At 46.9% G+C, this 57671-nt stretch carries 55 protein-coding genes (1 of these 55 running past the window's edge); 16 read left to right on the forward strand and 39 right to left on the reverse strand.

Features of this window, described 5'->3' with window-relative positions; translation table 11 throughout:
- Positions 1–274: 274 nt before the first annotated feature.
- Together HR45_RS17400 and HR45_RS17405 are read left to right on the forward strand one after the other, a co-directional pair.
- Positions 275–625, forward strand: coding sequence for a hypothetical protein (locus HR45_RS17400; RefSeq protein ID WP_037445512.1), 351 nt, complete (start codon positions 275–277; stop codon positions 623–625).
- A gap of 31 nt (positions 626–656) precedes the next feature.
- A complete protein-coding gene (locus HR45_RS17405; RefSeq protein WP_037445514.1) occupies positions 657–1559 on the forward strand; it encodes a 1,4-dihydroxy-2-naphthoyl-CoA synthase in 903 nt (300 codons plus the stop codon).
- A 102-nt stretch (positions 1560–1661) separates the two neighbouring features.
- On the opposite strand, the gene cyoE is transcribed toward HR45_RS17405, so the two are convergent.
- The 28 genes from cyoE to rpmH all read right to left on the reverse strand — a co-directional run bounded on the left by cyoE (position 1662) and on the right by rpmH (position 29694).
- Positions 1662–2546, reverse strand: a complete 885-nt coding sequence (gene cyoE / locus HR45_RS17410; RefSeq protein WP_052074823.1) for a heme o synthase — start codon at positions 2544–2546, stop codon at positions 1662–1664.
- A gap of 10 nt (positions 2547–2556) precedes the next feature.
- Positions 2557–2889: a cytochrome o ubiquinol oxidase subunit IV gene (cyoD, locus tag HR45_RS17415; RefSeq protein WP_037445517.1), complete on the reverse strand. Its 333-nt coding sequence runs from the start codon at positions 2887–2889 to the stop codon at positions 2557–2559.
- A complete protein-coding gene (gene cyoC, locus HR45_RS17420; protein WP_037445519.1) occupies positions 2889–3497 on the reverse strand; it encodes a cytochrome o ubiquinol oxidase subunit III in 609 nt (202 codons plus the stop codon). The genes cyoD and cyoC overlap by 1 nt, the downstream gene beginning before the upstream one ends.
- Entirely contained in the window at positions 3494–5479 is a 1986-nt protein-coding gene (gene cyoB, locus HR45_RS17425) for a cytochrome o ubiquinol oxidase subunit I (protein WP_037445520.1), read from the reverse strand. The genes cyoC and cyoB overlap by 4 nt, the downstream gene beginning before the upstream one ends.
- 8 nt (positions 5480–5487) lie before the next feature.
- Complete coding sequence (gene cyoA, locus HR45_RS17430; protein WP_081933529.1) at positions 5488–6468, reverse strand: ubiquinol oxidase subunit II; 981 nt, start codon at positions 6466–6468, stop codon at positions 5488–5490.
- A 915-nt stretch (positions 6469–7383) separates the two neighbouring features.
- Entirely contained in the window at positions 7384–9213 is a 1830-nt protein-coding gene (glmS, locus tag HR45_RS17435) for a glutamine--fructose-6-phosphate transaminase (isomerizing) (protein WP_037445521.1), read from the reverse strand.
- A gap of 19 nt (positions 9214–9232) precedes the next feature.
- Positions 9233–10006: a DeoR/GlpR family DNA-binding transcription regulator gene (locus HR45_RS17440; protein ID WP_037445522.1), complete on the reverse strand. Its 774-nt coding sequence runs from the start codon at positions 10004–10006 to the stop codon at positions 9233–9235.
- A 163-nt stretch (positions 10007–10169) separates the two neighbouring features.
- Positions 10170–11531, reverse strand: a complete 1362-nt coding sequence (gene glmU / locus HR45_RS17445; protein WP_037445523.1) for a bifunctional UDP-N-acetylglucosamine diphosphorylase/glucosamine-1-phosphate N-acetyltransferase GlmU — start codon at positions 11529–11531, stop codon at positions 10170–10172.
- A gap of 118 nt (positions 11532–11649) precedes the next feature.
- The gene (locus tag HR45_RS17450; protein ID WP_037445524.1) at positions 11650–12078 is read right to left on the reverse strand and encodes a F0F1 ATP synthase subunit epsilon; all 429 of its coding nucleotides are present in this window, start codon (positions 12076–12078) and stop codon (positions 11650–11652) included.
- A gap of 33 nt (positions 12079–12111) precedes the next feature.
- A complete protein-coding gene (gene atpD / locus HR45_RS17455) occupies positions 12112–13500 on the reverse strand; it encodes a F0F1 ATP synthase subunit beta (RefSeq protein ID WP_037445525.1) in 1389 nt (462 codons plus the stop codon).
- 35 nt (positions 13501–13535) lie between these two features.
- Entirely contained in the window at positions 13536–14396 is an 861-nt protein-coding gene (gene atpG, locus HR45_RS17460; RefSeq protein ID WP_037445526.1) for a F0F1 ATP synthase subunit gamma, read from the reverse strand.
- Between the two features lie 49 nt (positions 14397–14445).
- Complete coding sequence (gene atpA / locus HR45_RS17465; RefSeq protein WP_037445527.1) at positions 14446–15987, reverse strand: F0F1 ATP synthase subunit alpha; 1542 nt, start codon at positions 15985–15987, stop codon at positions 14446–14448.
- A gap of 14 nt (positions 15988–16001) precedes the next feature.
- Positions 16002–16535 (reverse strand): F0F1 ATP synthase subunit delta, encoded by a 534-nt coding sequence (gene atpH, locus HR45_RS17470; protein WP_037445528.1) that lies wholly within the window; start codon positions 16533–16535, stop codon positions 16002–16004.
- Positions 16536–16550: 15 nt separating this feature from the next.
- Positions 16551–17021, reverse strand: a complete 471-nt coding sequence (gene atpF / locus HR45_RS17475; protein ID WP_037445529.1) for a F0F1 ATP synthase subunit B — start codon at positions 17019–17021, stop codon at positions 16551–16553.
- A gap of 34 nt (positions 17022–17055) precedes the next feature.
- On the reverse strand, positions 17056–17313 hold the full coding sequence (gene atpE / locus HR45_RS17480; RefSeq protein ID WP_037445530.1) for a F0F1 ATP synthase subunit C: 258 nt from the start codon (positions 17311–17313) through the stop codon (positions 17056–17058).
- A 65-nt stretch (positions 17314–17378) separates the two neighbouring features.
- Positions 17379–18191 (reverse strand): F0F1 ATP synthase subunit A, encoded by an 813-nt coding sequence (gene atpB, locus HR45_RS17485; RefSeq protein ID WP_037445531.1) that lies wholly within the window; start codon positions 18189–18191, stop codon positions 17379–17381.
- Positions 18192–18210: 19 nt separating this feature from the next.
- A complete protein-coding gene (locus tag HR45_RS17490; protein ID WP_037445533.1) occupies positions 18211–18588 on the reverse strand; it encodes an ATP synthase subunit I in 378 nt (125 codons plus the stop codon).
- Between the two features lie 248 nt (positions 18589–18836).
- Positions 18837–19721 carry a ParB/RepB/Spo0J family partition protein gene (locus tag HR45_RS17495; protein ID WP_037445534.1) on the reverse strand — a complete coding sequence of 295 codons (885 nt, stop codon included), beginning with the start codon at positions 19719–19721 and terminating at the stop codon, positions 18837–18839.
- Positions 19722–19731: 10 nt separating this feature from the next.
- Positions 19732–20523 (reverse strand): ParA family protein, encoded by a 792-nt coding sequence (locus tag HR45_RS17500; protein WP_037445535.1) that lies wholly within the window; start codon positions 20521–20523, stop codon positions 19732–19734.
- Between the two features lie 87 nt (positions 20524–20610).
- Entirely contained in the window at positions 20611–21234 is a 624-nt protein-coding gene (gene rsmG, locus HR45_RS17505; protein WP_037445536.1) for a 16S rRNA (guanine(527)-N(7))-methyltransferase RsmG, read from the reverse strand.
- 96 nt (positions 21235–21330) lie between these two features.
- On the reverse strand, positions 21331–23220 hold the full coding sequence (gene mnmG, locus HR45_RS17510) for a tRNA uridine-5-carboxymethylaminomethyl(34) synthesis enzyme MnmG (RefSeq protein WP_037445537.1): 1890 nt from the start codon (positions 23218–23220) through the stop codon (positions 21331–21333).
- A gap of 436 nt (positions 23221–23656) precedes the next feature.
- Positions 23657–24145, reverse strand: coding sequence for an FMN-binding protein MioC (gene mioC, locus HR45_RS17515; protein WP_241461154.1), 489 nt, complete (start codon positions 24143–24145; stop codon positions 23657–23659).
- 111 nt (positions 24146–24256) lie between these two features.
- Positions 24257–25660 carry a sugar porter family MFS transporter gene (locus HR45_RS17520; protein WP_037445538.1) on the reverse strand — a complete coding sequence of 468 codons (1404 nt, stop codon included), beginning with the start codon at positions 25658–25660 and terminating at the stop codon, positions 24257–24259.
- Between the two features lie 234 nt (positions 25661–25894).
- Positions 25895–27256: a tRNA uridine-5-carboxymethylaminomethyl(34) synthesis GTPase MnmE gene (mnmE, locus tag HR45_RS17525; protein WP_037445539.1), complete on the reverse strand. Its 1362-nt coding sequence runs from the start codon at positions 27254–27256 to the stop codon at positions 25895–25897.
- A gap of 71 nt (positions 27257–27327) precedes the next feature.
- Positions 27328–28959 carry a membrane protein insertase YidC gene (gene yidC, locus HR45_RS17530; protein ID WP_037445540.1) on the reverse strand — a complete coding sequence of 544 codons (1632 nt, stop codon included), beginning with the start codon at positions 28957–28959 and terminating at the stop codon, positions 27328–27330.
- A gap of 3 nt (positions 28960–28962) precedes the next feature.
- Positions 28963–29217 carry a membrane protein insertion efficiency factor YidD gene (yidD, locus tag HR45_RS19285; protein WP_081933530.1) on the reverse strand — a complete coding sequence of 85 codons (255 nt, stop codon included), beginning with the start codon at positions 29215–29217 and terminating at the stop codon, positions 28963–28965.
- Positions 29184–29540: a ribonuclease P protein component gene (gene rnpA, locus HR45_RS17535; RefSeq protein ID WP_037445541.1), complete on the reverse strand. Its 357-nt coding sequence runs from the start codon at positions 29538–29540 to the stop codon at positions 29184–29186. Before rnpA ends, yidD begins: the two co-directional genes overlap by 34 nt.
- Positions 29541–29556: 16 nt before the next feature.
- Entirely contained in the window at positions 29557–29694 is a 138-nt protein-coding gene (gene rpmH, locus HR45_RS17540) for a 50S ribosomal protein L34 (RefSeq protein ID WP_011758135.1), read from the reverse strand.
- 439 nt (positions 29695–30133) lie between these two features.
- Between rpmH and dnaA the strand changes: the two genes are divergently transcribed.
- From dnaA to gyrB, 4 genes are read left to right on the forward strand one after another with little or no spacing between them, the layout of a single operon-like run.
- The gene (gene dnaA / locus HR45_RS17545) at positions 30134–31519 is read left to right on the forward strand and encodes a chromosomal replication initiator protein DnaA (protein WP_037445577.1); all 1386 of its coding nucleotides are present in this window, start codon (positions 30134–30136) and stop codon (positions 31517–31519) included.
- A gap of 16 nt (positions 31520–31535) precedes the next feature.
- Positions 31536–32636: a DNA polymerase III subunit beta gene (gene dnaN / locus HR45_RS17550; RefSeq protein ID WP_037445542.1), complete on the forward strand. Its 1101-nt coding sequence runs from the start codon at positions 31536–31538 to the stop codon at positions 32634–32636.
- Between the two features lie 15 nt (positions 32637–32651).
- Positions 32652–33734 carry a DNA replication/repair protein RecF gene (gene recF / locus HR45_RS17555; RefSeq protein ID WP_037445543.1) on the forward strand — a complete coding sequence of 361 codons (1083 nt, stop codon included), beginning with the start codon at positions 32652–32654 and terminating at the stop codon, positions 33732–33734.
- A 16-nt stretch (positions 33735–33750) separates the two neighbouring features.
- On the forward strand, positions 33751–36168 hold the full coding sequence (gene gyrB, locus HR45_RS17560) for a DNA topoisomerase (ATP-hydrolyzing) subunit B (RefSeq protein ID WP_037445545.1): 2418 nt from the start codon (positions 33751–33753) through the stop codon (positions 36166–36168).
- A gap of 199 nt (positions 36169–36367) precedes the next feature.
- On the opposite strand, the gene glyS is transcribed toward gyrB, so the two are convergent.
- Both glyS and glyQ read right to left on the reverse strand, forming a co-directional pair.
- On the reverse strand, positions 36368–38437 hold the full coding sequence (glyS, locus tag HR45_RS17565; protein ID WP_037445546.1) for a glycine--tRNA ligase subunit beta: 2070 nt from the start codon (positions 38435–38437) through the stop codon (positions 36368–36370).
- An 11-nt stretch (positions 38438–38448) separates the two neighbouring features.
- Positions 38449–39354 (reverse strand): glycine--tRNA ligase subunit alpha, encoded by a 906-nt coding sequence (gene glyQ, locus HR45_RS17570; RefSeq protein WP_037445578.1) that lies wholly within the window; start codon positions 39352–39354, stop codon positions 38449–38451.
- A gap of 106 nt (positions 39355–39460) precedes the next feature.
- Between glyQ and HR45_RS17575 the strand changes: the two genes are divergently transcribed.
- Positions 39461–40054: a DNA-3-methyladenine glycosylase I gene (locus HR45_RS17575; protein ID WP_037445548.1), complete on the forward strand. Its 594-nt coding sequence runs from the start codon at positions 39461–39463 to the stop codon at positions 40052–40054.
- A gap of 387 nt (positions 40055–40441) precedes the next feature.
- On the opposite strand, the gene tusA is transcribed toward HR45_RS17575, so the two are convergent.
- The 3 genes from tusA to fadB all read right to left on the reverse strand — a co-directional run bounded on the left by tusA (position 40442) and on the right by fadB (position 44169).
- A complete protein-coding gene (tusA, locus tag HR45_RS17580) occupies positions 40442–40693 on the reverse strand; it encodes a sulfurtransferase TusA (RefSeq protein ID WP_037445550.1) in 252 nt (83 codons plus the stop codon).
- 152 nt (positions 40694–40845) lie between these two features.
- On the reverse strand, positions 40846–42012 hold the full coding sequence (gene fadA / locus HR45_RS17585; protein ID WP_037445552.1) for an acetyl-CoA C-acyltransferase FadA: 1167 nt from the start codon (positions 42010–42012) through the stop codon (positions 40846–40848).
- A gap of 12 nt (positions 42013–42024) precedes the next feature.
- Positions 42025–44169 carry a fatty acid oxidation complex subunit alpha FadB gene (fadB, locus tag HR45_RS17590; protein ID WP_037445553.1) on the reverse strand — a complete coding sequence of 715 codons (2145 nt, stop codon included), beginning with the start codon at positions 44167–44169 and terminating at the stop codon, positions 42025–42027.
- 298 nt (positions 44170–44467) lie between these two features.
- On the opposite strand from fadB, the gene HR45_RS17595 reads away from it, so the two are divergent.
- Genes HR45_RS17595 through hemG (HR45_RS17605) form a run of 3 tightly spaced genes read left to right on the forward strand, consistent with a single transcriptional unit; the run spans position 44468 to position 47097 of the window.
- Positions 44468–45091 (forward strand): YigZ family protein, encoded by a 624-nt coding sequence (locus HR45_RS17595; protein ID WP_063355123.1) that lies wholly within the window; start codon positions 44468–44470, stop codon positions 45089–45091.
- A 27-nt stretch (positions 45092–45118) separates the two neighbouring features.
- Positions 45119–46576 (forward strand): TrkH family potassium uptake protein, encoded by a 1458-nt coding sequence (locus HR45_RS17600; protein ID WP_037445555.1) that lies wholly within the window; start codon positions 45119–45121, stop codon positions 46574–46576.
- Complete coding sequence (gene hemG / locus HR45_RS17605) at positions 46576–47097, forward strand: menaquinone-dependent protoporphyrinogen IX dehydrogenase (RefSeq protein WP_037445557.1); 522 nt, start codon at positions 46576–46578, stop codon at positions 47095–47097. The genes HR45_RS17600 and hemG (HR45_RS17605) overlap by 1 nt, the downstream gene beginning before the upstream one ends.
- Positions 47098–47110: 13 nt before the next feature.
- On the opposite strand, the gene HR45_RS17610 is transcribed toward hemG (HR45_RS17605), so the two are convergent.
- Positions 47111–47419, reverse strand: coding sequence for an ArsR/SmtB family transcription factor (locus HR45_RS17610; RefSeq protein ID WP_037445559.1), 309 nt, complete (start codon positions 47417–47419; stop codon positions 47111–47113).
- A gap of 197 nt (positions 47420–47616) precedes the next feature.
- Between HR45_RS17610 and hemG (HR45_RS17615) the strand changes: the two genes are divergently transcribed.
- Complete coding sequence (gene hemG, locus HR45_RS17615; protein WP_037445560.1) at positions 47617–48162, forward strand: menaquinone-dependent protoporphyrinogen IX dehydrogenase; 546 nt, start codon at positions 47617–47619, stop codon at positions 48160–48162.
- Here hemG (HR45_RS17615) and HR45_RS17620 read toward each other — a convergent pair whose 3' ends face one another.
- Genes HR45_RS17620 through def form a run of 5 tightly spaced genes read right to left on the reverse strand, consistent with a single transcriptional unit; the run spans position 48163 to position 53833 of the window.
- Positions 48163–49605 (reverse strand): TrkH family potassium uptake protein, encoded by a 1443-nt coding sequence (locus HR45_RS17620; protein ID WP_037445561.1) that lies wholly within the window; start codon positions 49603–49605, stop codon positions 48163–48165.
- Positions 49606–49617: 12 nt separating this feature from the next.
- Complete coding sequence (gene trkA / locus HR45_RS17625; RefSeq protein ID WP_037445562.1) at positions 49618–51027, reverse strand: Trk system potassium transporter TrkA; 1410 nt, start codon at positions 51025–51027, stop codon at positions 49618–49620.
- 14 nt (positions 51028–51041) lie between these two features.
- Positions 51042–52325, reverse strand: a complete 1284-nt coding sequence (rsmB, locus tag HR45_RS17630; protein ID WP_037445580.1) for a 16S rRNA (cytosine(967)-C(5))-methyltransferase RsmB — start codon at positions 52323–52325, stop codon at positions 51042–51044.
- Between the two features lie 2 nt (positions 52326–52327).
- Positions 52328–53296 carry a methionyl-tRNA formyltransferase gene (gene fmt / locus HR45_RS17635; protein WP_037445563.1) on the reverse strand — a complete coding sequence of 323 codons (969 nt, stop codon included), beginning with the start codon at positions 53294–53296 and terminating at the stop codon, positions 52328–52330.
- A gap of 24 nt (positions 53297–53320) precedes the next feature.
- Positions 53321–53833, reverse strand: coding sequence for a peptide deformylase (gene def / locus HR45_RS17640; protein WP_037445564.1), 513 nt, complete (start codon positions 53831–53833; stop codon positions 53321–53323).
- A 128-nt stretch (positions 53834–53961) separates the two neighbouring features.
- Here def and HR45_RS17645 point away from each other — a divergent pair, with 128 nt between their 5' ends.
- The 5 genes from HR45_RS17645 to tsaC all read left to right on the forward strand — a co-directional run.
- Positions 53962–55056, forward strand: a complete 1095-nt coding sequence (locus tag HR45_RS17645) for a LysM peptidoglycan-binding domain-containing protein (RefSeq protein WP_037445566.1) — start codon at positions 53962–53964, stop codon at positions 55054–55056.
- Entirely contained in the window at positions 55053–56153 is a 1101-nt protein-coding gene (gene dprA / locus HR45_RS17650) for a DNA-processing protein DprA (RefSeq protein WP_156104121.1), read from the forward strand. Before HR45_RS17645 ends, dprA begins: the two co-directional genes overlap by 4 nt.
- Before the next feature lie 2 nt (positions 56154–56155).
- Positions 56156–56629: a DUF494 family protein gene (locus HR45_RS17655; RefSeq protein WP_037445567.1), complete on the forward strand. Its 474-nt coding sequence runs from the start codon at positions 56156–56158 to the stop codon at positions 56627–56629.
- A gap of 113 nt (positions 56630–56742) precedes the next feature.
- Positions 56743–57306 (forward strand): DNA topoisomerase family protein, encoded by a 564-nt coding sequence (locus HR45_RS17660; RefSeq protein ID WP_037445568.1) that lies wholly within the window; start codon positions 56743–56745, stop codon positions 57304–57306.
- A gap of 90 nt (positions 57307–57396) precedes the next feature.
- A protein-coding gene (gene tsaC, locus HR45_RS17665; RefSeq protein WP_037445569.1) for an L-threonylcarbamoyladenylate synthase type 1 TsaC crosses the window boundary here: on the forward strand, positions 57397–57671 show its 5' portion. It continues 289 nt past the right edge of the window; the window shows 275 of its 564 coding nt (coding positions 1–275); its start codon is at positions 57397–57399; its stop codon lies beyond the right edge, outside the window.

Genomic DNA, 57671 nt, shown 5'->3' on the forward strand with positions numbered 1-57671 from the left:
TGTGCCGTCTCAGTGGGTGCGCATTATAGGGCGACAAAAAACCCTTGCAAGGGGTATTTGCAATAAAATTTCTGACTGCTCAAGATTCCATCCGACTGGAAAAATATGCGGCGTTTTATGCCTATGAAGTAGGCGTTGCGGGCAAAAATCATCCGTTGGTAAAGTGTAGACGATATTTTTATTGTTGCTGCTATTTTTAAATTATCTGTGCTGACATTTTTATCCTTGTTAGGATTAGGCCTAGGTTTTGCTTTTCTAACAATTAGGACGAGCCATGAAAGGTTGGTTATTGATTGCGGTAGTGGTAGGCGTTATCTATTACCTTGCTACTCGAACAGATAAGCTTGATGAGCCGATTGCGCATACAGAAGCGATGCTCAACAAGATAGAACGTAAACTTGATGCCATGACTGGTACGCAAATCATTCGCATTGATAAGAAGAAAGCTCAGTTGCGCGCATCAATCGGTGAACGTCTTTCTGATGCCGAACTACAAGAACTCGATAAAGTGCTAAGTAGCCCGGATAGCTTTCACGATTTTAAGGATGAGTATTGCCAAGCGAATGTGTTATCTCACCCTGTTTTCAGCAGAGATAATTTGGAATTCATTTGCGATAATCTCTGATCTTCATTTTAGTTAGTTGCAGGATTTAGTTATGTCTGGTTTTGTTTCGGATATTTTTGACACCGAGTTGTGGGATGAAGTCCCAGGGTTTGAGTTTGAGGACATTACTTATCACCGAGCTAAGGCACATGGCACCGTACGTATTGCCATTGACCGCCCTGATTGCCTCAATGCATTTCGTCCCAAAACTGTGGACGAGTTATATATCGCGTTAGATCATGCACGCCAATGGTCAGATGTTGGTTGCGTGCTATTGACTGGTAACGGACCATCTAAAAAAGGCCAATGGTCGTTTTCCTCCGGCGGCGATCAGCGTATTCGCGGTAAAGACGGTTATAAGTACGAGGGCGCTGAAGCGGGTAAAGCTGATATTGCGCGTATGGGGCGCTTACATATTCTCGAAGTACAACGCTTGATCCGCTTTATGCCAAAAGTGGTGATTGCAGTCGTGCCTGGTTGGGCTGTTGGCGGCGGTCATAGTCTGCATGTTGTATGTGATTTAACTCTGGCTTCAAAAGAACACGCCATTTTTAAACAAACCGATCCTGATGTGGCCAGTTTTGACTCAGGCTATGGCAGTGCTTATTTGGCGAAGATGATAGGGCAGAAACGTGCACGGGAGATTTTCTTCTGCGGCTTTAACTATAGTGCTGACGAGGCATTTGATATGGGGATGGTCAACCGCTCTATTCCACATGCCGAATTAGAAGTAGAAGCACTGCGTTGGGCCAAAGAAATTAACTCTAAGAGTCCGACAGCAATGCGAATGCTTAAGTATGGCTTTAACTTACCTGATGACGGTTTAGTTGGACAGCAATTGTTTGCCGGTGAAGCCACCCGACTGGCTTACGGTACAGCAGAGGCAGAGGAGGGACGTGACGCCTTCTTAGAAAAACGTGACCAAGACTTTTCTAAATTTCCTTGGCACTATTAATTAGTCACTGTATGAGTAGGGTGGTAATAACACTATCTGCTTGTTACTAACGCTGGATAACAAAAAGCCCGGTCAATGCCGGGCTTTTTTATTTTGTCATGCTTAGAGCTGAACAAATAGTTGCGAGGTGACGACTTTAAAGTCGAGTGCCATAGTAACACTCAACGCAGTGATGGTGATGATAGAGAAGCCGAACACTTGGCGTGCCCAACCCGTTACATCCACATCTTTTCGATAACCTCGTAACGCCATTGCTAACCACCACAAACTGGTAGAACAAGCAACAGCCATAAATGCCACGCCGGTGTAGCCAATCAGAGGTAATAGAACCGAAACCAAAGCAAACACTGCAACATAGGCCACAATGTGTAATTTGGCTTTTTCAATTCCCTGAACCACTGGCAGCACAGGTATCTTTGCCGCTTTATAGTCGTCATAACGGAAAATGGCGATAGCGTAAGAGTGAGGCATCTGCCACAGACAGAACATGAGCAATAAAATTGCTGCCCCCGCATCAAACTTACCTGAAACCGCGCAATAGCCCACGACTGGAGGTACCGCACCAGACAGGCTTCCCACCAAAGTGCCGTATACTGACAAACGTTTCATGTAGAGGCTATATACCCCGACATACACCACATAACCAATGACAGCAAACAAAGTCGCCATCGCGTTGGTGTAGATGGTCAAAATAGCAAACCCGGCGAATCCCAACGCCACACCGAACCAAAAGGCTCTGGATACCGATAATTCTCCGGTTACTGTTACACGTTTCTGGGTGCGACGCATTTTGGCATCGATATCAGTATCGATGCAGTTATTAATCGCACAGCCAGAAGCAACAACCAGAGAAAGTCCTACTATGGCGGCAAACATTAGCCCCCAATCAATATTACCTTGTGAGGCGAGAAAGAAACCGCCAGCAACAGAGATCAGGTTGCCCATAATAATGCCGGGCTTAGTGACGTTGAGATAAGGCTTTAACATATTAATCAGCTCACATGTACATCATCAGAGCGTTAGCACTGTAAAGAATCCAGATGGACAAACCGACCACCAGACCAATAATCAGCGCCGAGAACAAAAACGCGATCGTATTTTCCTTTCCTGATGGAGTGAAATCCAAATGCAGGAAGTACTTCAGATGCACAATAATCTGAACAATGGCTAACACAACAACAGTCACAATAGTTGCTGGCTTAGAGAACTGACTGGTCATCACCGCCCAGAATGGGATCACGGTAAGAATCACTGACAGCACGAAACCGATCAGATAAGACTTAACGCTGCCATGACCTTCGTCATGGGTTGAATGAGATGAATCGCTCATTACACTACCCCCAGCAAGTAAACTACGGTGAATACACAGATCCAGATAACGTCCAAGAAGTGCCAGAACATGCTTAGACAACCTAAGCGAGTCACTGTACGGCTACCTAAACCACGCTTAGCTACTTCAACCATCATTACTGCCATCCAAATCAGACCAGCAGTCACGTGTAAGCCGTGCATACCGACCAACGCGAAGAATGATGAAAGAAACGCACTACGATCAGGACCATTGCCATGCACAATCAGATGATGGAATTCATTGATTTCCATGCCGATGAACACCGCACCAAACAGGAAGGTAATGAACAGCCAACCAAGAGTAGCTGAACGATTCTGTTTGTGGGCTGCAATCATAGCAAAGCCATAAGTGATACTACTGAGCAACAGGGCGGCAGTTTCCACTGCCACATAGTCAAGCTCAAAAATATCGTGTCCAGATACACCGCCTGCCGTGTTCATATACAGTACTGCATAAGTTGCAAATACTGACGCGAACAGCAAACAGTCGGTCATCAGGTATAGCCAGAAACCAAATAGGGTATTCTTGCCTGTATCGTGATGTTCATGATGCTCATGAGCATCAATTGCTTGACTCACGCTGCTCATGCCTTCACCTCCGAACCACCTTTAACAAAGGCTTCTTCAATCTTCGCAATCTCGTCTGGTTGGACGTAGTAATCGACGTCGTTGTCATATGCACGTACGATGAAGAATGCAATTGAAGCCACAAAACTTACCGCTGCCAGCCACCAGATGTGCCAAATCAACGCAAAACCCATCACGGTTAAAGCACCACCAATCAACACGCCTGCAGCAGTGTTTTTTGGCATATGGATAGGTTCGTACTTATCTTGCATCTGGTACGCAGTGCCTTTTTCTTTAGCATCCATAAAGGCATCGATATCATGCACTTCAGGAATTTTGGCGAAGTTATAGAACTGCGGTGGAGACGATGTCTGCCATTCCAGTGTACGCGCACCCCACGGGTCACCCGTGGTGTCCATGTTTTGTTTGCGGTCACGGAAAGATACATACAGTTGCTGCAGCTGCGAAACAATACCCACCAGAATGATGAATGCGCCCGCACAAGCAATATACAACCAAATGTTCCATGCTGGGTTATCAGTGTGGTTCAGACGACGAGTCATGCCCATGAAGCCCAGTACGTACAACGGCATAAAGGCAACGTAGAAACCAATCAACCAACACCAGAAGGCGCGTTTACCGAGTTTCTCGTTCAGGTGGAAGCCCATTGCTTTAGGGAACCAGTAGGCAAAGCCCGCTAAGTAACCAAATACTGCACCACCCAAAATAGTGTTATGGAAGTGAGCAATCAGGAACAAGCTGTTATGCAACACGAAGTCAGCACCTGGTACCGCCAACAGTACGCCAGTCATACCACCAATAGTAAAGGTAGTCATGAATCCCAGCGTCCACATGATAGGTACGGTGATACGCACGCGACCACGGTACATGGTGAACAACCAGTTAAACAGTTTCACCCCGGTTGGTACCGCAATAATCATCGTCATTACGCCGAAGAAGGCGTTAACGTTAGCACCAGAACCCATGGTGAAGAAGTGGTGCAACCATACGATGAAGCCCAGCACTGAAATAGCGCCGTTAGCCACGATCATTGAGGTGTAACCAAACAGACGTTTAGAGCTGAATGTAGCTACCACTTCTGAGAAAATACCAAACGCTGGCAGGATCAGGATGTACACCTCAGGGTGACCCCATGCCCAGAACAGGTTGATATACATCATTGCGTTACCACCACCTTCATTAGTGAAGAAGTGGAAATCTAGGTAACGGTCTAGTGTCAACAGACCCAAAGCAGCCGTCAAAATAGGGAATGACGCAACAATCAGGATGTTTGCCCAAGTACAAGCCCAAGTGAATACTGGCATCTGCATTAACTTCATGCTTGGAGCGCGGCACTTAAATACCGTTACCAAGAAGTTCACGCCCGTCAGCAAGGTACCTAGCCCAGAAAGCTGCAATGCCCAGATATAATAGTCGACCCCAACCCCCGGACTGAATGTCAATTCAGACAGTGGTGGATACGCTACCCAACCTGTTTTAGCAAATTCACCCACACCTAATGACACGTTGATAAGAATCGCACCACCAGCAGTCAACCAGAAACTCAGGTTGTTCAAGAATGGGAAGGCTACGTCACGCGCACCGATTTGCAGTGGCACCACTATGTTCATCAAGCCCACCATAAATGGCATGGCCATGAAGATAATCATAATGACGCCGTGTGCACTAAAGATCTGGTCGTAATGCTCAGGTGGCAAGTAACCGGTATTACCGTTAGTCGCAATCGCCAACTGAGTACGCATCATGATGGCATCCGCAAAACCACGGATCAGCATGATCAGCGCCAGAGTGATGTACATAATACCAAGACGCTTGTGGTCAACAGAGGTGATCCAGTCACGCCACAATGGCAGCCACAACTTGTATTTGGTTAGCAGAATGACGACTAACAAACCAATGATACCGACACCCGCCAAGGTTCCCATCACGATGGGTTCATGATACGGAACCGAATCAATCGAAAGTTTACCTAATAAAGACATAATGACTCCTACGCCTCCCCGTGAGCTGCGGCGTGATCAGAAGAATGTTTCATCTGTGGCATGTCAGATGCTTCAGCACCATTATGCTCACCATGTTCCATTCCCTCACCATGCTTATTACCGCCTTTGCCCCAATCGTTATAATGTTGCATGTACTTCATAACGATCTGGTGGAACAGGCCATCAGTCACTGTGTTGTAATATTGCACGGGGTTATTTTCACTTTCCTCAGCCAGCTGTTCATAGCTTTGAGGATTCAGCGGAGTACCACTAGATTTCACTTTGGCAACCCAACTGTTGAAATCGGCATCAGTAGCGGTCGCAATCGCCTTGAACTTCATACCGGTAAAACCAGCACCACTATAGTTGGCTGAGAAGCCATCGTATGTGCCTTCATGGTTGGCAATAAGATGAAGTTTTGTCTCCATACCAGCCATAGAGTAGATTTGACTACCTAATTGCGGAATGAAGAAAGAATTCATAGTGGAGTCAGACGTGATCTTAAATTGAACAGGTACATCCTTAGGGAAAACCAGTTCATTAACGGTGGCAATTCCCTGCTCTGGATAGATAAACAACCATTTCCAGTTCAGCGACACCACTTCGACAGTCATATGGTCGAGTTGGTTACCGTTAGCGTCTTCCAAAGGTTTGTACGGATCCAACTCATGCGTCGTTTTCCAAGTAATAGTCCCCAGAACAATGACGATAATGATTGGAATTGTCCAAACAACAGACTCAATTTTTGTGGAGTGTGCCCAATTAGGCATATAGACTTCATCACGACCTTCGCGGTATTTCCAAGCGAAATACAGCGTCATGAAAATCACAGGAATAACCACTAACAACATCAGCACAGTGGCGATGATGATCAGTTCTTTTTCCTGTACACCTACATGACCTTTAGGGTCTAGCACACCACCCTCACAGCCAGAAAGCACTAATGCTAAGGCTGCTAAAGCGAACTTACTTAGGCTACGAATAAACACGAAGAACCTTCCTCTAACGACAGAGGTTGATAACATCCACCAATCATAAAGACCGGTGGCATTTGCGACGCTACTACAGCTACCAACAGAACATCGGAAATACAATAATAGACGCCGAAACCAATCTGCATACATCAAACCTTTGGATGATTGCCAAGTTGCTGATTTTTATTAATGAGTGTGCTAGTGCGCATACAAATCAAGCATGATTTATATGAATAAACACTTATTCAGTATTCATTAACCAAAGAAACGGTAAATTCTTACTGTATGATGGATGGATGTTTGTTCAAGCTGATTTTTAACATATTGAACTACATTAAAAAATCAACTGAAAACGCCCCAATTACACACTTTTTCAATATCAGCACCAAAAGCTTAAAAACATCGAAAAAGGTCTGAGTGCGTAAGCGAGACTATTGATTGTCTTTCAAACCGAAAACGTCAAATGTTGATATTGTCATAACGTTTTCAGCGCTTGTCCTATACCTTTAAAATTCAAGCTGTTGGCGTATCGCAATCAAGCCGTATCAAACAGAGAGTGTGACCTTTGTTTGACCAGTCTGATAAACGTGAACATTATCACAAAAATCTTTTGAGCACACAATGGTTAAGTGGTTTTATCTACACAGTTTTATTACCAACTGGCAGTGCGATTCACATTCCATTTACTCAAGGTTAATTTTGTCAATTGGTTACGAAACTGCTTAATAAATGGATCATTCAACAACATCAAGCATTAGACATTAGTCCAACAAAAATCATTAACGTTTAAAACAACCAAACAGTAACGGCCTATTTACCTTTGTCGATAGTTTTCTAGAGAACACTATTTGAGCGGCGAAGAAATAAAAAAACGGCTTAACCTAAGCTAAGCCGTCTACTTATTTTAAATCTAGCGCCTGACGTCGACGACTATTCGACCGTCACTGACTTGGCTAGGTTACGTGGCTGATCAACATCAGTCCCTTTGATCAAGGCTACGTGGTAAGACAACAACTGCAGTGGCAGGGTATAGATGATCGGGGCAATAAATTCATCGCAGTGCGGTACCGGGATCACTTTCATGGTGTCGTCGGAACTGAATTTGGCATCGACATCAGCAAACACGTACATCAGACCGCCGCGGGCACGGACTTCTTCCACGTTAGATTTGAGTTTTTCCAGCAGCTCGTTGTTGGGTGCCACCACAATCACCGGCATATCGGCATCAATCAATGCCAGCGGGCCATGTTTCAACTCGCCAGAGGCATAAGCTTCGGCATGGATGTATGAGATCTCTTTCAGCTTCAGCGCACCTTCCATGGCAATCGGATATTGCTCACCACGGCCCAAGAACAATGCATGGCTCTTGTCGGCAAAGTCTTCCGCCAACTCAGCAATCGCGTCATCCAGTGCTAACGTTTGCTCAACTTTGGCTGGCAGAGATTGCAAGCTGTGCACCATAGCCGCTTCTACATCGCTACTCATGCCATTGTTGCGACCGATTACCGCGGTCAACATCAACAAGCCGGCCAATTGCACGGTAAAGGCTTTAGTGGATGCTACACCAATCTCGGCGCCGGCTTTCATCATGTAGGCCATGTCAGACTCACGCACCAACGATGAGCCTGGCACGTTACAGATAGTCAGCGAAGCTTTGTACCCCATATCTTTGGCAAGGCGCAGTGCTGCCAAAGTATCGGCGGTTTCACCCGATTGGGAAATGGTCACCAACAAACTGCTAGGGAAGGTAAATGACTTGCGATAACGGAACTCAGAAGCGATTTCTACGTTACACGACACGCCCGCCCATTGTTCCAGCCAGTAACGCGCGGTCATGGCGGCGTGATACGAAGTACCGCAAGCGATGATCTGTACGTGGCGGATATCTTTCAGTAAGGCTTCGGCATTATCACCAAAGGCATCAGCAATCACTTTGCCGCTGCTGATACGCTGTTCTAATGTACGCGCCAACGCTAGAGGCTGTTCGTGGATCTCTTTCAACATGTAATGGCGGTATTCGCCTTTATCACCCGCGTCGTGTGATACTTCAGTTTCTTTCGCTTCGCGAGTAACGGCATTACCTGCGGCATCATAGATGCTGACGCTGCGGCGAGTAATTTCGGCTACATCACCTTCTTCCAGATAAGCAAACTTACGGGTGACCGGTAGCAGCGCCATGATGTCAGAAGCCACAAAGTTCTCACCCAGACCAAACCCGACCACCAGCGGGCTACCGCTACGAGCGACCACCATACGTTCGCTATCACGACGATCAATCACTACCGTACCGTAGGCACCTTCCAACTGTTTCACGGTAGCCTGTACCGCAGCAAGCAATGAGTCGTGTGATTTCAACTCGTGATGCACTAAGTGGGCAATCACTTCAGTATCGGTGTCCGATTCAAACTGATAGCCCAAGGCTTGCAGTTGCTCGCGTAGTTCAGCGTGGTTTTCAATAATGCCATTATGTACCACGGCGATATCGCCAGCGGATTGGTGTGGGTGGGCGTTGCGCTCGTTCGGTTCACCGTGGGTGGCCCAACGCGTGTGCGCAATACCAGTACCGCCCGGTAAGGGATGTTCAGCCAGAGCATTCGCTAACTCTTGTACTTTACCCACACGGCGGGTGCGTTGCAGCGTGCCTTCGTTCAGCACTGCCACACCGGCAGAGTCATAACCGCGGTACTCAAGGCGCTTTAAGCCTTCAAGCAAAATTTCTGTTACATCACGTTGTGCTACGGCACCGACGATTCCACACATAATATGTTCCCTGAATAAATTAGTTGCTCACCGTGTCCACCAGCAACAGTTGCACGCCCTGTGCAGCAATGGCAGCGGCGGCTGTAGCGGGTAAGCGGCTATCTGTGACTAAGATGTCGATCGATTCCCATGGCAATTCAAGATTGGGAATGCGACGTTGAATTTTGTCTGCTTCGAGCATGACGATGACCTGCTGCGACACTTCCGCCATCACTTTGCTAAGGCCCGTCAGCTCATTGAAGGTGGTGGTACCACGCTCGAGATCGATACCATCAGCACCAATAAACAGTTGGTCGAAATTGTAGGAGCGCAGCACTTGTTCGGCCATCTGCCCCTGAAACGACTCCGAATGTGGGTCCCAAGTGCCGCCGGTCATCAATAAAGTGGGCTCATGTTCCAGCTCATGAATCGCGTTAGCCAATTGCAAAGAGTTGGTCATCACCACTAAGCCACGTTTGTGGTTAAGTTCGGGGATCAATCCCAGCGTGGTGGAGCCACAGTCGATAATGATGCGATTGTGATCGCAGATAAGTTCAGCCGCTTTACTAGCAATGGCTTGTTGGTTGGCTGATGGACTGCTGGTGGGCGCGACGACAATCTCTTGCGGCAGCGGGATGGCGCCACCGTGCCGACGTAACAATAAGCCGTCTTTTTCGAGCGCAGCCAGATCCTTGCGAATGGTGACTTCGGAGGTACTGAATTCGGCAGCCAACTGTTCGACACTGACTTCACCAGTGTGATTGAGTCGTTCGACGATAGTTCGACGACGTTGCTGCGTGTTACGTTTGGTCATGAATCCAGCCTAAATTTCGTTTCGAAACAAATTATATTCATTCGAAAGTTTTAAACAAGGACAAATTGTCATCAATGGCCATTTTTTGGCGTTATTCAGCCATAAAACAAAAAAGCACCGCTAACGGTGCTTTCGAAACGAAACTTATGACTTTAATCAGCGACTATTTTTTCTTTACCGGACGCTGCCAACCAGCAATGTGGCGCTGCTTAACGCGGGTAATCACTAACTCATCGTCACCGACATCGCGGGTGATGGTTGAGCCAGCACCCAAGGTAGCATTCTTGCCCACCGTTACCGGCGCCACCAGCTGGGTATCACTGCCGACAAACACGCCGTCTTCAATCACGGTCAGGTGTTTGTTGGCACCATCATAGTTACAGGTGATGGTGCCGGCGCCAATGTTTACCCCGCTGCCGATCTGCGCATCGCCCAAATAGGTTAAGTGACCTGCTTTCGAGCCATCGCCTAAAACCGCTTTTTTCATCTCGACAAAGTTGCCTACGTGAGCATCGGTTTTCAGTTCGGCACCAGGGCGCAAACGCGCGAATGGACCGGCGCTAGCAGCGTTGCCTAGCTTGGCACCTTCAATAATGCTGTAAGGTTTGATTTCGGCATTATCAGCAATCTGACAATCTTTGAGGATGGCACCCGCGCCAATAGTGACGTTATTGCCGAGCACCACTGTACCCTCAAAAATCACATTCACGTCGATCATCACATCCATACCGATGCTGACATCACCACGAATATCGATGCGGACTGGGTCGCGCAGGTTAGCACCATTAAGCATCAGCTCTTCGGCGCGGCGCGCTTGATAAGCACGTTCCAATGTTGCCAACTGTATGCGGTTATTCGCGCCTTCGGTCTCAATCGCATTGGTAGGATGTGCCGTGGCGATAGGTACGCCTTCAGCGTGCGCCATCGCCACAATATCAGTAAGATAAAACTCGCCTTGGGCATTGTTGTTATCCAACTTTGCCAACCAATTTTTAAGTTGCTTGCCGGGTACCGCCATAATGCCGCTGTTAACTTCTTTAATTGCCAATTGCTCAGCGTTGGCATCTTTCTGCTCGACGATACCAACCACTTGGCCATTATTGCGCACAATGCGACCATAACCGGTCGGGTTATCAAGGTTGACAGTCAGCAGTGCCATACCATCTGCGGCGCGCGCATCCAGCAGCGCTTGCAAAGTCGCAGTTTGAATTAATGGCACATCGCCATAAAGAATCAGTACGCTGTCATCATCGCTAATATGGGATACAGCTTGCGCCACCGCATGACCAGTACCGAGTTGCTCAGCTTGTTCAATCCATTGCAAAGCACTGTCATTGACTGCGGCTTGCAGCTTATCACCACCATAGCCATAGATCAGATTAATGTTGTCGGCGTTGAGCGCCTTAGCGGTATCAATCACATGTTGCACCATCGCTTTATGAGCGACCTTGTGCAGCACTTTCGGCAAGTCAGAACGCATGCGAGTCCCTTTACCCGCAGCAAGAATGACAACATTGAGCGACATATCTATTCCCTGTTATTTGAAGACCGGCGTATTTTAACTAAATAGCGATCAAGGATCAGTGTTTCTTCAATTTTGTAATAAAAAAGGCGCCCTAAGGCGCCTTTTCAGCAGAGTTACATTATCTGGCAATGTTCTTCTTGATAGTTTCGACAACACGCAGTTGAGCAATGGCTTTTGCTAGCTCCATTGCGGCTGCAGCATAGTTGAAGTCAGCACCAGCATTAGCCATTTCGGCTTCTGCACGACGCTTAGCTTCAACAGCGGCCTGTTCGTCGATCTCATCGGCACGCATTACAACGTCAGCCAATACAGATACAGAAGAAGGTTGTACTTCCAGAATACCACCTGAAAGGTAGAACACTTCTTCTTTGCCGTCTTGCTTGACGATGCGCGCCATGCCAGGTTTGATATTGGTCAGCAGCGGTGTGTGACCAGGCATAACGCCCAATTCACCTTCAGAACCGGTTACCTGCAAACTGGCAACTAAACCAGAATAGATACGGTTTTCTGCGCTGACGATATCAAGTTGTACTGTCATGGCTGCCATCCTGTTCTCCTATGTTAACCGAGCAAAACTCGATTACTTTTTATTGGCTTTCTCAACGGCTTCGTCGATTGAACCAACCATATAGAACACTTGTTCTGGCAGATCATCATATTCACCGTTCAGAATTCCCTTAAAGCCACGGATAGTGTCTTTCAGAGAAACATACTTACCAGGAGAACCGGTAAATACTTCTGCTACGTGGAATGGCTGAGACAGGAAACGCTCAATCTTACGAGCACGAGAAACTGTCATCTTGTCGTCATCTGACAGTTCGTCCATACCCAAAATCGCGATAATGTCTTTCAGCTCTTTGTAACGCTGCAGTACGTTCTGTACGCCTGTTGCAGTGTCATAGTGCTCTTGACCAACTACTTGTGGATCCAGCTGACGTGAAGTCGAATCCAGTGGGTCAACCGCTGGGTAGATACCCAGAGAAGCAATTTGACGTGACAGTACTACGGTCGCATCCAAGTGAGCGAAGGTAGTTGCAGGGCTAGGGTCGGTCAAGTCATCCGCAGGTACGTATACCGCTTGTACCGAAGTGATAGAACCCACTTTGGTAGAAGTAATACGTTCTTGCAGAACACCCATCTCTTCAGCCAGTGTTGGCTGATAACCTACAGCTGATGGCATACGACCCAGCAGTGCTGATACTTCAGTACCAGCCAAGGTATAACGGTAGATGTTGTCAACGAACAACAGTACGTCACGGCCTTCGTCACGGAATTTTTCCGCCATGGTCAAACCGGTCAACGCCACACGCAGACGGTTGCCTGGAGGTTCGTTCATCTGACCGTAAACCATTGCTACTTTGTCGAGTACGCCAGATTCCTGCATTTCATAGTAGAAGTCGTTACCTTCACGGGTACGTTCACCTACACCAGCAAATACAGACAAACCTGAGTGAGCTTTTGCGATGTTGTTAATCAGTTCCATCATGTTAACTGTCTTACCAACACCCGCACCACCGAACAGACCTACTTTACCACCCTTAGCGAATGGACATACCAAGTCGATTACCTTGATACCTGTTTCCAGCAGTTCAGTGGTATTTGATTGCTCTTCATATGAAGGAGCTTCACGGTGGATGACGTAAGTTTCGTCTTCGCCGATAGGACCCGCTTCATCCACTGGCTCACCCAATACGTTCATGATACGGCCCAAAGTGGCAGTACCAACAGGAACGGAAATAGGAGAACCTGTGTTTTCAACCTCAATACCACGACGCAAACCGTCAGAAGTACCCATAGCGATGGTACGAACTACACCACCACCAAGCTGCTGCTGCACTTCCAGCACCAGGCCTTTACAGGCACCTTCACCCACGATTTTCAGAGCGTCATATACTTGAGGTACAGCATCTTGTGGAAACTCTACGTCCACAACCGCGCCAATTACTTGGACAACAGTACCTGTGCTCATGATTAATCCTCTAAAACTTGTCTTCGTTACCCAGCCTAAACCGCAGCTGCACCTGATACAATTTCCGACAGTTCTTGCGTAATCGCAGCCTGACGGGCTTTGTTGTATACCAGTTGCAGATCGTCGATCAGGGAGCCTGCGTTATCTGTTGCGGCCTTCATCGCTACCATACGGGCAGCTTGTTCAGACGCCAGATTTTCAACAACACCCTGATACACCTGAGATTCCACATAACGCACCAGTAATTTATCCAACAATACTTTTGGATCTGGCTCGTAGATATAATCCCAGTGATGCTTAGCATCATCCTTTTCGGATTTAGGCAAAGGCAGCAGCTGTTCGATCACAGGAGTCTGCGTCATCGTGTTCACAAATTTGTTGAACACCACATACAGACGATCCAGTTTGCCTTCGTTGTAAGCTTGCAGCATAACGCGCACAGTACCGATCAAATCTGCCAATTTAGGTGCATCACCTAAACCAGAAGCGTATGCCGGAACTTTGCCACCAAAGCTTCTGAAAAACTGAACACTACGGGCACCGATAGGACAAAATTCCACTTCAGCGCCTTTTTCTTTCCAGCTTTTCACGTCTGCCACAACCCGTTTGAACAGGTTGACGTTCAGACCACCACAAAGGCCACGGTCGGTTGCTACCACAATGTAACCAACCCGCTTGGCTTCTCTCACCTCTAAATAGGGGTGTTTGTATTCCAGAGAGCCTTGCGCAACGTGACCGATCACCTTACGCATACTTTCTGCATATGGACGGCTAGACGACATGCGTTCTTGTGCTTTACGCATTTTACTTGCCGCTACCATTTCCATCGCAGAAGTGATCTTCTGTGTGTTTTTCACACTGGAGATCTTTGTCTTAATCTCTTTTGCGCCGGCCATCTTTACTCTCCAATCTGGACCAGAGGTGTACTAGACACCTCGCGTATAATTACCAGGTTTGGGTTGCCACGAACTTGTCGAGACCAGCCTTCAGCTCACCTTCGATATCGGCGTTATAGTCGCCAGTAGCGTTGATGGTCTTCATAAGCTCAGCGTGCTCGCTGTTCATGTAGGAGAGCAGGGCAGCTTCAAAATCACCGACTTTCTTCAGTTCAACTGATTTCAGGTAACCTTTCTCAGCCGCGAAAATAGACACAGCTTGGTCAGCTACACTCATCGGTGCATATTGCTTCTGCTTCATCAGTTCAGTTACGCGTTCACCGTGTTCCAATTGAGCACGAGTCGCGTCATCTAAGTCAGATGCGAACTGAGAGAAGGCAGCCAACTCTCGGTACTGAGCCAGAGCGGTACGGATACCACCGGACAGTTTCTTGATGATCTTGGTCTGAGCCGCACCACCCACACGAGATACCGAAATACCTGGGTTAACCGCTGGACGTAAACCAGAGTTAAACAGGTCAGTTTCCAAGAAGATCTGACCATCGGTAATCGAAATTACGTTAGTTGGTACAAACGCAGATACGTCACCCGCCTGGGTTTCAATAATAGGCAGCGCGGTTAAAGAACCGGTTTGACCTTTTACTGCACCGTTAGTGAACTTTTCTACATACTCTTCGTTTACGCGAGAAGCACGTTCCAGCAAACGAGAGTGCAAATAGAATACGTCACCAGGATATGCTTCACGGCCTGGTGGACGACGCAGCAACAGTGAAATCTGACGATATGCAACGGCCTGTTTTGACAGGTCATCGTAAATGATCAGCGCATCTTCACCGCGGTCACGGAAGTATTCACCCATGGTACAACCAGAATATGGTGCCAGGTACTGCAGCGCCGCTGCTTCAGAAGCAGAAGCCACAACCACGATGGTGTTAGCCAGCGCGCCGTGTTCTTCCAGCTTACGTACTACGTTAGCGATGGTAGAAGCTTTCTGACCAATAGCTACGTAGATACATTTAATACCTGAATCTTTCTGGTTGATGATGGCGTCGATAGCCATCGCAGTTTTACCAGTTTGACGGTCACCGATGATCAGCTCACGTTGACCACGACCGATTGGGATCATGGCATCAACGGCTTTATAACCGGTTTGTACTGGTTGAGAAACTGATTTACGGTCAATAACGCCTGGCGCGATCACTTCAACAGGACCAAAACCATCGTTATCTACTGGGCCTTTACCATCGATAGGTTCACCCAGAGTGTTAACAACACGACCTAACAAACCACGGCCCACTGGAACTTCCAGAATACGACCTGTAGTTTTTACTTTTACGCCTTCCGCCAAATCGGCGTAAGGACCCATTACTACGGCACCGACAGAATCACGTTCTAAGTTCAACGCGATTGCAAAACGGTTGCCTGGCAGCTCGATCATTTCACCCTGCATTACATCGGCCAGGCCGTGAATGCGAATGATGCCGTCGCTCACCGAAACGATAGTTCCTTCGTTACGGGCTTCACTGACAACTTCGAACTGCTCGATCCGCTGCTTAATCAGATCGCTGATTTCAGTGGAATTCAGTTGCATGCTCAAACTCCCAATTACGATTGCAGCTTATCAGTCAGGCGGTTCAACTTACCACGGACAGAGCCATCGATGACTAAGTCGCCTGCTTTGATAATTACACCGGCAATCAGGCCGGTATCTGTGCTGCAATTCAGCTTAACTTTGCGTGCAAGACGTTTCTCAAGAGAAACACTTATCTGCTGTACTTGTTCTGCGCTCAATTCAGTTGCCGACGTTACCGTCGCTTCAACTTCTTTAGCCCACTCAAGACGATACTCAACAAATTGCTGAGCCACAGCAGGCAGCACACCCAAGCGATCATTTTCCGCCATCACTTTGATCAGGTTCTGACCATGCGCATCAACTTGTTCACCACAAACCTTAATAAACAGATCTGCCAGTTTTTCACTCGACAACGCGCCATTAATTAATGGCTTCATGGATTCATTTTCACTGACCAAGGCAGCGAAACTCAGCATTTCTTCCCAAGCTTCGACTGCTTGATGTTCAACCGCGAAGTCAAAAGCTGCCTTAGCATAAGGACGAGCAATGGTGGTTAACTCAGCCATAACTCCACTCCCTTATTAAATTTCAGCAACAAGTTTCGCGATAATGTCGCTTTGTGCGGCTTCATCAATCGAACGTTCGAGGATTTTTTCAGCACCAGCCAGTGCCAGCGCAGAAACCTGCTGACGCAGTTCCTCTTTTACACGATTACGTTCAGCTTCAATTTCAGCTTGTCCCTGAGCGATGATTTTCGCACGCTCAGCGTCTGCTTCAGCTTTGGCTTCATCAATAATCTGAGCCTTGCGCTTATTGGCAGACTCGATGATTTCGTTGGCTGTAGCCTTAGCATCTTTCAATTGATCCGAGGCTTTTTCTCGAGCCAATTCTAGGTCTTTGGCTGCACGGTCAGCATTTGCAAGACCATCAGCAATCCTTTTTTGGCGCTCTTCGATGGCACTCATCAAAGGTGGCCAAACAAACTTCATGCAGAACCACACGAAGATAATAAAGGCGAGCGTCTGACCGATGAGGGTAGCGTTGATATTCACAACAGCCTCCTACTTTTGATTTAAGACAGAAGCATTAGCCGTGCAGCATGTTACCCAGTGGGTTGGTGAACAGCATGTAAAGTGCGATACCTACACCAATCATGGTTACAGCGTCGAGCAGACCTGCAACGATAAACATTTTAACCTGCAGCATTGGTGCCATTTCAGGTTGACGAGCAGCGCCTTCTAAGAACTTGCCACCCAGCAGACCGAAGCCAATAGCGGTACCCAAAGCACCCAGACCAATGAGCAAAGCAACAGCAATTGCAGTAAAGCCCAGAATCGTTTCCATCTGTATCTCCAAATTCTAAATCTATGTTAGTTAATGATTTAGTTAAAAATATTGTTCAGCAATCCTTAGTGATCTTCATGCGCCATGCTTAAGTAAACAATGGTTAGCATCATGAAGATAAACGCCTGTAACGTGATAACCAAAATATGGAAAATCAGCCATCCGAGTTGTAAACCTACACCCAGAGTACCGATTGCCAAATTAGCCCCGTACATCAGCGCAATAAGGATGAAAATCAACTCACCTGCATAGAGGTTACCGAAGAGACGCAAAGCCAGAGAGATAGGCTTAGCAATCAAGGTAACGAACTCAAGCACGAAGTTGACAGGTATCATTGCCTTTACATTAAAGGGTTGAAGTGTCAGTTCTTTCACAAAACCTGAAAGACCTTTTACCTTAATGCTGTAGTAAATAATCAATATAAACACCCCTAGCGCGAGACTAAAGGTCACATTAAGGTCAGCCGTAGGCACCACCCTAAATTTCTGGTTGTGATCACCGGCGACCAGCTGTGCCAAAGATGGCAACCAATCGACAGGAACCATATCCATGAAGTTCATCATGAATACCCAGACAAAGATGGTTAAGGCTAATGGCGCAATCAGCTTATTGCGACCATGGAATGTTTCTTTCACGCTAGAATCGACAAACTCCACCAGCATTTCGACAAAACATTGCAGTTTGCCAGGAACGCCTGTAGTCGCCTTTTTACCAACGCTACGGAACAGCCATAGGAACAACACACCAAGACCTACCGAAAAGAGCAACGAATCAATATGCCATGTCCAGAAGCCACTTGGTTCAGAGCCAGAAGCCCAGAACGTCAAGTGATGCTGGATATATTCCTGCGGCGTTAAAGCTTCACCAGTTGCAGACATGATTCATCCCACTTTAACTTTACTTGAAGTATAAAGGCGCTGCCCAATGCACCATTAGCCCTAATAGATAACAAATGAAAAGCGGCACGATAGCGACTTCCATGTTGATAAATACCAGTGAAAACAGCACGATTGTAGACAACATCTTTATCGCTTCCCCCCAGTAAAAGCCTTTCAAGACTTTCGCTGATGCTTTGGCCCCCACATGGGCGAAAGCTAGGGTCGCGAATACAAAATTAGGCAGTACAGCAATAGCTGCCCCCGCGAGCGCGGACAGACCAAACTGCACTCCCCACAGTGCGAAAAAGACTACTGAAGCCCCCCCAGCTACCACCGCTTGACAACCAACCAGTTTAAACGCTGATTTTCGACAGCGATGGGCTAAAATCTTACTCAATCAGTCCTCTCCGCATTAACTACTTTTTGTACAACGGCCAGAATTAGTTCACCAACCGAGTCACTGCGTACAAAAAGCTTGCGAAAGTATACCGTTAAAAGACTTCAATGCAACGTGATGCAAAATGGAAATTGGCGATGTAAATGTGACATATCGCCAATTTATCAGCTTTAGAAATTCTGTATATGTAGAAAAATTACTACATTTTCGACTAATCTGAAGGGCTAATTAGTTTTTTATCTACTAAATTAGTGAATTTTTGAAAGAATACCGTCCAACTCTGACAAATTTTGGTAATTAATTACAATTTTGCCGGTACCTTTGTTGCTGTGCGAGATGGTTACTTTTGCACCTAAAAGATCAATTAATTTGCTTTCTAAACGTGAAATATCGGCATCTTTCTCTTTCTTTTCGGGCGGAGCAACCGGATTTAGCAGCTTATTGACCAAACGTTCTGTTTCACGAACTGTTAATCCTTTAGAAGCAACAAGTCTAGCGGTGGTCGTTTGCTTATCACCTTCAAGCGCTAACAAGGCACGAGCATGTCCCATGTCCAAATCACCACGCTCTAACATCACTTTTACGGGCTCATTGAGCGTATTAAGACGCAACAGGTTAGAAACTGCAGTTCTTGACTTACCTACTGCATCAGCAACCTGCTGATGTGTCAGTTCAAACTCTTCCAGCAAGCGATTTAGCGCAATCGCTTCTTCCATTGCATTAAGATCTTCACGCTGAATATTTTCGATTAACGCCATAGCAACGGCGTTTTCATCGGCAACCTGTTTCACAATACAAGGGACGGTATTCAATTGTGCAAGCTGGGCCGCCCGCCAACGACGCTCACCCGCAATAATTTCGTATTGCTGCGCGCTCACTTTACGCACCACAATGGGCTGAATAATGCCTTGGCTACGAATAGAATCGGCCAATTCTTCTAACGCTTCTGGCAACATGTCTTTACGAGGCTGATACTTTCCAGGCTTTAACAGATCAAGATCCAGATTTAACAGCAGCTCACCGGTAGCTGGTTGTTCAGTATTACTCTGGTCATCAACCTTAGTATTGGCGGCATGGCTAGTACTCAGAAGTGCATCTAGGCCTTTGCCCAAGCCCCGTTTTTTCAAAGACATTGTGTTTCCTTCAAGCCTGTGTAATTTTCTTATTGTGTTGTTCGCTGCGGCGGATCATTTCCCCCGCCAAGGCTAAATATGCTTTAGCGCCAGCACTGCCCTTATCGTAATACATGGCAGGAGCCCCGAAACTCGGCGCTTCAGCTAAGCGAATATTCCGCGGAATAACAGTACGGTAAACCTTATCGCCAAAGTGTTGTTTGAGCTGATCGGACACATCATTGGCCAAACGATTACGCGGGTCGTACATAGTACGCAAAATTCCCTCAATCGCCAGCCCCGGATTAACCATAGCGGCGAGTTTGGAAATGGTATCCATCAGCGCGGTGATCCCTTCCAGCGCATAATACTCACACTGCATAGGAACCAATACCGAATCGGCTGCAGACATGGCATTTACCGTCAACATGTTGAGTGATGGCGGGCAATCGATAAAAATATAATCGTATTGATCGCGAATCGCGCTTAAGGCATTACGCAAGCGGATCTCACGGGCAAAGAATTCCATCAGTTTGATTTCCGCTGCCGTCACATCACCATTACCAGCAACTAAATCATATTTGCCGACAGTGTTGCGCACTACAACGTCGTCAAATGGCTTTTCTTCAACCAAAAGCTCATAGGCAGTGTTTTCTGCCTCGTATTTATCAACACCACTGCCCATGGTGGCATTGCCTTGCGGATCTAAATCAATCAACAGCACTTTGCGTTTTGTTGCTGCAAGCGACGCCGCCAGATTGACACTTGTTGTTGTTTTTCCCACGCCACCTTTTTGGTTAGCTACGGCTATAATTCTCGCCACAATGTCACCTTGTCCATCTCGTCAGTGATTGATTTCCGTTTAATATCTGCACAAAGTTGCTTGATACGCCAGCGAATTGCAAGAAGCTCAGTCGCAGGAAGTGATAATCAACAGATGTCGTTGTTCAGATAATTGAGGAACTATTAATTCTATTTTTTGTTCGATATTAAAATTATCTGGAATATCAGCCAGTTCATGGTCATCAAGTTGGCCCTTCAACGCATAAAACTTTCCAGATGCAGCAGGCAGATGATGACACCATTGCAGCATATCAGCGACTGAAGCAAAAGCGCGGCTAAGAACACCATCAAAACCATGTTCTGGTTGGTAGGCTTCAACGCGACTTTCCACTGAGGTGATATTGCTCAGTTTAAGTTCGATCTGCACCTGCTTTTGGAAGCGAATGCGCTTACCCAAACTATCCAGTAACACAAACTGTTTGTCTGGATTGAGGATCGCCAAAGGTATTCCCGGCAGACCAGGACCAGTGCCGACATCGATAAAGCGTTCACCAGCTAAATGCGGAGATACCACCAAACTATCCATGATATGTCGGATCAACATCTGCTCAGGATCACGCACGGATGTCAGGTTATAGGCCTTATTCCATTTTTGCAGTAAGCCTACAAATGCCAACAACTGCTGTTGTTGCTCTTCAGTAGCCGTTATTTTTGCTGCGGCTAAATACGATGATAACTGTGCTGCCAGCACGCGACATACTCCATAATAATTTCGGCGCCAATATTATGATGCCCAGAAAAGACGAAGGGAAGCCCGAAGCTTCCCTTTGCAAGCGAAGATTCAGCGTTAGGCGCTACGACGCAGTAAGCCCATTTTCTTCAGATGTACCAACAAAATCGAAATAGCCGCTGGCGTGACACCTGAAATCCGCGACGCTTGACCAATAGTTTCTGGCTTATGGTTATTGAGTTTAGCCACAACCTCATTGGATAAGCCTGGCACTGCTTTGTAGTCCAGATCTAACGGTAAACGGGTATTTTCATTACGTACCGCTTTATTGATCTCATCCTGCTGACGCTGGATATAGCCAGCGTATTTCACTTGGATCTGGATCTGTTCGGCCACTTGCGGGTCGTCAACACCTGGCCCAAAACCTTCTAACGACATCAATTTGTCGTAATCCAGTTCTGGACGACGCAGCAGTTCCTCAAATGAAGCTTCACGTGAAATAGGCGTATTTAAATGCGGATTCAACGTCGGCACTAAAGGTGAATTCACGTGGATCCAGCTACTACGTAGACGCTGTGCTTCCGTTTCAATGGCCTCAACTTTGGCAGAGAACTTAGCCCAGCGATGATCATCAACTAAGCCCAGTTCACGACCTTTTTCTGTCAAACGCAGATCGGCATTATCTTCACGCAGCAGCAAACGGTATTCGGCGCGGCTGGTAAACATACGGTAGGGTTCTTTAGTACCTAAGGTCGACAGATCGTCTACCAGTACCCCAAGATAAGCCTGATCGCGACGAGGACACCAAGCCTCTTTGCCTTGTACCTGCAATGCAGCATTGGCACCGGCTAATAGGCCCTGAGCGCCCGCTTCTTCGTAGCCGGTAGTACCGTTGATCTGTCCAGCAAAGAACAAACCATCGATAGTCTTGGTTTCCAGTGAACTCTTCAGATCGCGCGGATCGAAATAATCATACTCAATAGCGTAACCTGGACGTAGGATCTCAGCATTTTCCATGCCTTTAATGGAACGTACTAAGTTCAGCTGTACATCAAACGGTAAGCTCGTAGAGATACCATTTGGATAAAGTTCATGAGTTGTAAGTCCTTCCGGCTCGATAAAGATCTGATGCGATGATTTATCAGCAAATCGGTGGATCTTATCTTCAATTGACGGGCAGTAGCGTGGGCCAATACCTTCAATCACCCCTGAATACATTGGGCTGCGATCTAGTCCACCGCGAATAATTTCATGGGTGCGCTCATTGGTATGGGTGATATAACAAGATATCTGCTGCGGATGGTGGCTCACATCACCAATAAATGACATCACTGGTAACGGTTTATCACCTTGCTGTTCTGTCATTTGAGAGAAGTCGACAGTACGCGCATCAATACGTGGTGGTGTGCCTGTTTTTAAGCGGCCAACACGCAATGGTAATTCGCGTAAACGACTTGCCAAAGCAATTGCGGGTGGATCGCCTGCGCGGCCACCACTGTAATTTTCTAGACCAATATGGATCTTACCAGCGAGGAAGGTACCAGTAGTCAATACAACCGCAGCTGCTTCAAACGCTAAACCCATTTGGGTAATTACACCAACGACGCGATCGTTTTCTACGACCAGATCTTCTACTGCTTGTTGAAATAAGCGTAGGTTTGGTTGATTTTGCAGTATGCGTTGTATTGCTTGGCGATAGAGTGCTCTATCCGCCTGAGCCCGTGTAGCTCTTACTGCAGGGCCTTTGCTGCTATTGAGCACACGAAATTGAATACCTGCATAATCGGTTGCGGTCGCCATGGCACCACCAAGGGCATCGATCTCTTTGACCAGATGGCCTTTACCAATACCACCGATCGCTGGGTTGCAAGACATTTGGCCCAACGTATCCAGATTATGGGTCAGTAACAGCGTTTTACTTCCCATTCTGGCTGCAGCCAAGGCAGCTTCAGTACCTGCATGACCTCCGCCAACCACAATCACATCAAACCGCTCGTGAAAACGCATTACTTAACCTTCTGGATACTAAAAATCTAAAACCACGTAGCCGATCATTTTAGCATTTCAAAAGATTGAGGTGAACGATCTATTTGCACTAAAAGATCGGTTAACCGCTTGGCTTATAGATCTTAAGATCTTTATATAGATCTACTTATTATGTTTACTATTAAGCAAGCCTATATCGGTTGATAACCCTATAAATCAATTAAAAATAACAAGTTACGTAAGATCTAAACTGTGATCTTTAGTTGATCTAAAGGCCTAATTACTGTTGATAGATCGCTGTTTTATCCACAGGGCGGATCTGTAACCGATCCACCCTATAAACAATACAAGAATTGATCAGATCTAAATGACATTTTATCCACATATTTATGATTTAAATTTTTTAAATGTGGATAATGTCGATCTAATCTGTGAATTAGCTGGTATAAATTCATATTTAAGCGGGAATTTTTTCAATCCAACTTTCAAGCCATTGAATTGCTGGATCTTCTGGAACTGGATCATACTGAACGTCGATCTGAACCTTGTCAGTGAATAACTTTGCTCCTTTCTCTGAGAGTAAGGTGGCTAATTTTTCTGGTCCCTGGCAAAAAGTGTCATAACTAGAGTCGCCAATAGCGCATAAAGCGTAGTGAGTTGTACTGAGATCGATGTCTGCTTGTTGTAATTGTTGGTAGAAAGCTAAAAGGTTATCGGGGAGATCGCCGGCTCCGTGTGTTGAGGATACAACCAGCCACAATGCTTCGGGTGCAAGTTCGCTGAGGTCAGGATCTAAGTGCAGCGTGACATTAGCACCGTGTTGTTCCAACAGCGCCGAAAGTTCATCTGCGACGTATTCTGCGCCACCGAGGGTGGTACCTACGATTATCTCTACTTTGTTTGTCATGGAGTTGTTCAACAAATTACCGAATGGATTAGCTTCCATGGTAAAGGAACTTGGTGAAGGTGAACATTATCTTCGCAGAGATATTAAGAAGGATATTGCCAAACAAAAAGGCCACAGCAGAAGCTGTGGCCTTTGTCAGCACTTTAATGCTTAAGCACCAATATCACGCAGTTTATTGCCTGACATCAGGTTAGATTCAATTTTTTCCAGGGTGACACCTTTGGTTTCTGGTACAAACATCAGCGTTACCACAATAAACATGAAGTTAAATGCAGCGTACATCCAGAAGGTTTGCGCAGTACCAATACCGTTCAGCAAGCTCAGGAAGGTCGCACCCAGCACCATGTTTGATGCCCAGTTAGTGGTCGTTGAGCAAGCAATACCAAAATCACGGCCTTTCAGCGGTTGGATTTCAGAGCACAGTACCCACACCATAGGTGCAGCACTCATGGCGTAACCTACGATACATACCATAGACACCAGTACGGCCAAGTAAGAGAAGTATGCTGGCGCATCGCCCTCCAGTACATATTTCAGCAGCAGCCCTAAGCCAAACATACCGAGACCCATTACGGTAAAGCCGATCTTCAGTGCAGGTTTGCGACCCCAACTGTCAGCCATAGCAATCGCGATGAAGGTCGCTAATACGAAGGCCAAACCAATAAAGGCGGTACTGAACATTTGTTCTGTTGGTGAACTAAATCCAGCAATCTCAAAGATTTTCGGTGCGTAGTACATCAGAATGTTCATGCCAGTAAATTGCTGCATAAACTGTAATACCATGCCCAAAAATACGCTGCGGCGGAAGTTAGGGTTGGCCTTAAACAGTGCAAAACCTGATTGTTTTACTGACAAGCTGCGTATGATGTCTTCGTACTCTTCATCCGCTTCGCGTTCGCCGTTACGAATTTCACGCAGAATCTTACGTGCTTCTACTAAACGGCCTTTAGATGCTAACCAACGTGGTGATTTCGGCATCGACATAACGGTAAAGATCAGCAGGATTGAAGGTAGCATTAATACGGCAAACATTAGACGCCAGTTGCTGATATCTAAGCCAAGCATGGAATAGGTTTCTTGCACACTGAACGCAGTATCTGACAGGAATGCAGCCAAAATACCGATAGTTACCATTAACTGATAGGTGGCAATGCGACGTCCACGTACCGATTTATCCGACATTTCTGACAGATACAGCGGTGCTGCAAACGAGGCTATACCAATTGAAAAGCCCTGAATGACGCGGAACACATACATGACGAAAATGTCTGGCGCCAGCGCACAACCTAGGGTCCCCACCCCAAACATTATGCCACCGACCAATAGACTGTTTTTTCTACCCAAGGCGGCGGATAACCAACCGTTGGATATTGCCCCAATAGTGGCACCTAGCATCATGGTACTTACTACCCATTCTTGCTCGTGAATGGTGATATTCCATTCATTAACGATAAACGGTAGAGCACCAGAGATAATGCCGATATCTAACCCAAACAACAGTCCGGCGATGGACGCTGCAAAGGTAACCAACTTGCTACTTTTACTGTTTGCCATGATGGTTCATCTCATATTGTAATATAATACTAGAATTACACTGGGTCTGAATGTAACAGAAAACAGCCACAAGTAATGAGACATATTTGACAATTATGGAAGAAAATTTCAGTTTTAGGCTGATAATCTTAATTGAAGCCGTAATAAATACGGTTAATGAATAATTTTTGGAAGATGATTACATTTCAGACACGAACCTAAAATGGAAACGTGTCTAAAACGGCTGAACTCTGACTATTTACCTATACAAAAAGAACTGAAAATCCGTCCCAACAGATCATCAGAGGTAAATTCGCCGGTAATTTCACTTAGTGCATGTTGGGTCATGCGCAGCTCTTCAGCTAATAGCTCACCTGCTTGGAAGACTTCTAACTGCTCTTTGCCGAGCTGCAGATGTTCGCTGGCAGTTTGCAGTGCATCTAGATGACGACGACGCGCAATAAAACTGCCTTCAGTGCTGCTATTAAAGCCCATCAACTGTTTTAGGTGCAGTTTTAGCTCACTCACGCCAGCCCCCGTCTTGGCTGAAATACGAAATACCGGGTAACCTTGCTCCGTATTATGATCTACGGCTTCGCCGGTGAGATCTGCTTTATTGCGTACCACAGTAATACCGAGATTTTCGGGTAAGCGATCGACAAAGTCGGGCCAGATTTCCTTTGGATTGACCGCAATGGTATCGGTGCCATCTACCATAAAAAGTACCCGATCGGCATTGGCTATTTCGGCCCATGCACGCTCGATACCAATACGCTCCACTGTGTCTTCAGTATCACGCAAACCAGCGGTATCAATAATATGGAGTGGCATGCCATCGATATGAATATGTTCTCGCAGTACATCGCGAGTGGTACCGGCAATTTCGGTCACAATGGCGGATTCTTTACCGGCAAGTGCATTTAGCAAGCTCGATTTACCGGCATTAGGTCGGCCAGCGATGACGACTTTCATGCCTTCGCGGATTAGCGCGCCTTGCTGGGCGCTTTGTTGCACTTCGCTGAGTTTATCTATGATGCGGTACAGCGCGTTGGCAATTTTGCCATCGGATAGAAAATCGACTTCTTCGTCGGGAAAGTCGATAGCGGCTTCCACATACAAGCGAAGGTTAGTCACTTGCTCAACTAACTGATTTACTTCAGTCGAAAATTCGCCTTGCAGTGACATCAATGCACTTTTTGCTGCTTGTTCGCTGGTAGCGTCAATTAAGTCAGCGATGGCCTCGGCTTGGGCTAAATCCAGTTTGTCATTTAAAAAAGCTTGTTCGCTAAATTCACCTGGGCGTGCCATGCGAATCCCTTCGACTTCCAGTACGGCGCGGATCAGCATATCCATTACCACTTGGCCACCATGGCCTTGTAGTTCCAATACGTCTTCACCAGTAAAGGAGTTAGGACCTTTAAAATACAGTGCTATCCCTTGATCAATCACTTTGCCATCAGCACTGCGAAAATCACAATAATCGGCATAACGTACTTTGGGTAAATGCCCGAGTACTGTTTCTGCTGCTTTGGCGGCGTGTGAACCCGATACACGGACGATGCCCACACCTCCTTTGCCTGGAGCGGTAGCTTGCGCGACGATGGTATCTGTAACCACGGATATTTCCTTTCTTAAACGAACAAAAAGGCGGCTTAACGCCGCCTTTATAATTTAGCTAATTGCGCCGTTTACTTCAGGCCTTTTTTCTCAAGACCTGCATAAATGACTTTCTGCTGAATAATGGCCACGATGTTACCCATTAACCAGTACAGCACCAGACCTGCAGGGAATACCATGAAGAACAGCGAGAAGATAACAGGCATCCACTGCATCATTTTTGCCTGCATAGGATCCATTGTCGGTGACATTGGTTGCAGCTTCTGCATGATATACATGGTAATACCGTTCAGAATTGGCAGCACATAATATGGATCTTGTACTGACAAATCGTGGATCCAGAAAATAAATGGTGCGTGACGTAGTTCGACGCTTTCCATCAATACCCAGTACAGGGCAAGGAAAATAGGCATCTGCAGGAAGATAGGTAAACAGCCACCCATAGGGTTAACTTTTTCCTTCTTATACATCTCCATCATTGCCTGACCCATTTTTTGGCGGTCATCACCAAAGCGGTCTTTGAGCTCTTGGATCTTAGGCTGCAGATTACGCATTCTTGCCATTGAGGTGTATTGCGCTTTGGTCAGTGGGAATAAAATACCGCGTACAGTAAAGGTGATCAGAATAATAGACAGACCCCAGTTACCGATAAATGAGTGGAAGAACATCAGCAGTTTGTAGATAGGAACTGCTAACCACCACAACACGCCGTAATCAACCACAAGGTTGAGTGATTCAGACAACTCTGACAAGGCAGCTTGGTCTTTCGGGCCTACATAGAAGTCTGCACCAATAGTTTTGGTTTCACCCGCCGCTACCGTTTGCGCAATACCGCGGAAACCAATGTTGGCCACCGTGCCATTGTTAACACTTGAATAGATGATGTTTTGCTCGTCAGCTGGTGGAACCCATGCTGATACAAAATAGTGTTGTAGCATTGCTACCCAGCCGCCTTGCGTTGGCTTATGCAGGTCTTTTTCCTGCATTTCATCAAATTTGTATTTTTCGTAACGGGTATCAGCCGTTGAGAACGCACCACCGCGGTAGGTTGGCATCATCATATGACTATCAGAAGGTTTGATGGTCTGTTTGATTTGGCCATACATCTGCAGTTGCAATGGTTCGGCAGTGGTATTGTGGATGCGATAGTCTACCCGTACATCAAATTTACCTTTGGTGAAGGTAAATACTTTCGTGTAGGTAACGCCATTAGCTGCTGTGTAGGTTAAAGGTACTTCGAGTTTGTCCTGACCATCGGCTAATGTATATGCTTGCTTTTCAACGGCAAAAGCGGCACGACCTTTCGCCGAATCAATCCCGTTTTTACCAATAAGACCGCTTTGTGCGATGTAAGTAAAATCAGGTTTCTGTTCCAGCAATACAAATGGATCATCTTTATTGAGTTCCAGCTTGTGTGATACCAATGCCGCCTGAACAATATCACCGCCTACAGGGTTAATCAGCACATCGAGTTGATCGGTTTTAACACTGATCAGCTCTTTTGATGCAACAACATGAGTTTCTGGCACATCGGCGGCACTATCATCAGCAACCGGAACGTCGTCATTTTGCGCAGCTTGTTGTGTGGCAACTGTTGATTCAGTGACTGCCGGTTGTGGAGCTTTATCTGCCTCCCACTGGTTCCATATCATGTAACTCACCAGTAGCAGGGCGATAAGCAATATATTGCGTTGAGATTCCATAGCCTATTTATTACACCTATTGTTTTTAGGAGGTACGGGGTCATTGCCGCCCGGATTTAAGGGGTGACATTTTATAATGCGTTTGATGGATAACCAACTCCCTTTAAGCACTCCGTGAACCTGCACCGCTTCTATGGCGTAATGAGAACAGGACGGATGGAAACGGCAGCGCTGACCGAGTAACGGACTGATAAATAATTGGTAGCCGCGAATGAGCTTTATTATCAACCATTGAAACGGCGACTTAACTTGCGCCATAGCTTATCCACCAAGGTTTTGAGTTGCGGATTATCCAGCTCAAGTACGCCACCACGAACCAAGACTACAATGTCAATTGCAGGCAATTGATGCTGATTCAGACGAAAACTTTCGCGAATAACACGTTTAACTCTATTGCGTTGATTAGCTCTTTTTACATGGCGCTTCGCCACAGTCAAGCCAATTCTAGGATGGGGCAAGCCATTAGGTACCGCCAACAGAGTAATTTCTGCTGAGGAGGCTTTTTTAGGATCGGTAAAAACTGATTTGAATTGTGCGGGAGTTAACAAGCGTAACTCCCGCGAAAAGGTGTAACTAGTCACCTAGTTGTCTACTCAATTAAGCAGACAAACGAGCGCGACCTTTGGCACGGCGACGAGCCAAAACCTTGCGGCCGTTAGCTGTAGCCATACGCGCGCGGAAGCCGTGAGAACGCTTGCGCTTCAGGTTGCTTGGTTGAAAAGTACGTTTACTCATGATGGCAATCCGTCTTCAAGTTGGTTAATTTCCCAGCCTTCAAATGAAGGTAGGGGCAAAAAAGAGGCCGAATTGTAATCACTTTAGCTGAAGGCGTCAACAACACGGCACGACTTTGAGCGAATAAAATCACTCAAAAACGATATTGATCTTTGAATAAACACTATTGAGTGTGGATAACTTTGTGTATTTACCACTAGATATAGTGTTCGCTTCTTGCAGAACAAGATCGCTGGTGGCGCATTATAGATCAAGGTTGATCGCTTAATAAAGTGGGATTTTTCATAGATTATTCCCCCCAAGATCCAGTATGATCGCTACTGATCAAACAAGATGCAGATCATCGATCTCGTTGGGGATAACATTTCTTCTAACCGACGATTATTCAGATCTCGCTGTATAATTCGCGCCCTCAGGGATAATAATTGGGGATAAGTTGGTGACAGTTTCTCTTTGGCAACAATGCATTGGCAGGCTGCAGGATGAGCTTTCAGCGCAGCATTTCAGTATGTGGATCCGTCCACTGCAAGCTGAAATGGATGGTGAAACGCTAGTATTGTATGCGCCAAATCGCTTCGTGCTGGATTGGGTGAGAGATAAATATCTCAACTTGATCAACCAGTTTTTCACTGAGCAATTGGGGAATGATGCACCAAAGTTGCGTTTTGATATCGGCAGTCGACCTGTTGTTAAGCCGGTTGTAGCGACCGCGCCAGCTCGAGCGTCTAAAGGTGTCGCGGTGAAAGCGCCAGCTCCATCTTCAAGCTCGTTTGCCGCAGATGAACCTGTGGTTGAACATGGTTATCGCAGCAATATTAATCCTACCTATCAGTTTGATAACTTTGTCGAAGGTAAATCGAACCAATTAGGTAAGGCCGCTGCGCTGCAGGTGTCCGAAAATCCCGGTGGCGCCTATAACCCGCTATTTCTTTATGGTGGCACCGGCCTAGGTAAAACCCACTTATTGCATGCCGTCGGTAATGGCATTTTGAAAAATAAGCCGAATGCAAAAGTGGTGTATATGCATTCTGAGCGTTTTGTACAAGATATGGTAAAAGCGCTGCAGAACAATGCCATTGAAGATTTTAAACGTTACTATCGTAGCGTTGATGCCTTGTTTATCGATGATATTCAATTCTTTGCCAATAAAGATCGCTCGCAGGAAGAGTTTTTCCATACCTTTAACGCGCTGTTAGAAGGTAATCATCAGATCATTCTGACGTCAGACCGCTATCCCAAGGAGATCGATGGGGTGGAGGATCGACTGAAATCGCGTTTCGGTTGGGGCTTAACGGTAGCGATTGAACCGCCAGAGCTGGAAACCCGTGTAGCGATTTTGATGCGTAAAGCGTTAGAAAACGGCATTACTCTGCCAGATGAGGTAGCGTTCTTTATCGCTAAGCGTTTGCGTTCTAATGTGCGTGAACTTGAAGGCGCTCTTAACCGTGTGATTGCTAACGCAAACTTCACCGGTCGACCAATAACTATCGATTTTGTGCGCGAAGCGTTACGTGACCTCTTGGCTCTGCAAGAAAAATTAGTCACTATAGATAATATTCAGAAAACAGTGGCTGAATATTACAAGATTAAGATGGCAGATATGCTATCTAAGCGCCGCTCCCGCAGTGTTGCCCGTCCACGGCAAATGGCAATGGCGTTGTCTAAGGAATTGACTAACCAAAGTTTGCCGGAAATTGGCGATGCTTTTGGTGGTCGAGACCATACAACCGTGCTTCATGCGTGCCGCAAGATTGCGCAGCTGCGTGAAGAAAGCCACGACATCAAAGAAGATTACGCGAACTTGATCAGAACCTTATCTTCTTAAATCAGGGATCTACACAATGAAATTTTCTATTGAAAGGGATGAGTTGCTCAAACCGTTGCAACTAGTATCAGGTGCAGTTGAACGACGTCATAATCTGCCCATTCTTTCTAATGTTCTTGTGGAAGTAAGTGGTCACTCACTCAAGTTGACTGGTACTGATTTAGAAGTCGAATTGGTTGGCTCGGCGCCAATCACGGGGGATATTCAAGAAGGGCGTACTACCGTACCAGCGAAGAAGTTACTCGATATTGTGAAGTCATTACCTGATCACAGCGAAGTTAATGTCGAGCAACAGGAAAATAAATGGTTGTTGCGCAGTGGCCGCAGCCGCTTCACCTTGGCAACGCTGCCTGCGGAAGAATACCCAAACGTTGAAAGCTTCCAACCTAATATCGAGTTGAGTTTGAGCCAGGGACTGCTGAAGTCGTTGATTGAAGCGACGCAGTTCTCTATGGCCAACCAAGACGTGCGTTATTACCTCAATGGTTTATTACTTGAAACTGAGGGTAGTGTCTTACGCGCGGTAGCGACTGATGGTCACCGTTTAGCCTTAAGCCATCGTTCAATTGAGGCTAATTTAGCTGAAAACCAAGTGATTGTGCCTCGTAAAGGCGTAGTAGAGCTGTCGCGGTTATTGGATAGCGACGATCAATCGATAGCACTTGCCATTGGTGAAAACGCGATTCGCGCGACAACTGCAAGTGCAGTATTAACCAGTAAGCTAGTAGACGGGCGTTTCCCTGATTATCGTCGCGTATTGCCTAAAGGTGGCGATAAGGTGGTGATTGCCAGCCGCAACTCACTTAAACAATCCTTGTTGCGGGCCTCTATTCTCTCTAATGAGAAATTCCGTGGCGTGCGCATTCAGTTGTCTGATTCTTTATTGAAGATCAATGCCAATAACCCTGAGCAGGAAGAAGCAGAAGAGATTGTGGATGTTGAATACAGTGGTCCATCGCTCGAAATTGGCTTTAACGTCTCTTATCTGCTCGACGTACTCAACAGCCTTAAGTCTGACGATGTACGGATTACGCTGTCTGACGGTAACTCCAGTGCACTAATTGAAAACCACGTTGAAGAAGATTCTATGTACGTGGTCATGCCCATGCGTCTGTAGGGCTAACGCGCCTTAATGATTATTCAACAGCTGCATGTTGAGAGTTTTCGCAACATCCATTCAGCCCAATTGTCGCCTGGCAATGGGCTGAATCTCATTTATGGCCATAACGGCAGCGGTAAAACCAGTCTGTTGGAAGCCATTCATTTCCTTGGGTTAGGCCGCTCATTTCGCAGTCATCTCGCGCAGCGCGTGATTCAAGAGGGCGAAGATAAGCTGCAGCTCTTTTCCCGTTTAGCGGCGGGTGACGAAGAACACAAGCTTGGGTTACGCCGCTTTCGTAATGGTGATACCGAAGTGCGCATGGACGGCGAACGCATCAAAAAGCTGTCTTTATTGGCTGAAGCATTACCGATTCAATTGATCACACCTGAGAGTTTTGCACTGCTGTTTGAAGGACCAAAAGCGCGGCGCCAGTTTATCGATTGGGGCGCGTTCCATTCCGATCCTAGCTTTTATCTTAATTGGATGAATGTTCGCCGTATTTTAAAACAGCGCAATCAACTACTTAGAGATAAAGCCAGTTATCAGCAGATCGCCTTTTGGGATAAGGAATTCTTACGATATTCCACTGCGGTAACCGAGATACGAAAACACTACGTAGACTCGTTAAATGAGCAACTTAAGGGTATAATCGGAGGGTTTTTACCACAGGTTGAAGTGCGGGTTTCCTTCACTCAAGGCTGGGACAGTAAAACTGACTTTGCCGAGCTATTACAGACGCAATATGAGCGTGATTTAGCAATGGGGTTTACTGTCAGCGGACCGCATAAAGCGGACTTACGTTTACGTGTGGGGACTCTACCTGCACAGGACGCTTTATCCCGTGGTCAATTGAAGCTGTTGGTCTGTGCTTTGCGAATAGCACAGGGAAAGCTGCTCCAGCAGCAGTTAAACAAAAACAGCATCTATCTGGTGGATGACTTGCCGTCAGAGCTAGATAAACAACATCGAAAATTATTGCTGCAGGAGTTAGTAGAAACCAATGCGCAAGTATTTGTCACTGCTATCGATCCTGCTGCTATATCGGATTCTTTGAACTTCCCGCCTGACAGGACGTTCCGCGTGGAGCGGGGGGAAGTGAAGGTCATTGAATAGCCAACGAGAGAATAATATGTCAAATAACAGTTATGATTCTTCGAGTATTAAGGTGCTCAAAGGCCTGGACGCCGTACGGAAAAGACCAGGTATGTACATTGGTGATACTGATGACGGTACCGGTTTGCACCACATGGTATTTGAGGTAGTAGATAACTCCATCGATGAGGCCTTGGCGGGTTACTGTAGCGATATCACTATCACTATTCATCTCGATGGCTCAGTGTCAGTAAAAGACGATGGGCGCGGTATTCCGGTAGCTCTTCACCCAGAAGAAGGTGTATCGGCTGCACAGGTGATTATGACCGTACTGCACGCCGGTGGTAAGTTTGACGACAACTCTTATAAAGTTTCCGGCGGTTTGCACGGCGTGGGTGTATCGGTGGTAAACGCGCTGTCAGAAAAGCTTAAATTAACGATTTGCCGTGATGGCCATAAATATGAGCAGTTCTACAATCATGGTGAGCCAAAAGCGCCAATTGAAGCGGTAGGCGATACTGATAAAACTGGTACTGAAATCCGTTTTTGGCCGAGCAAAGAAACCTTCACTGATGTTGAGTTCCACTATGAAATTCTGGCTAAGCGCGTCCGTGAATTGTCATTCCTGAACTCAGGTGTTGGCATCCGCTTGGTTGATGAACGCGATCAGCGCGATGAATTCTTCCACTACGAAGGTGGTATCAAAGCCTTTGTTGACTACTTGAACGTTAACAAGACGCCGGTAAACAAGGACATTTTCCATTTCTCGCAAGATCGTGAAGATGGCATTACCGTTGAAGTCGCTATGCAGTGGAATGACGGTTTTCAGGAAAACATTCTCTGTTTCACCAACAACATTCCGCAACGCGATGGTGGTACCCACTTAGCTGGTTTCCGTGCGGCGTTGACCCGTAACCTCAACAACTACATGGAAGCTGAAGGTTACAACAAGAAGAACAAAACCAGTGCTACCGGTGATGATGCCCGTGAAGGTTTGACGGCGGTTATTTCGGTGAAAGTACCGGATCCAAAATTCAGCTCGCAAACCAAAGATAAACTGGTATCAAGCGAAGTGAAATCTGCCGTAGAACAAACCATGGCAGAAAAGCTGAATGATTACCTGTTGGAAAATCCGAACGAAGCACGTTTGATTGTATCAAAGATTATCGATGCAGCTCGTGCTCGTGAAGCAGCGCGTAAAGCACGTGAAATGACACGCCGTAAAGGCGCGTTAGACTTAGGTGGTTTGCCAGGTAAGCTGGCGGATTGCCAAGAGAAAGACCCAGGTCTTTCTGAAATCTACATTGTGGAAGGGGACTCTGCGGGCGGTAGTGCTAAACAAGGCCGTAACCGCAAGAATCAAGCGATTCTGCCGTTGAAAGGTAAAATTCTCAACGTAGAAAAAGCCCGCTTCGACAAGATGCTGTCTTCACAAGAAGTGGCTGCGCTGATCACCGCACTGGGTTGTGGTATCGGCCGTGACGAATACGATCCAGATAAAACCCGTTATCACAACATCATCATCATGACCGATGCTGACGTTGACGGCTCGCACATTCGTACGCTGCTGTTGACCTTCTTCTTCCGTCAAATGCCGGAGTTGGTGGAACGCGGTTACGTTTATATTGCCCAGCCACCACTGTTTAAAGTGAAAAAAGGTAAGCAAGAGCAGTATTTGAAAGATGAACCGGCATTGACTGAATACCTGACCAACCAAGCGTTGGATGGTGGTCGTATTTATCCATCTAAAGATGCGCCTGCGATTGCTGGCGCAGCAATGGAAAAACTGGTTCATCAGTATCGTGAAGTTGAAAGTGTGGTTGAGCGCTTGGAAAAACGCTTCCCTGATAACGTTACTGACCGCATGATCTATCATCCACGTGTGACCGCCGAGATGTTGGCTGACGAAGGCGCGATGGTTGCTTGGTGTAAAGCTTTGCTGGAAGACCTAGAAAATCGTGAAGCTAGTGGTGTTCTTTATAAGCTATCGCCAACACTTGAGCCGGAACGTGGTGTCTATCTGCCTAAGCTGACTGTACGTAAGCACGGTATTGATACGCACTATCTGTTTAGCTATGACTTCTTCCATTCTGGTGATTACGGCAAGATTGCCGCATTGGGCGAGCAGCTTGACGGTTTGATTGAAGAAGGTGGCTATGTTCAGCGTGGCGAGCGTAAGAAAGACGTGAGCACCTTTGCTGAAGCATTGGAATGGCTGGTGGCTGAATCAAAACGAGGCGTGTACATTCAGCGCTATAAAGGTCTAGGTGAGATGAACCCCGAGCAGTTGTGGGAAACTACCATGGATCCAGAAGCGCGTCGTATGCTGCAAGTAACGGTTGAGGATGCAATTGCGGCAGACCAATTGTTCAACACCCTGATGGGGGATGCTGTTGAACCTCGTCGTGAATTTATTGAGTCTAATGCGCTTAATGTGGCGAACTTAGACGTTTAATCGTAATCGGTTAGTTACTGATTTAAATAAAAAAGGAAGGCAATGCCTTCCTTTTTTATTGCCTGTTTCACAGTGATCTTGCGTTAGTGTTTACGATAAGCGGGTATAAAAAAACGCGCCGCTCTTAGCCGAGTTCGGCGCGTTTTGTGTTTTGGTTAAGCTTGTTTGTTAGGTTACGACAAGCTTAACGACACTCAGCTTATTGCAGCAGTGAAATATCCGCAACTTTGAGGAACAGGCCTTGCAGCTTGTTCAACAGTGCCAAACGGTTATTACGCAGCGCGGCATCATCAGCCATTACCATCACGTGTTCGAAGAAGTTATCTACTGCTTCACGCAGGCCAGCCAGTAAGGTCAGGGCGGCTTGGTATTCACCTTGTTCGAATAATGGCGCCAATTGTGGTGCCAGCGCGTTCAACGCATCGTTTAACGCGGTTTCAGCGGCTTCTTGCAACAGCGCAGGGTTGATATCGCTTGGCAGCTCACCATCCACTTTGGCCAGAATGTTCGATACACGTTTGTTGGCTGCAGCTAAGGCCAACGCGGGCTCCAGTGTTCGGAAGTGGCTTACCGCGTAGATACGTGCATCAAAATCTGCCGGTTTAGTTGGGTAACGTGCCAGTACCGACAGGATAACGTCCGTCGCAACGCCTTTATCTTGATACCAAGCGCGGAAACGGCCCATTAAGAACTCAACTACTTCATCAGCAGCATTGGCGTTCGTCAGGTTGTCACCGTGAGTAGCAATCGCTTTGGCTACCACGTCACGCAGATCCAAATTCAATTTGTTTTCTACGATGATACGCAGTGTACCAATTGCGGCACGACGCAGTGCGAATGGATCCGCAGCGCCTTTTGGTGCTTGGCCGATACCGAAAATACCTGTCAGCGTATCCAGTTTCTCTGCCAGCGCAACAGCGCATGAGGTGATCGCTGTAGGTACGCTGTCGCCTGAGAAACGTGGTTTGTATTGCTCTTCCAACGCAACGGCAACCGCTTCAGTTTCACCGTCTAGACGCGCATAGTGCATGCCCATGGTTCCTTGGGTGTCGGTAAACTCCATCACCATGTTGGTCATCAAATCGGTTTTTGACAGCAAGCCAGCACGTTTTGCATCAGTGCCGTCAGAGCCCAAGCTTTCTGCGATGAAACCCGCTACATCAGCAATACGTTCAACACGGTCTTTCAGCGTGCCCAGTTGTTTTTGGAATACTACGGTACCCAAGCTGGCAATGCGTGATTCAAGTGTTTGTTTTTTATCGGTATTAAAGAAGAATTCAGCGTCAGCCAAACGTGGGCGAACCACTTTTTCGTTACCGGCGATGATTTGCTGCGGATCTTTAGACTCGATGTTTGCCACGAAGATGAAGTTAGGCATCAACTTGCCTGCGGCATCAAAGACTGGGAAGTATTTTTGGTCGCCTTTCATGGTATATACCAGCGCTTCAGCTGGTACTTGCAAGAATTTTTCTTCGAAAGACGCGGTCAGTACCACAGGCCATTCCACCAAAGAAGCGACTTCTTCAAGCAGATCTTCATTGATATCGGCGGTGCCCCCCAACTTTGCCGCTGCAGCTTCAGCGTCAGCTTTGATGATTGCTTTACGTTGTTCGTAATCAGCCATCACTTTGCCGCGTGCCAGCAGATTTTTCAGGTAATCATCCGCATGTGCTAGCTCAAAGCTTGCTTCACCCATAAAGCGGTGACCGCGAATAGTGCGGGCTGATTCAATTCCAAGAATGCTGCCTTCAACTACGGCATCACCCAGTAACATAGTGATGCTGTGTACTGGACGGATAAATTGGGCGGTATTAGCACCCCAACGCATGCGTTTAGGAATAGGCAGTTTATCCAGCGCAGTTTGCACAAACGCAGGGATCAAGCTGGTGGTCGCAACGCCGGTGACTTTGGCGTGATACACCAGCCATTCGCCTTTGTCGGTTGCTAGACGTTCAGCATCGGCGACTTCAATGCCGTTACCACGAGCCCAGCCTTGGGCGGCTTTGGTTGGGTTTCCGTCGGCATCAAATGCGGCTTGCACTGATGGACCGCGCTTCTCAACCACTTTGTCTTGCTGTGCGGTTGCCAGTTGTTCGATATAAATCGCTAAGCGACGTGGCGCGGCAAACCATTTGGCTGCGGTGTATGGCAGCTCGGCTTTGTTTAGCTCTTCGTTGAAGCTCGCCAAAAATGATTCTGCCAAGGTGCGCAGTGCTTTTGGTGGCAGCTCTTCAGTACCAATCTCAACGAGTAAGTTTTCAAATTTCATACTGCTAGTCCTCACTTACACATTGGGAAGCCAAGGGCTTCACGCGCTTGATAGTAGGCTTCAGCCACACCTTTAGCCATGGTGCGTACACGTAGAATATAACGTTGGCGTTCGGTCACTGAGATGGCGTGGCGGGCATCCAACAGGTTGAATGCGTGTGAGGCTTTCATTACTTGCTCGTAAGCGGGCAGAGGTAATGGCTTTTCTAAGCCCAATAAGTGATTACAGGCTTTTTCACATTGGTCGAACATGCCAAATAGGAAGTCCACATCGGCGTGTTCAAAGTTGTAAGTCGACTGTTCAACTTCGTTTTGATGGAATACGTCACCGTAAGTGATTTTGCCTAATGGGCCGTCAGTCCACACCAAATCGTAAACACTATCAACGCCTTGAATATACATTGCCAGACGTTCTAAGCCGTAAGTGATTTCACCGGTTACTGGGCTACATTCCAAACCACCCACTTGCTGGAAGTAAGTGAACTGAGTCACTTCCATGCCGTTCAACCACACTTCCCAGCCAAGACCCCAAGCGCCAAGCGTTGGTGATTCCCAGTTGTCTTCAACAAAGCGAATGTCGTGCACGGTAGGGTCGATACCCAGCGCTTTGAGTGAGCCCAAATACAGCTCTTGGATATTATCTGGAGAAGGCTTCAGCACTACTTGGAATTGGTAGTAGTGCTGCAGACGGTTAGGGTTTTCGCCGTAGCGGCCGTCGGTCGGGCGACGTGAAGGCTGGACATAAGCGCTGCTCATTGGCTCTGGGCCGAGAGAACGTAAGAAAGTTTGTGGATGGAACGTACCGGCACCCACTTCCATGTCCAGCGGTTGGACAATCGCACAGCCTTGCTGTGCCCAGTAATCCTGTAACGTCAGGATAAAACCTTGAAAGGTTTTAACGTCATACTTGCTCGTCATGTCTACTGTATCAGCCATTGATAGAAAATGTTTTCGATTATACCTTGTAGGTCACTGGTTATGTAGGTTAATTTTGCCGCAAAGGGCGAATTTACTGGAGTTTGCGATGGATAAGGTCACACGTTGCGGTTGGGTATCAGCAGATGCTGTGTATCAGCAATATCACGATGAAGTGTGGGGGAGGCCTGTGTATGACAACTTAGAGTTGTTTGCCAAGTTGTGTCTCGATGGTCAGCAAGCTGGGCTTAGTTGGATCACTATTCTTAAACGGCAGCAGAATTACTACCAAGCGTTTGCGAATTTTGTGCCCAGTGAAATTGCCAAGTTTGATGATTCGCGAGTAGAGGAGTTAATGCTGGACAGCGGTATTATCCGCAACCGAGCTAAAATTCGTTCCATCATTGGTAATGCCAAAGCGTATTTGGCAATGGAGCTGCGGGGTGAGAGTTTTAGCGAATTCTTATGGAGTTTTGTTGGTGGTAGTCCCAAGGTAAATCATTTTAGTCAAATGACGGATGTGCCTGCACAGACTGAGGAATCCGTCGCAATGTCTAAGGCTCTGAAAAAAATGGGCTTTAATTTCTGTGGTCCGACTATCTGCTACGCCTTTATGCAAGCCGTTGGCATGGTAAATGATCACTTAACAGGTTGTTTTTGTTATAAATCCTGTTGTGATGTTTCACGTGAAACATTCAAGTGATGGGGCAGTAAGTGCAAATACGTCGCTACGTGAAATCTGTTGCTGTTGGCGGTATCTTTGCCCGCAGAATTTAATAGATTTTTTGATATTCCTAACGCTAAGATTTTTGAATTTGACGGATCTGGATAGATGCTAGCCGTTTGATGTAAATGGTGTTATTCGTCTACATTCATACTCAAGAATATTGGGTTGTCGCTTGGTTGATACTGCAGTGGTTCTAATGCTCGGTGCGAATTGGTAAGTTCAGATTAAGCAACTATAAATTTCCAAATAAGAGCGAAATTACTTGTTGCTATTCATCGCTGCCAAAACAAATAGGATTGTTCAGCAGAATAAATCGTGCAGAAAAATTTTCTGTAGTAAATGTCTAGCTATGAAGGATTGAGCTCAAAGACCTTTCTTGATTAGATATTGAAAAGGCAATTCTTCAGTTTGCGAAGTTACCAGCGTGTGATCCATAAATTCACAGAAGCCTGGAATGTCGCGTGTTGTTGCAGGGTCATCAGCAATTACCAATAAAGTTTCACCGTCATTCATATGCCGTACTTGTTTGCGGATCATCATAATTGGCTCTGGGCAGCGTAAGCCTAAAGCATCTAAAGTGGCATTAGCATTTTCAAATTCGGTTGTAGATGACATCTGTTACTTCTCTTTGCTGAACTATCTAACCACTATATTTTATCCCGCTAGTGAAGATAATGCAGCTGCAAATTTTAATGTTTCACGTGAAACAAAAAGGGGACTTCAAATGGAGTCCCCTTTGCTTAGATTTAGGCGTTTATCTGTACCGGTTAATCCACCCTTTCAAAAATAGTACTGATACCTTGGCCGAAACCGATACACATAGTTGCCAAACCTAGAGTCGCATCGCGCTGCTGCATTAAGTGCAACAGGGTGGTGGAGATGCGGGCACCAGAACATCCTAAAGGATGTCCAAGCGCAATAGCTCCACCGTGTAAGTTTACCTTAGTCTCTAAGTGCTCCATCAAACCTAAATCCTTAACACAAGGTAAAGACTGCGCAGCAAAAGCTTCGTTGAGTTCAACGAGGTCAATATCTTCGATAGAGAGCTTGGCGCGAAACAACGCCTTTTTAGTGGCAGGTACAGGACCATAACCCATAATTGCTGGGTCACAACCGCCAACGGCCAGTGACTTCACCCGAGCCATAATCGGTAAACCGAGCGCTTTGGCCTTTGATTCTGCCATCACTAGCATAGCGGCGGCACCATCTGAAAGTGCAGAGGACGTACCGGCGGTTACCGTACCGTTAACTGGATCAAATACCGGCTTGAGTTGACCTAATGCTTCAAGTGAAGCATCGCTACGAATCACTTGATCATGCTTGCACAAACTGACATTACCCAAATCATCGTGACCAAGCGTAGCGGCTATCTCGTTATCAAACTTACCAGAACTCATCGCTTCATAGGCTCGTTGGTGTGAACGTAGTGCAAACTGGTCTTGCATCTCACGCGATATGCCATGCAACTTTGCTAATAACTCAGCGGTTAATCCCATCATACCTGAAGCTTTGGCGATGTGTTTACTAAGACCTGGATGAATGTCCACACCGTGTGACATTGGCACATGGCCCATATGTTCGACGCCACCGATAATAAATATATCGCCCATGCCGCACATGATGGATTTAGTGGCTTGATGTAGCGCCTCCATCGATGAGCCGCACAAGCGATTTACTGTTACTGCGGCAATGGATTTTGGCAAGCCAGCAAGTAGTGCTGCATTACGGCCAATATTAAAACCTTGCTCTAACGTTTGCTGTACGCAGCCCCAAATGATGTCTTCTACTTGTGTAGGCTCAATTTGGGGATGACGTTCCAGCAAGGTTTTCATCAAGTGGGCTGATAAATCTTCTGCGCGGGCATGGCGAAATATGCCAGCTTTCGAGCGGCCCATTGGGGTACGTAAACAATCAACGATAACTGCGTGTTCCATTTTTACGTCTCCTTATGCGCCGTGATAAAAGGCTTGGTTATTGTCAATTCGGTCTTGCAGCAGCTGTGGCACCCGATACAGTGAGCCCAAGTCTTGGTATTTTCTTGCCCATTGTTGATACTCAAATAAGCCCATCTGCTCGAGATAACTGAATACACCTCCTCTAAATGGGGGAAAGCCCAGACCATAAATTAGCGCTAAATCAGCTTCAGCTGCTGACTGTACAATGCCCTCATCAAGACACAATAAGGTTTCATTTATCATCGGGATCATCACGCGCGCGATAATTTCGTCTTCAGTAAAACTCTTTGGAGTTGCTTCACTGAGTTCGGCTTGAGTTGCTGCTGGCACTTTTACCACTTTGCCACGCTTATCTTTGCTATAGCAGTAAAAACCAGAACCTGTCTTTTGACCAAATTTGCCAGTACTAAACAGTTTATGAATCGCATCTTCATAGCTCACGGCCATCCGCTCAGGGAAGCCGTCAGCCATTACCTGCTGTGCATGATGGGCGGTATCGATACCAACCACATCCAATAAATAAGCCGGCCCCATAGGCCAGCCGAAGACTTTTTCCATCACTTTGTCGATCATGGTGTAGTCGGCGCCATCGGCTACCAATTGGCAGAAACCGGCGAAATAGGGGAACAACACGCGGTTAACGAAAAAGCCTGGGCAGTCATTCACCACAATTGCCGTCTTGCCCATCTGCGTGGCGTAACTAACTACCGTAGCAACGGTCTCATCTGAAGTGACCTCGGACTTAATCACTTCAACCAATGGCATACGGTGTACCGGATTAAAAAAGTGCATGCCGCAAAAGCGTTCTGGTTTTCGCAGTGTCTTAGCAAGTTGGTTGATGGAGATAGTTGAGGTGTTGGAGGTGATAATGGTGTCGTCACTGACATGCTGCTCGACTTCTGCCAGCACAGTAGCTTTGACCTTAGGGTTTTCAACCACAGCTTCAACCACCACATCACAGTCACGAATGGCCTCGTAACTCAGTGATGGAGTGATGCTATTGAGTACGCCTGCCATTTTGTCGGCGGTAATACGACCGCGCTCTAGCTGCTTTTGCAATAGCTTACTGGCTTCGCTCAAACCGAGTTCAATGGCTTGTGGGGCGATATCTTTCATCACCACTGGCACTTTTTTTGAGGCGCTTTGGTAGGCAATGCCGCCCCCCATAATACCAGCACCAATTACAGCCGCGTGTGCAGTTTTATTGGCAAGCCCAGCTTGCTTTTTGGCGAGGGATTTGACCTGTTGATCATTTAAGAAGAGTTGAATTAGCGATTTCGCTGTCGGTGTTTTGGCGACACTGACAAAGGCTTGATGCTCGTTTACCAAGGCTTGCTCGCGCACATCTGCAGCACTTCTCTCTATTGCGATTAGCGCCGCCATTGGTGCTGGGTAGTGCTTACCTGCTTTGGCATACACTAAGCCTTTGGCAACATTAAACGACATGGTTTGCTCTAACTGACTTAGTGATAACGGCTGCTGTTTCTGCTGGCGTCGTTGTTGCCAATCAATGTCGTTATTGATGGCGAGTTGCAACAGTGATTCGGCACTCGAAAGGAGTTGTTCTTTGGTCACCACCGCATCGACGAGCCCTAGTGCTAACGCTTCATTACTGCGACACTCTTTCGCGGTGGTGATGAGTTCAATAGCGTTATCTACACCAATTAGCCGTGGTAATCTGACGGTGCCACCAAAGCCTGGAATAATGCCTAATTTGGTTTCAGGAAGGCCGATACGTGCATCTTCACTGGCGACCCGAAAATCAGTGGCGAGTACGGTTTCGCAGCCTCCACCCAATGCAAAGCTATTCACGGCACATACAGTAGGAAAGGGTAAGTCTTCGAGCTTATTGAAGATGGCATTGGCAGATTGCAGCCATTGATACAGCTTGGCATCTTCCTCGGCAAACAAGGCTAAAAATTCGGTGATGTCGGCACCCACAATAAAACTGTCTTTGTTAGAACTTAGCAGTAAACCTTGGATATCTGTTGCTGCGCTAATGGCATCAAGCGCGTGGTCAAAATCACTGAGGGTTTGTCGATCAAATTTATTAATAGCGCTTTGCTCGCGGTCAAACTGCAAATGCGCAATTTGGTTGTTTATCGACACCTTTAACGTTGAACTTTGATAGAGCATGGTCAACCTTCCGTTTGAGCATGGCCAATGGCCAAGTGAGCAACTGGTACGATGAGATTTTAGTGTGGGAGTTATTTAGACAAATTACAATAACCAATTTAAACACTTGTTTTAATTTGTTTGCAATGAGAAAAAGAATTTAGTTTAACTTTATGAAAAATAAGATTTAAATAATTTTTGTGGTGTAGATTAGCAACTTCTATACCTTGGTCTAATGGTGCCTCAAAATGCTAAAGTAGCACCTAAGTTATTGTAAAAGGCATAATAGTCATTGTTTATCACCGCTTAGGATGTGCCTTTGAGCCAACAATATTTGATACTTGCTGAACCTGTTGAGGTCGAAGAGGAATTTAAAGGCAGTAAATTCATTACCTTATTGTTCTCAATTGATAGTCCTCAGGCATTTCGTGAACAGTTAGACCGGATTAAAAGCCAATATCCAAGTGCTAACCATTACTGCCAAGCGTTTGTGGCTTCAATCCCCGGCGATAATGCGGTTGTTGGTTTTAGTGATGACGGTGAGCCCGCTGGAAGTGCTGGCCGGCCTATGTTAAACGTGCTGACTGGCGCAAACGTGGGCTTTTGCGGCGTGGTGTCTGTGCGCTATTTCGGCGGCACAAAACTCGGTGTAGGTGGTTTAGTGCGCGCCTATGGCAGTGGTGTAAAGCTGGCTTTAAGCGAAGCGAATTTGCTTACGCGCGAACCGACAGAAAGCATTACATTGCAATGCAGCTATAGTGAATTAGGTTCTGTTGAGCACTTTTGCCAAAAGCAGCAGTTAGTCATTGAGAATAAACAATTTGCTGAACAAGTGGTGCTACGTATTAAACTTCCTTTATCCTGTATAAAGAGTTTGTGCGAACAGCTGCAAGCCATTCATCCGATGGCCGTTAAGATAACAAGAGACACGGAAAATTCTTAGCCGATAGGTTAGGCATTTAGGAGCAAGATGCACTTTCGAACCATTACCCGTATCACTGGGCTACTGGTGGGGCTATTTTCAATTACTATGCTACCGCCTGTGGCCGTATCGATGATCTACAGCGATGGTGGTGGCACGGCATTTGTGCAGGCATTTCTCATCAGTATCATCTTTGGTTCATTGCTTTGGTATCCCAATCGGATGCATAAGCAAGATCTGCGTACCCGTGAAGGTTTTCTCATTGTGGTGCTGTTTTGGACGGTATTGGGCGCAATGGGAACCTTACCTTTCTTGTTGGTAGATAATCCAGAGTTGGGACTTGCTGACAGTGTCTTTGAGTCGTTCTCAGCATTAACGACAACGGGCGCCACGGTAATTGTTGGTTTGGATGAGTTACCTAAAGCGATTTTGTTTTACCGACATCAGTTACAATGGCTGGGGGGTATGGGGATCATCGTGCTAGCGGTCGCCATTCTGCCTGTATTAGGCATTGGCGGTATGCAGTTGTATCGGGCAGAGATTCCAGGTCCGGTAAAAGACAGCAAAATGACGCCGCGTATTGCCGAAACCGCTAAGACGTTATGGTACATCTACCTATTACTCACTATCGCTTGCGCTGCTGCATACCACTTTGCTGGAATGCCAGTATTTGATGCGATTTGCCACTCTTTTTCTACCATCGCCATCGGCGGCTTTTCGACGCATGATGCGAGTATTGGTTACTATCAAAGCCCGGCAATTAATCTCATTTGCGTGTTCTTTTTGCTCGTCGCTGCGGTGAATTTTAGCCTGCACTTTGCGGCATTTTCGCGCCGAGGCATTAATCTCAAAACCTATTTTCGCGATGCCGAGTTTCGAGCGTTGTTATTGGTACAGCTAGCTCTGACCTTGGTGTGCTTCTTAACGCTGTTACATACCGGCATTTACGATTCCGCAGAAGAAACGTTTGATTACGCGCTGTTCCAGGCTGTGTCGGTTTCGACAACAGCAGGATTTGGCACTGAAAGCTTTCACGAATGGCCGCTATTCCTGCCAATTCTGCTGATCTTTTCCAGTTTTATCGGTGGCTGCGGTGGTTCGACTGCTGGCGGGATTAAGGTGATCCGCATGGTGCTACTGATCCTGCAGGGCTACCGTGAGCTTAAACGTCTGATCCATCCAAAGGCGATGTTTTCTATACGCATTGGCAGCAAGGCGCTACCGGACAGAGTGATTGACGCTGTATGGGGATTTTTCTCGGCATATGCGTTGGTGTTCGTTATATGCATGTTGATCTTGATGGCGATGGGGATGGATGCGATCACCTCATTTAGTGCCACAGCCGCTTGTTTGAACAATTTAGGTCCTGGCTTAGGTGATGTCGCCGCAAACTATGCCGCCATTACCGACGCGGAAAAGTATGTGTTGGTGGTAGCAATGTTGTTTGGGCGCTTAGAGGTGTTCACCCTGTTAGTGTTATTTATCCCCAGCTTTTGGAAAAATTAATGGCCAATATTCTCCTGCTTTATTCGACCGTTGATGGTCAAACCCAGCGTATCTGTGACGTCATCGCAGAGCAATGTTCACAACACAACACGCAGGTATGTGCAATTGATCAGGTCTCCGAAGCACAGTTGCATTGGGCTGATAAAGTAATGATTGGGGCGAGTATCCGTTATGGTAAATATCGTCCCCAATTGCTGCAGTTTGTGAATCGCTATAAAGCGTTATTGGACGGTAAAAGTAACGGTTTTTTCTGTGTTAATGCGGTGGCGCGCAAACCCAATAAGAATACGCCTGATACCAATATGTATATGCAGAAATTTCTAAAGTTGTCTTTGTGGCAACCTAAGTTACTCGGTGTCTTTGCTGGACGTATTGTGTATCAACAATATGGATTTTGGGACAGAAACATTATTCGTTTCATTATGTGGCTTACTAAGGGGCCTACAGACGTGAATCAGACATACGAATTCACTGACTGGGATCGCGTGCGTCAGTTTGCCAATGAATTCGTACAGCTGTAAGGATAGTGCGTCGTTATGCGGCGCAGAATTTACGGTGCAGAATAGAGATAACTTCGGTGACTTGCTCGTTTTTCAGTGAGTAGTAAACGATTTGAGAGCTCTTACGCGTTGAAACTAAATCTTCGGCGCGTAATACCGCCAGATGTTGTGAAAGTGCAGACTGGCTTAACGGCACGGTTTCGTTTAACTCGGTAACGCTCAGCTCGTTATCCAACAGCAGACACAAGATCATCAGTCGGTAAGGATTTGCTACCGCTTTAAGCCATTTGGCCGCTACTTCAGCGTTTGTCAGCATGGCACCGACATTAATTTCTTTGGTCATATGTGACGCCCACCCCATTTTGATTAGATAATTCTAATCAAATACTAATAAATGCGCAATAAAGCAGTCTTGAACCTAGATCTCATTTTTACTAATTAAGAAATGCAACTGCTTGTCTTCTTTGGGCATTATCGTAGATCCGCTTTCGAGTTTGCGGCAATATCTTTACTTACTTTACTCCTATTGAGCCTACTTCAATGAAATCTGTGCTGATACTTTATTTTTCCCGTGGTGGTCATACCGCCAGAATTAGTCGCCATTTGATGCGCTCTATTGCCGCTGAACAATGCCGTTGTGAAATGATGGATATCAAAGAAGCCAGTAAAGAGGGGATCGACTGGGATGAATGGGATGCGGTGGTATTTGGTGCCTGTGTGCTGTACGGCACTTATGACAAAACCGTATTTGAATTCTGTGAACAAAATAAACAGCAGTTGAGCGATAAAGCGATAAGCTTTTTCTCCGTCAACGTTGTTGCGCGTAAGCCTGAAAAGCGTCAACTGGAAAACAATAAATACCTGCAGAAATTTATGGCGCTATCTGCGTGGAAGCCAAAAGATGTGAAGATTATTGCCGGTAAGGTGGACTATCCGTCATGGGGTTGGCTCGATAAGCAGATGATTCGTCTGATTATGAAAATGACGGATGGACCAACAGATCCTAAAGCCGTTATTGATTACACCGACTGGGATGATGTGAGTGCCTATGGCAAACACATCGTCTCACTGCTCGATGAGGATTGATTAATAGCGCCAGAAGCTGGGATGGAATAGCACTGCAACGGTGAGAATTTCTAACCGTCCCAGCAACATACCAATAGATAACGCCCATTTGGCCACATCAGGCAGACTAGAAAAATTTCCCGCGGGGCCAATTATCTCGCCCAAGCCTGGCCCAACGTTGGTCACCGCAGTCACTGAACCAGATAAGCTGGTGAGAGGGTCGAGACCGCACAGTACTAATATCAATGTCAGTAACACAATCACCATAGCGAACAACATCATAAAGGTGACCAGTGAACGTACAATCTCTTCGTTGATGGGGCGGTTGTTATAGCGCTCACGGAAGATACCGTTTGGATGAAACTGTTGCTTAAGCTGTTCGCGCATGATTGCTACGGCGATTTGAAAACGGAAAATCTTAATACCGCCGGAGGTTGAGCCAGAACAGCCGCCAACAAACATTAGGAATAGAAAGGCGATGTTAGCCAATGCGCCCCAACTGCCATAATCAGTTAATCCATAGCCTGTGGTGGTAACCACAGAAACAACGTTAAAGCTTGATAGCCGCAGCGCATCAATAAACTGAATATTACGGGTATCGTATAACCAGTAGGCTAAGCCAAATGATACCAACGCCAAGAACAGCACATAACCGCGAATTTGAGCATCTTGCCAGACTTTCAGTGTGCGTTGTTGAATCGTTTGAGCGAATACCAATAGTGGTAGACCACCCGCGGCCATAAACACGACTCCTACCCAGTGACAATTCACCGGAAATGCAGCCATTGAACTATCTGAGGTCGAATATCCCCCGGTAGACAAAGTTGTCATCGAGTGATTGATAGCGGCAAACCAACTCATTCCTGCCAAGTGATAGGCAATGGCGCAGGCGATAGTGAGACCGATATATACTAGGAATAGATGTTTTGCGAGGCTTTGGGTGCGTGGAATGGTCTTATCTGACCAATCGGAAGACTCGGTACGGAACAGCCGCATACCACCGACGTTTAAGAACGGCAGAATAGCTACCGCCATCACAATAAAGCCGATACCTCCAAGCCATTGCAGCAATGAACGCCACATCAAAATTGAGTGATCCATTTTATCCAACCCAGATAAAACGGTAGACCCAGTAGTGGTAACACCTGACATGGTTTCAAAAAAGGCGTCGGTATAGCCGATACCGTGATACAGGGTAAACGGCATCGCCGCGAATAAGCTCACAATAAACCAGGTTAGGCTGGTAAGCAGGAACATATCGCGGATATTCAGATGCAGCTTTTTACTTTGTCCTTTATGGACACAAATGCTGGCGACAATGCCGCATACCATGGCTGAAATTAAAAAGGCCATTACGGTTTCTTCGCCGTACACTAATGCCAGCGCTAATGGAATAAACATAAATCCGGTCAGCATCGACAGAAACAGGCCAAGAATAAATAACAGCGGCTTATAGTTCAGCATGGTAATAACAACCTAGAAGAAGAAGGCGCTAGGTTGGAACAGCTTTTCCACCTCGCCAATAAACTTCTTATTTACCAAGAATAGGATGACATGGTCGCCTTGTTCGATAACGGTGCGATCATGCGCCATGAGTACCTCTTCATTACGTACAATGGCTCCAATAGTGGTACCCGGTGGCAGTTTAATTTCGCCAACCTGGCGACCAACCACTTTACTGGTACCTGGGTCACCGTGGGCGATAGCCTCAATGGCTTCCGCAGCACCGCGGCGCAATGAATAGACGTTACAGATATCACCCTGACGAATGTGGGTCAGCAACGCCGATATTGTGGCTTGTTGCGGCGAAATCGCGATATCAATGTTGGCTTCTTGCACAATATCCACATAGGCTTCACGTTGGATCAGCACCATTACCTTCTTGGCGCCCAAGCGTTTTGCCAGCAAGGCTGACATGATATTCGCTTCGTCATCGTTGGTAACGGCAATGAATACGTCAGTCTGGTCGATATGCTCTTCGAGTAGCAATTCTTGATCTGAGGCATCGCCGCAGAAAACCGTTGTGTTTTCCAGCGCTTCGGAGAGCGCTTCGGCACGCTCTTGGCGATGTTCAATCAGTTTAACTGAGTGGTTGCGTTCTAGCTTTTTCGCTAACCCCTGACCGATATTACCGCCGCCCGCAATCATCACATTCCGGTAAGAGTTATCCAGCTTTTGCATCTCACTCATTACCGCACGAATATGCCGGCTATCAGCAACGAAGAACACTTCGTCATCCGCTTCAATGATGGTGGTACCGCGCGGCATGATAGCGCGGCCCTGACGGAAAATGGCCGCCACCCGGGTATCAATATTCGGCATGTGTTCGCGCAATGCCGCCAGTGCATTACCCACTAAAGGACCACCGTAGTAGGCCCTAACCGCCACTAGACTGACCTTGCCATCAGCGAAGTCTCGCACCTGCAAAGCGCCTGGATATTCAATTAAACGGTGTATGTAAGTAATTACTAACTGCTCGGGAGCAATGAGCTCGTCAATAACAAAACCGCCACGCAGCTTGGCCTCAGTGTTTTTGGTTTCGCTGTCGATAAACAACTTATCTTGAATAGTGAGATATTGCTCTGAACGGATACGGGCAATCTTAGTTGGAGTGCCAAACAGCGTATAAGCAATCTGACAAGCTGACATATTACACTCATCGCTATTGGTCACAGCGACCAGCATATCAGCATCTTCTGCACCCGCCTCGCGCAACACCCCCGGATGCGCACCATGGCCGACAACGACCCGTAAATCGAACTTATCCTGTAGTGCACGTAGGCGAGCGCGATCATGGTCAATAATGGTTATGTCGTTGTTCTCTCCAACGAGGTTTTCAGCCAGTGTGCCACCGACTTGCCCAGCACCGAGGATGATGATTTTCATGCCTTGAAAAGCTCCTAAACGATCGCTTTGACCAGTTTGGCGTAGTAAAACCCGTCCATATTGTCTTGTCCGGGGAGGATTTGCCAGCCTGTTGCGCCGTTTTCTTTAGCCGCTGTGATGGTCTCTAAAGTCGCATCTGGAGTGCGTGCGACAAAGGCCTCAATTTGTTGGCTGTTTTCGTCTGGTAATATTGAGCAGGTGGCGTATAACAGCGTGCCGCCCGGTTTTAACCATTTCCAGCAGTGATCAAGAATCTGCGCCTGCACTTTTTGCAGCGCATCGATATCCGCTGCTTTACGCAGCCATTTGATATCAGGGTGACGACGAATTACGCCGGTGGCTGAGCATGGTGCGTCTAACAAAATACGGTCGAACTGTTCACCGCTCCAGCTAGCGTCAATATTGGCTGCATCGGCGCACAAAATGGTGGCATCCAATCCAAGACGTTGGCAATTTTCGCTAACCCGTTCGAGGCGCTTAGCATCATTGTCGAGTGCAACTAAACGAACATCGGCAGATTCCAGAATGTGGCAGCTTTTACCGCCGGGCGCCGCGCAAGCATCAAGGATTAATTCGCCGTCCTGTGGTTCCAGCAAGGTTGCTGCCCACTGGGCCGCTTGGTCTTGTACTGATACGCTGCCTTCGGCAAAACGTGGTAGGGCGCTGACATCGGTTGGCGTCGCTAACAACATTGCATCGGCAGTTAGGCCCGCGCTAGCATCAATGTCGATTTCAGCCAGTTGCGCTAAAAATTCATCACGACTTTGCTGGCGTTGGTTGTTACGCAGCCACATCGGTGGGCGTTGCTGGCTTTGTTCAATAATCTGTTCCCAGCTGTCGGGATAGGCTGCTTTAAGCTTTTTCACCAGCCAACCGGGGAAGCAGTATTTCAGCGTATCATTGCTGGTCTCCAACGGTGCTTCTGCACGTTGCACATTACGTAGTACGCCATTGATCACTTTAACGAAGTTTTCAAAACCCAACTGACGACAAGCTTCAACGGTTTCTGAAATCGCCGCGTGCGCCGGAATGCGAGTGAAATACAGCTGATAGCAGCCAATCAGTAGCAGATGGTGCAGCAGGCGTTGCTTGTTTTTGAACGGCTTTTGCAGGCGTTGGCTAATGCAGTTATCCAACTGCGGCAGCACCCGCATCACGCCATAGCTAAGTTCTGCCAGTAGCGCACGGTCTTTACCGTTGGCCAATTGTGCTTGATGTTGCGGTAATACATTAGATAAAGAGGCGCCGTTTTCCAGTACCTGAAACACCACTTGGGCCGCTAGCGCGCGAATATTCAGTTTCATTGCCCACCTTCTGCGGTTGCACTTACTAAAACAGTGCCTTCAGCAAACCAATCACCGCGAGCATTGAGAATGTCAGCCACTGGCATCGCCTTTTTGCCCGGTAGTTGCATCTCAGTGATCACCAATTGACCGTCGCCTGTAGCAATCGTCAACCCTTGCTTATTGGCGCTAATAATGGTGCCTGCTGGCAAGCTTATTTGGTCAGTAATCGGCTGTGCTTGCCACACTTTGACATTTTGCTCGTGCAGCGTGAAATAACTGACTGGCCAAGGGTTAAAGGCGCGGATTTCACGGGAAAGTGCCAGAGCAGACTTGTTCCAGTCGATACGCGCTTCCTCTTTGGATAGCTTCTCGGCATAGGTCGCCAAACTGTCATCCTGCGGCGTTGCTGTGAGTGTGCCAGCGGCTAAACCACTCAATGCTGCTACGAGGGACTTGGGCCCGAGCTCAGCCAGCTTGTTATATAGGGTGGCTGAGGTATCGCTATCTGCAATTGGCAGGGTACTGATCTGCAACATGTCACCAGTATCTAGGCCGGCATTCATCTGCATGATGGTGACGCCAGTTTCGGTATCTCCAGCCCACAACGCTCGCTGAATCGGCGCGGCACCACGCCACTTAGGCAAAATCGAGCCGTGAACGTTGATACAACCTAATTTTGGGGTATCCAATACCACTTGCGGCAGGATCAAGCCGTACGCCACGACGACCATAATGTCGGCATCGATGTTGGCTAATTCCTGTTGCGCAGTTTCATCACGCAGTGATTTAGGTTGGTAGACTGGCAAGTTATGTTCCGTTGCCAGCAATTTTACTGGGCTTGGGGTTAACTTGTGGCCGCGTCCGGCTGGACGATCTGGTTGAGTATAAACCGCGACGACCTGATGCTCACTTTCGATAAGTGCTTGCAGATGACGTGCAGCAAAATCCGGTGTACCGGCAAAAATAATTTTCAGCGAATTCAAAACATGTTCCTGAATAAAAAGCGATTAGCTGCTTTTGGCGTCCTGACGTGCCGCCTTTTCCAACTTCTGACGAATGCGTTGGCGTTTCAGCGCAGACAGATAGTCGACAAACAACTTGCCTTGTAGATGGTCCATTTCGTGCTGAATACAGATTGCGAACAAACCGTCAGCTTCGACGGTGAACTCTTTGCCGTCGCGATCAAACGCTTTTACGGTGACAAATTCACAACGATCTACCTTGGCATAAACCCCAGGGACAGACAGGCAGCCTTCTTCATTACAGAAGTCGCCGCTCTTGGTCACGATTTCAGGATTAATGAACACCTTCGGGCGTTCTACTTCATCCTGCAGATCCATAACAATCAACCGCTGGTGGAAATCGACTTGTGTCGCCGCTAAACCAATGCCTTTTTCTTCATACATGGTTTCGAACATATCGTCGATTTGGGTTTGCAAAGCCGAGCCGAAATCAGTGACCGGCTTGGCAATAGTTCTAAGTCTTTCATCTGGATAACGTAATACGTTTAACAAAGCCATATATAACTCTTAACAATCGTGCTAAAACCAAGGGACTTGGTTATACTCTTTGGTGCTAATGACATAATTTTAATCGTTAGCGGCTATCAATAACAGAAAAAGCTCATTTTTCCTAATGCGCCAACTACATGGACGGGCCCATGAAAAGGTTTACTCTACTTGCGTTGCTTGCAATTGTCTGTGGTGGAACTCATGCAGATGTGCTCACATTAAAAGCAGGTCACCCTGAGTCATACGTCGTAAAAAAGGGCGATACGCTATGGGATATCTCGGGGATGTTCCTCAAAGACCCGTGGCGTTGGCCTAAGCTCTGGGGGGCTAACCCACAAATTGCCAACCCGCACTTAATTTATCCTGGTGATCGGCTAACCTTGGTATTTATCGATGGTGAACCGCGCTTGGTCACTAAGCCATTCAAAAAAATTGGTCCAGCTGGGCAGGTGAAAACCAAAGGCGATGCAGTACCGGCAATCGATCTGGCCGTGATTCAACCCTACTTAGTACAAAACCGGGTTGTTGATGAAGTTTGGCTGGAACAACAACCTAAAGTGCTTGGTGGCGAAAGTCCGTCCTATCACCATGTCGATGGTGATGTGGTTTATGTTCAAGGTAATGTTGCGGAAGGTACTAAGTTGGCCTTCTATGCGCCGGGTCGCAAGTTTGAAGATGAAGCGACTGGTGAGTCTCTTGGGCAAGAGATCATCTTATCTGCAACCGGACGCGTTATCGAAAGCGGCGATGTATCGCGAGTATTACTGTTTAGAAGTTTTCAGGAGACCAAAGCCGGATACCGCGTGATGTCGGTGGAAGATGATGCGCTGATGCCAGCCTATTTTATGCCAATGGCGGGTGACACTGAGGGCGCTAAACTGCTGGCGGCAAATGGCAACATTCGAGAAATGGGTAAGTTGGATGTGGCTTATATCGACCGCGGTGCCGAGGCTGGTGTTAAACCAGGTCAGGTGTTTACTGTTTACAAGCCTGGCGCAACGGTTGTGATGGATGGTGATGGCATTCCTGTCGCGCCGGAAGAGCAATCGGCTTATGACAAGATGAAAGGCGCCTTTGGTGATGAAATTCAGTTACCAAAATTGTACCGTGGCCAAGTGATGATCTTTAAGGTGTTTGATAAAACCAGTTTGGGCTTAATCCTTATCGACCAACGTCCGATGCGCGTGGGCGATGAATTGTTCAAGCCTGATGCCATTTTAAAAGGAGAATGACCGAAGATTTTCTGGTCGATTGGTTAGTTGTCAGTGCGGTATCCGGGCTTGGCCCGCTGCGGATTAGACAATTACTTGAGCACATGGATGTGCAGCAATTACGGCAACGATTGGAGCATGAACCGCAATCGATTGCCGCAAGACTGCAAGCATCCCACATCGTTGCAGCCAAGCAAAAGGTAGAACTGGCCTTAAGTTGGCAAGATGCAGCAGCAAACCACGTTATCATCACGCAAAACTCCCCATTTTATCCTCCACTGCTTAAGCAGATAGACGATGCCCCCACCGTGCTATTTTGCAAAGGAGATATCGATATTCTGGTTGCCCCTTCTGTGGCTATCGTTGGAAGTCGAGATGCGAGCCGCAATGGCTTACAACAAGCATATGACTTTGCGGCGCAAATGGCTGGCTTGGGGATAGTGGTGATTTCCGGAATGGCAGCGGGTATCGATGGTGCCGCCCATCAAGGCAGCCTCGCTGCTGGTGGCCGCACATTAGGTGTCTTAGGTACTGGTGTCGAGCAAGTTTATCCTAAGCGTCATCGTAATCTTTTTCGCGATGTTATTGATTCTGGTTGCTTAGTCAGTGAATTCTGGCCTGATGTAAAACCATTTTCTGGCAATTTCCCTAAACGAAATCGCATCATCAGTGGGCTGGCGTTAGGCACTTTAGTCATTGAAGCACGGCGCAAGAGTGGCTCGCTGATCACTGCGAGGTTAGCAAGTGAACAGGGGCGTGAAGTCTTTGCGTTACCAGGTAGTCTGTTAGCAGGCGATCACCAAGGTTGTCATGACTTGATTAAAAATGGCGCAAAACTTGTGGAGAATATTGCCGATATAGTGGAAGAGCTACCACCATTGTTGCGTGCGCACCTTGAATCTTTGGCAATTGAACCCCATTTAGCCAAAGAAGACAGCTCCGAGTTGCCATTTAAATCACTGTTAGCTAGTGTAGGTTATGAAACCACAGCAATAGATGTAGTGGTTGCAAACAGTGGTATAGCGTTGGATCTGGTGTTGGAACAGTTGCTTGAACTTGAACTACAAGGGTTGGTAGCGGCTGTACCTGGTGGTTACGTTAGACTTAAGAGGAGCTAGCCATGTTCGATATCCTCATGTATTTGTTTGAAAACTATGTCCATAGTGAAGTAGAACTCATGGTCGATGAAGATGAATTGACCAAAGAACTTACCCGTGCTGGTTTCCATCAGTCTGAAATTTTAAAAGCCTTAAGTTGGTTGGAACGTCTTGCTGCGTTGCAAGAAAGTGAAACACCGTATCTGACGGCAAGTAACAAAAATTCATTCCGTATCTACACGGCCGATGAAATGGATAAGTTGGATGTGGAATGTCGCGGATTTTTGTTCTTTCTTGAACAGGTGAATGTCCTTAGCTTTGAAACACGTGAAATGGTGATTGACCGTGTGATGGAGTTAGATGAGCCTACGCTGGTACTGGAAGATCTTAAGTGGGTGATCTTAATGGTGCTATTTAATGCACCAGGAAACGAATCGGCTTATGCTCAGATGGAAGATTTGATTTTCGAACAACCAGACGGTCGCTTGCATTCCTAAACACACATCAGTATTGAAGCAAGAAAGGGGCGTTAAGCCTCTTTTTTATTATGCAAAGTGTCATCGACAGCTATGTTACACTTTGCTTTAAGGTGAATTGACGACGGCGATTTATGGCGAAGATAGATCAACAGCTATTTAATGCTAAAGAACATGCATTGGAGAGAGAATACGAAGTCTGTCCGCAATGCGGTGCAGAGTTGACGATTCGCCATAGTAAGCATGGTAGCTTTCTTGGTTGTAGTAATTATCCCCAATGCGACTACCGTCGTCCGCTGGTGCAACATGAAGCGATTGAGTCACAACCGCTTCCCGGTTCTGAATGCCCAGAATGTGGTGCGGAGCTGGCGGTGAAATCTGGCCGCTTCGGGATCTTTATTGGTTGCAGCCGTTATCCTGAGTGTCGCCATATCGAGAAGCACACACAAGAATCTCCTGAGCAGCAGGTGACGTGTCCGCAATGTAAATCGGGTCAGCTAGAATCCAAAACGAATCGTTTTGGTAAAACCTTCTACGCCTGTAGTGATTATCCGCAGTGTCGCTTTTTAGTGAATTATCCCCCCCATGCTGAGACATGCCCAGAATGTGGTTTTGCGATTTTAGTGGAACGTAAAACGGCAGCAGGCAAGCGTTTAGAATGCCCCAGCAAAAGTTGTCACTACAAACGGCTATTGTGATCTTGCTCAAGTTTTACTGGTCAGTGAATGTCGCTGCGTTATAATTCCGCCCACTTTCATTTTTAAACACCTCATCGTTAAGGATTGAGCATGTTGCAGATAGCTGCGACCGACGTCGCTGAGCTTGTTGCAGAAGGCGGTGTTATCGCCTATCCCACAGAAGCGGTTTTTGGTTTAGGGTGTGATCCGGATAACCTCACTGCTGTGCAACGGATTCTTGATATCAAACAGCGCCCTTGGGAAAAGGGACTGATCATGGTGGCGGATAATTTTGACCAGTTGCGCCCCTATCTCGACTTAACAGAGATTAGTGCTGAGCAATTGGCTCATGCTCATGAGTTCTGGCCCGGCCCTTTCACGTTTAT

Origin of the sequence: Shewanella mangrovi, assembly GCF_000753795.1 — a bacterium.
GTDB classification, from domain to species: domain Bacteria; phylum Pseudomonadota; class Gammaproteobacteria; order Enterobacterales; family Shewanellaceae; genus Shewanella; species Shewanella mangrovi.

What these genes read in the sequence shown, in the direction of transcription:
- tusA (WP_037445550.1), bottom strand. Translation starts at nt 40,693, where the DNA reads ATGTCATCTACAACCGAATTTGAAAATGCTAATGCCACTTTAGATGCT.
- HR45_RS17610 (WP_037445559.1), bottom strand. Translation starts at nt 47,419, where the DNA reads ATGACCAAAGAAATTAATGTCGGTGCCATGCTGACAAACGCTGAAGTA.
- cyoE (WP_052074823.1), bottom strand. Translation starts at nt 2,546, where the DNA reads ATGTTAAAGCCTTATCTCAACGTCACTAAGCCCGGCATTATTATGGGC.
- HR45_RS17660 (WP_037445568.1), top strand. Translation starts at nt 56,743, where the DNA reads ATGGCGAAGATAGATCAACAGCTATTTAATGCTAAAGAACATGCATTG.
- atpG (WP_037445526.1), bottom strand. Translation starts at nt 14,396, where the DNA reads ATGGCCGGCGCAAAAGAGATTAAGACAAAGATCTCCAGTGTGAAAAAC.
- atpD (WP_037445525.1), bottom strand. Translation starts at nt 13,500, where the DNA reads ATGAGCACAGGTACTGTTGTCCAAGTAATTGGCGCGGTTGTGGACGTA.
- HR45_RS17405 (WP_037445514.1), top strand. Translation starts at nt 657, where the DNA reads ATGTCTGGTTTTGTTTCGGATATTTTTGACACCGAGTTGTGGGATGAA.
- HR45_RS17440 (WP_037445522.1), bottom strand. Translation starts at nt 10,006, where the DNA reads ATGACCAAACGTAACACGCAGCAACGTCGTCGAACTATCGTCGAACGA.
- HR45_RS17600 (WP_037445555.1), top strand. Translation starts at nt 45,119, where the DNA reads ATGCACTTTCGAACCATTACCCGTATCACTGGGCTACTGGTGGGGCTA.
- HR45_RS17645 (WP_037445566.1), top strand. Translation starts at nt 53,962, where the DNA reads ATGGACGGGCCCATGAAAAGGTTTACTCTACTTGCGTTGCTTGCAATT.
- glmU (WP_037445523.1), bottom strand. Translation starts at nt 11,531, where the DNA reads ATGTCGCTCAATGTTGTCATTCTTGCTGCGGGTAAAGGGACTCGCATG.
- gyrB (WP_037445545.1), top strand. Translation starts at nt 33,751, where the DNA reads ATGTCAAATAACAGTTATGATTCTTCGAGTATTAAGGTGCTCAAAGGC.
- atpA (WP_037445527.1), bottom strand. Translation starts at nt 15,987, where the DNA reads ATGCAACTGAATTCCACTGAAATCAGCGATCTGATTAAGCAGCGGATC.
- dprA (WP_156104121.1), top strand. Translation starts at nt 55,053, where the DNA reads ATGACCGAAGATTTTCTGGTCGATTGGTTAGTTGTCAGTGCGGTATCC.
- recF (WP_037445543.1), top strand. Translation starts at nt 32,652, where the DNA reads ATGATTATTCAACAGCTGCATGTTGAGAGTTTTCGCAACATCCATTCA.
- rpmH (WP_011758135.1), bottom strand. Translation starts at nt 29,694, where the DNA reads ATGAGTAAACGTACTTTTCAACCAAGCAACCTGAAGCGCAAGCGTTCT.
- glyS (WP_037445546.1), bottom strand. Translation starts at nt 38,437, where the DNA reads ATGAAATTTGAAAACTTACTCGTTGAGATTGGTACTGAAGAGCTGCCA.
- hemG (WP_037445557.1), top strand. Translation starts at nt 46,576, where the DNA reads ATGGCCAATATTCTCCTGCTTTATTCGACCGTTGATGGTCAAACCCAG.
- cyoD (WP_037445517.1), bottom strand. Translation starts at nt 2,889, where the DNA reads ATGAGCGATTCATCTCATTCAACCCATGACGAAGGTCATGGCAGCGTT.
- atpB (WP_037445531.1), bottom strand. Translation starts at nt 18,191, where the DNA reads ATGTCTGCAACTGGTGAAGCTTTAACGCCGCAGGAATATATCCAGCAT.
- cyoC (WP_037445519.1), bottom strand. Translation starts at nt 3,497, where the DNA reads ATGAGCAGCGTGAGTCAAGCAATTGATGCTCATGAGCATCATGAACAT.
- glmS (WP_037445521.1), bottom strand. Translation starts at nt 9,213, where the DNA reads ATGTGTGGAATCGTCGGTGCCGTAGCACAACGTGATGTAACAGAAATT.
- HR45_RS17620 (WP_037445561.1), bottom strand. Translation starts at nt 49,605, where the DNA reads ATGCTGAACTATAAGCCGCTGTTATTTATTCTTGGCCTGTTTCTGTCG.
- HR45_RS17655 (WP_037445567.1), top strand. Translation starts at nt 56,156, where the DNA reads ATGTTCGATATCCTCATGTATTTGTTTGAAAACTATGTCCATAGTGAA.
- cyoB (WP_037445520.1), bottom strand. Translation starts at nt 5,479, where the DNA reads ATGTCTTTATTAGGTAAACTTTCGATTGATTCGGTTCCGTATCATGAA.
- def (WP_037445564.1), bottom strand. Translation starts at nt 53,833, where the DNA reads ATGGCTTTGTTAAACGTATTACGTTATCCAGATGAAAGACTTAGAACT.
- mioC (WP_241461154.1), bottom strand. Translation starts at nt 24,145, where the DNA reads ATGGAAGCTAATCCATTCGGTAATTTGTTGAACAACTCCATGACAAAC.
- yidD (WP_081933530.1), bottom strand. Translation starts at nt 29,217, where the DNA reads ATGGCGCAAGTTAAGTCGCCGTTTCAATGGTTGATAATAAAGCTCATT.
- mnmG (WP_037445537.1), bottom strand. Translation starts at nt 23,220, where the DNA reads ATGCGTTTTCACGAGCGGTTTGATGTGATTGTGGTTGGCGGAGGTCAT.
- HR45_RS17575 (WP_037445548.1), top strand. Translation starts at nt 39,461, where the DNA reads ATGGATAAGGTCACACGTTGCGGTTGGGTATCAGCAGATGCTGTGTAT.
- HR45_RS17450 (WP_037445524.1), bottom strand. Translation starts at nt 12,078, where the DNA reads ATGGCAGCCATGACAGTACAACTTGATATCGTCAGCGCAGAAAACCGT.
- trkA (WP_037445562.1), bottom strand. Translation starts at nt 51,027, where the DNA reads ATGAAAATCATCATCCTCGGTGCTGGGCAAGTCGGTGGCACACTGGCT.
- hemG (WP_037445560.1), top strand. Translation starts at nt 47,617, where the DNA reads ATGAAATCTGTGCTGATACTTTATTTTTCCCGTGGTGGTCATACCGCC.
- atpE (WP_037445530.1), bottom strand. Translation starts at nt 17,313, where the DNA reads ATGGAAACGATTCTGGGCTTTACTGCAATTGCTGTTGCTTTGCTCATT.
- fadA (WP_037445552.1), bottom strand. Translation starts at nt 42,012, where the DNA reads ATGGAACACGCAGTTATCGTTGATTGTTTACGTACCCCAATGGGCCGC.
- dnaN (WP_037445542.1), top strand. Translation starts at nt 31,536, where the DNA reads ATGAAATTTTCTATTGAAAGGGATGAGTTGCTCAAACCGTTGCAACTA.
- HR45_RS17495 (WP_037445534.1), bottom strand. Translation starts at nt 19,721, where the DNA reads ATGTCTTTGAAAAAACGGGGCTTGGGCAAAGGCCTAGATGCACTTCTG.
- HR45_RS17520 (WP_037445538.1), bottom strand. Translation starts at nt 25,660, where the DNA reads ATGGCAAACAGTAAAAGTAGCAAGTTGGTTACCTTTGCAGCGTCCATC.
- fadB (WP_037445553.1), bottom strand. Translation starts at nt 44,169, where the DNA reads ATGCTCTATCAAAGTTCAACGTTAAAGGTGTCGATAAACAACCAAATT.
- atpH (WP_037445528.1), bottom strand. Translation starts at nt 16,535, where the DNA reads ATGGCTGAGTTAACCACCATTGCTCGTCCTTATGCTAAGGCAGCTTTT.
- glyQ (WP_037445578.1), bottom strand. Translation starts at nt 39,354, where the DNA reads ATGACGAGCAAGTATGACGTTAAAACCTTTCAAGGTTTTATCCTGACG.
- HR45_RS17400 (WP_037445512.1), top strand. Translation starts at nt 275, where the DNA reads ATGAAAGGTTGGTTATTGATTGCGGTAGTGGTAGGCGTTATCTATTAC.
- yidC (WP_037445540.1), bottom strand. Translation starts at nt 28,959, where the DNA reads ATGGAATCTCAACGCAATATATTGCTTATCGCCCTGCTACTGGTGAGT.